Annotated in this window: 47 protein-coding genes (2 of these 47 running past the window's edge); 25 read left to right on the top strand and 22 right to left on the bottom strand. The window is 39.1% G+C overall.

The features are described from left to right. The 3 genes from BLU33_RS17105 to BLU33_RS17095 all read left to right on the top strand — a co-directional run. Positions 1 to 347: the final stretch of an alpha-L-arabinofuranosidase C-terminal domain-containing protein gene (locus tag BLU33_RS17105; RefSeq protein WP_091375719.1), read on the top strand. Its footprint begins 1771 nt before the window's first position; only the last 347 of its 2118 coding nucleotides appear in the window; the start codon falls outside the window, past its left edge; its stop codon occupies positions 345 to 347. A 277-nt stretch (positions 348 to 624) separates the two neighbouring features. Further along, positions 625 to 2724, top strand: coding sequence for an NPCBM/NEW2 domain-containing protein (locus tag BLU33_RS17100; protein WP_232009319.1), 2100 nt, complete (start codon positions 625 to 627; stop codon positions 2722 to 2724). 259 nt (positions 2725 to 2983) lie between these two features. After that, positions 2984 to 3487 (top strand): sugar-binding domain-containing protein, encoded by a 504-nt coding sequence (locus BLU33_RS17095; protein WP_232009455.1) that lies wholly within the window; start codon positions 2984 to 2986, stop codon positions 3485 to 3487. A gap of 174 nt (positions 3488 to 3661) precedes the next feature. On the opposite strand, the gene BLU33_RS25595 is transcribed toward BLU33_RS17095, so the two are convergent. Then, the gene (locus BLU33_RS25595; protein WP_262493818.1) at positions 3662 to 3790 is read right to left on the bottom strand and encodes a hypothetical protein; all 129 of its coding nucleotides are present in this window, start codon (positions 3788 to 3790) and stop codon (positions 3662 to 3664) included. Positions 3791 to 4105: 315 nt separating this feature from the next. After that, positions 4106 to 5104 carry a transposase gene (locus tag BLU33_RS17090; RefSeq protein ID WP_091367515.1) on the bottom strand — a complete coding sequence of 333 codons (999 nt, stop codon included), beginning with the start codon at positions 5102 to 5104 and terminating at the stop codon, positions 4106 to 4108. A gap of 507 nt (positions 5105 to 5611) precedes the next feature. On the opposite strand from BLU33_RS17090, the gene BLU33_RS17085 reads away from it, so the two are divergent. Further along, positions 5612 to 5908 carry an HU family DNA-binding protein gene (locus tag BLU33_RS17085; RefSeq protein ID WP_091375714.1) on the top strand — a complete coding sequence of 99 codons (297 nt, stop codon included), beginning with the start codon at positions 5612 to 5614 and terminating at the stop codon, positions 5906 to 5908. A 55-nt stretch (positions 5909 to 5963) separates the two neighbouring features. Here BLU33_RS17085 and BLU33_RS17080 read toward each other — a convergent pair whose 3' ends face one another. From BLU33_RS17080 to BLU33_RS17065, 4 genes are all read right to left on the bottom strand, one after another. After that, positions 5964 to 7250, bottom strand: a complete 1287-nt coding sequence (locus BLU33_RS17080; RefSeq protein ID WP_091375711.1) for a tyrosine-type recombinase/integrase — start codon at positions 7248 to 7250, stop codon at positions 5964 to 5966. Positions 7251 to 7778: 528 nt separating this feature from the next. Next, on the bottom strand, positions 7779 to 8522 hold the full coding sequence (locus tag BLU33_RS17075; RefSeq protein ID WP_091375707.1) for a hypothetical protein: 744 nt from the start codon (positions 8520 to 8522) through the stop codon (positions 7779 to 7781). A 2-nt stretch (positions 8523 to 8524) separates the two neighbouring features. After that, positions 8525 to 9457 (bottom strand): DUF2806 domain-containing protein, encoded by a 933-nt coding sequence (locus tag BLU33_RS17070; RefSeq protein WP_091375704.1) that lies wholly within the window; start codon positions 9455 to 9457, stop codon positions 8525 to 8527. A gap of 301 nt (positions 9458 to 9758) precedes the next feature. After that, complete coding sequence (locus BLU33_RS17065; RefSeq protein ID WP_157682200.1) at positions 9759 to 10250, bottom strand: hypothetical protein; 492 nt, start codon at positions 10248 to 10250, stop codon at positions 9759 to 9761. Positions 10251 to 10457: 207 nt separating this feature from the next. Between BLU33_RS17065 and BLU33_RS17060 the strand changes: the two genes are divergently transcribed. The 6 genes from BLU33_RS17060 to BLU33_RS17035 all read left to right on the top strand — a co-directional run bounded on the left by BLU33_RS17060 (position 10458) and on the right by BLU33_RS17035 (position 17532). Continuing rightward, complete coding sequence (locus BLU33_RS17060; protein WP_091375698.1) at positions 10458 to 11567, top strand: hypothetical protein; 1110 nt, start codon at positions 10458 to 10460, stop codon at positions 11565 to 11567. Between the two features lie 99 nt (positions 11568 to 11666). Next, a complete protein-coding gene (locus tag BLU33_RS17055) occupies positions 11667 to 12017 on the top strand; it encodes a helix-turn-helix domain-containing protein (protein ID WP_091375695.1) in 351 nt (116 codons plus the stop codon). A 348-nt stretch (positions 12018 to 12365) separates the two neighbouring features. Continuing rightward, on the top strand, positions 12366 to 12743 hold the full coding sequence (locus BLU33_RS17050; protein WP_091375693.1) for a MobC family plasmid mobilization relaxosome protein: 378 nt from the start codon (positions 12366 to 12368) through the stop codon (positions 12741 to 12743). Then, the gene (locus BLU33_RS17045) at positions 12733 to 13713 is read left to right on the top strand and encodes a relaxase/mobilization nuclease domain-containing protein (protein WP_091375690.1); all 981 of its coding nucleotides are present in this window, start codon (positions 12733 to 12735) and stop codon (positions 13711 to 13713) included. Before BLU33_RS17050 ends, BLU33_RS17045 begins: the two co-directional genes overlap by 11 nt. A 41-nt stretch (positions 13714 to 13754) precedes the next feature. Beyond that, positions 13755 to 14357 carry a hypothetical protein gene (locus BLU33_RS17040; protein ID WP_091375686.1) on the top strand — a complete coding sequence of 201 codons (603 nt, stop codon included), beginning with the start codon at positions 13755 to 13757 and terminating at the stop codon, positions 14355 to 14357. Positions 14358 to 14667: 310 nt separating this feature from the next. Further along, entirely contained in the window at positions 14668 to 17532 is a 2865-nt protein-coding gene (locus BLU33_RS17035) for a TonB-dependent receptor (RefSeq protein WP_091375684.1), read from the top strand. A 207-nt stretch (positions 17533 to 17739) separates the two neighbouring features. Here BLU33_RS17035 and BLU33_RS17030 read toward each other — a convergent pair whose 3' ends face one another. Together BLU33_RS17030 and BLU33_RS17020 are read right to left on the bottom strand one after the other, a co-directional pair. After that, positions 17740 to 18600: a hypothetical protein gene (locus tag BLU33_RS17030; RefSeq protein ID WP_091375681.1), complete on the bottom strand. Its 861-nt coding sequence runs from the start codon at positions 18598 to 18600 to the stop codon at positions 17740 to 17742. A 406-nt stretch (positions 18601 to 19006) separates the two neighbouring features. Continuing rightward, on the bottom strand, positions 19007 to 20578 hold the full coding sequence (locus tag BLU33_RS17020; protein WP_091375676.1) for a vitamin K epoxide reductase family protein: 1572 nt from the start codon (positions 20576 to 20578) through the stop codon (positions 19007 to 19009). A gap of 659 nt (positions 20579 to 21237) precedes the next feature. On the opposite strand from BLU33_RS17020, the gene BLU33_RS17015 reads away from it, so the two are divergent. From BLU33_RS17015 to BLU33_RS16990, 6 genes are all read left to right on the top strand, one after another. After that, positions 21238 to 23415, top strand: a complete 2178-nt coding sequence (locus tag BLU33_RS17015; RefSeq protein WP_091375673.1) for a peptidase domain-containing ABC transporter — start codon at positions 21238 to 21240, stop codon at positions 23413 to 23415. A 19-nt stretch (positions 23416 to 23434) separates the two neighbouring features. Next, positions 23435 to 24175, top strand: a complete 741-nt coding sequence (locus BLU33_RS17010) for a biotin/lipoyl-containing protein (protein ID WP_091375670.1) — start codon at positions 23435 to 23437, stop codon at positions 24173 to 24175. Positions 24176 to 24248: 73 nt separating this feature from the next. Further along, positions 24249 to 25301, top strand: coding sequence for a hypothetical protein (locus BLU33_RS17005; RefSeq protein WP_091375668.1), 1053 nt, complete (start codon positions 24249 to 24251; stop codon positions 25299 to 25301). Continuing rightward, the gene (locus tag BLU33_RS17000) at positions 25301 to 26080 is read left to right on the top strand and encodes a glycosyltransferase family protein (RefSeq protein WP_091375663.1); all 780 of its coding nucleotides are present in this window, start codon (positions 25301 to 25303) and stop codon (positions 26078 to 26080) included. The genes BLU33_RS17005 and BLU33_RS17000 overlap by 1 nt, the downstream gene beginning before the upstream one ends. 40 nt (positions 26081 to 26120) lie before the next feature. Continuing rightward, positions 26121 to 27389, top strand: a complete 1269-nt coding sequence (locus BLU33_RS16995) for a glycosyltransferase (RefSeq protein ID WP_091375661.1) — start codon at positions 26121 to 26123, stop codon at positions 27387 to 27389. Between the two features lie 236 nt (positions 27390 to 27625). After that, a complete protein-coding gene (locus tag BLU33_RS16990) occupies positions 27626 to 28435 on the top strand; it encodes a glycosyltransferase family 92 protein (protein ID WP_091375658.1) in 810 nt (269 codons plus the stop codon). A gap of 452 nt (positions 28436 to 28887) precedes the next feature. Here the strand turns inward: BLU33_RS16990 and BLU33_RS25710 are convergent, their stop codons facing one another. Beyond that, on the bottom strand, positions 28888 to 28971 hold the full coding sequence (locus BLU33_RS25710; RefSeq protein ID WP_394331799.1) for a hypothetical protein: 84 nt from the start codon (positions 28969 to 28971) through the stop codon (positions 28888 to 28890). Between the two features lie 182 nt (positions 28972 to 29153). On the opposite strand from BLU33_RS25710, the gene BLU33_RS16980 reads away from it, so the two are divergent. After that, positions 29154 to 29438: a nucleotidyltransferase domain-containing protein gene (locus BLU33_RS16980; RefSeq protein WP_091375656.1), complete on the top strand. Its 285-nt coding sequence runs from the start codon at positions 29154 to 29156 to the stop codon at positions 29436 to 29438. 104 nt (positions 29439 to 29542) lie between these two features. On the opposite strand, the gene istB is transcribed toward BLU33_RS16980, so the two are convergent. Continuing rightward, the gene (gene istB, locus BLU33_RS16975; RefSeq protein WP_091369152.1) at positions 29543 to 30289 is read right to left on the bottom strand and encodes an IS21-like element helper ATPase IstB; all 747 of its coding nucleotides are present in this window, start codon (positions 30287 to 30289) and stop codon (positions 29543 to 29545) included. A 20-nt stretch (positions 30290 to 30309) separates the two neighbouring features. After that, entirely contained in the window at positions 30310 to 31842 is a 1533-nt protein-coding gene (gene istA / locus BLU33_RS16970) for an IS21 family transposase (protein WP_232009318.1), read from the bottom strand. 534 nt (positions 31843 to 32376) lie between these two features. Between istA and BLU33_RS16965 the strand changes: the two genes are divergently transcribed. Beyond that, on the top strand, positions 32377 to 33135 hold the full coding sequence (locus tag BLU33_RS16965) for a metallophosphoesterase (protein WP_091375653.1): 759 nt from the start codon (positions 32377 to 32379) through the stop codon (positions 33133 to 33135). Positions 33136 to 33291: 156 nt separating this feature from the next. On the opposite strand, the gene BLU33_RS16960 is transcribed toward BLU33_RS16965, so the two are convergent. Together BLU33_RS16960 and BLU33_RS16955 are read right to left on the bottom strand one after the other, a co-directional pair. Continuing rightward, positions 33292 to 34644, bottom strand: coding sequence for an ATP-binding protein (locus BLU33_RS16960; RefSeq protein WP_091375651.1), 1353 nt, complete (start codon positions 34642 to 34644; stop codon positions 33292 to 33294). Between the two features lie 91 nt (positions 34645 to 34735). After that, entirely contained in the window at positions 34736 to 35977 is a 1242-nt protein-coding gene (locus BLU33_RS16955) for a tyrosine-type recombinase/integrase (RefSeq protein ID WP_091375648.1), read from the bottom strand. Positions 35978 to 36545: 568 nt separating this feature from the next. On the opposite strand from BLU33_RS16955, the gene BLU33_RS25590 reads away from it, so the two are divergent. The 5 genes from BLU33_RS25590 to BLU33_RS16935 all read left to right on the top strand — a co-directional run bounded on the left by BLU33_RS25590 (position 36546) and on the right by BLU33_RS16935 (position 43675). After that, positions 36546 to 36671 carry a hypothetical protein gene (locus BLU33_RS25590; protein ID WP_262493817.1) on the top strand — a complete coding sequence of 42 codons (126 nt, stop codon included), beginning with the start codon at positions 36546 to 36548 and terminating at the stop codon, positions 36669 to 36671. Further along, positions 36671 to 36877 (top strand): hypothetical protein, encoded by a 207-nt coding sequence (locus tag BLU33_RS25415; protein ID WP_197684516.1) that lies wholly within the window; start codon positions 36671 to 36673, stop codon positions 36875 to 36877. The genes BLU33_RS25590 and BLU33_RS25415 overlap by 1 nt, the downstream gene beginning before the upstream one ends. Positions 36878 to 37217: 340 nt before the next feature. Next, positions 37218 to 38795 (top strand): alpha,alpha-trehalase TreF, encoded by a 1578-nt coding sequence (treF, locus tag BLU33_RS16945; RefSeq protein ID WP_172829260.1) that lies wholly within the window; start codon positions 37218 to 37220, stop codon positions 38793 to 38795. 57 nt (positions 38796 to 38852) lie between these two features. Continuing rightward, positions 38853 to 40478, top strand: coding sequence for a DUF6377 domain-containing protein (locus BLU33_RS16940; protein WP_157682198.1), 1626 nt, complete (start codon positions 38853 to 38855; stop codon positions 40476 to 40478). 527 nt (positions 40479 to 41005) lie between these two features. Beyond that, complete coding sequence (locus tag BLU33_RS16935; protein ID WP_091375638.1) at positions 41006 to 43675, top strand: TonB-dependent receptor; 2670 nt, start codon at positions 41006 to 41008, stop codon at positions 43673 to 43675. Positions 43676 to 43861: 186 nt separating this feature from the next. On the opposite strand, the gene BLU33_RS16930 is transcribed toward BLU33_RS16935, so the two are convergent. From BLU33_RS16930 to BLU33_RS16910, 5 genes are all read right to left on the bottom strand, one after another. Then, positions 43862 to 45856 (bottom strand): sialate O-acetylesterase, encoded by a 1995-nt coding sequence (locus BLU33_RS16930; protein ID WP_091375635.1) that lies wholly within the window; start codon positions 45854 to 45856, stop codon positions 43862 to 43864. Positions 45857 to 45954: 98 nt separating this feature from the next. Further along, positions 45955 to 46881, bottom strand: a complete 927-nt coding sequence (locus BLU33_RS16925) for a Dyp-type peroxidase (RefSeq protein ID WP_091375632.1) — start codon at positions 46879 to 46881, stop codon at positions 45955 to 45957. Between the two features lie 330 nt (positions 46882 to 47211). Further along, positions 47212 to 47838, bottom strand: coding sequence for an HPP family protein (locus tag BLU33_RS16920; protein ID WP_091375629.1), 627 nt, complete (start codon positions 47836 to 47838; stop codon positions 47212 to 47214). 36 nt (positions 47839 to 47874) lie between these two features. Continuing rightward, entirely contained in the window at positions 47875 to 48159 is a 285-nt protein-coding gene (locus BLU33_RS16915; RefSeq protein WP_091375626.1) for a hypothetical protein, read from the bottom strand. Positions 48160 to 48161: 2 nt separating this feature from the next. Further along, entirely contained in the window at positions 48162 to 48857 is a 696-nt protein-coding gene (locus BLU33_RS16910) for a Crp/Fnr family transcriptional regulator (protein WP_091375623.1), read from the bottom strand. Between the two features lie 243 nt (positions 48858 to 49100). Between BLU33_RS16910 and BLU33_RS16905 the strand changes: the two genes are divergently transcribed. After that, positions 49101 to 50378: a chloride channel protein gene (locus BLU33_RS16905; RefSeq protein WP_091375621.1), complete on the top strand. Its 1278-nt coding sequence runs from the start codon at positions 49101 to 49103 to the stop codon at positions 50376 to 50378. Positions 50379 to 50386: 8 nt separating this feature from the next. Here BLU33_RS16905 and BLU33_RS16900 read toward each other — a convergent pair whose 3' ends face one another. Next, positions 50387 to 50983, bottom strand: a complete 597-nt coding sequence (locus BLU33_RS16900) for a DUF4202 domain-containing protein (RefSeq protein ID WP_091375616.1) — start codon at positions 50981 to 50983, stop codon at positions 50387 to 50389. A 162-nt stretch (positions 50984 to 51145) separates the two neighbouring features. Here BLU33_RS16900 and BLU33_RS16895 point away from each other — a divergent pair, with 162 nt between their 5' ends. Beyond that, on the top strand, positions 51146 to 52657 hold the full coding sequence (locus tag BLU33_RS16895; protein WP_091380745.1) for a family 43 glycosylhydrolase: 1512 nt from the start codon (positions 51146 to 51148) through the stop codon (positions 52655 to 52657). A gap of 44 nt (positions 52658 to 52701) precedes the next feature. Here BLU33_RS16895 and BLU33_RS16890 read toward each other — a convergent pair whose 3' ends face one another. The 3 genes from BLU33_RS16890 to BLU33_RS16880 all read right to left on the bottom strand — a co-directional run. Beyond that, a complete protein-coding gene (locus BLU33_RS16890) occupies positions 52702 to 56289 on the bottom strand; it encodes a VCBS repeat-containing protein (protein WP_091375613.1) in 3588 nt (1195 codons plus the stop codon). Between the two features lie 129 nt (positions 56290 to 56418). Beyond that, positions 56419 to 57513 carry a transporter family protein gene (locus BLU33_RS16885; RefSeq protein WP_091375610.1) on the bottom strand — a complete coding sequence of 365 codons (1095 nt, stop codon included), beginning with the start codon at positions 57511 to 57513 and terminating at the stop codon, positions 56419 to 56421. Positions 57514 to 57599: 86 nt separating this feature from the next. After that, on the bottom strand, positions 57600 to 57671 hold the 3' end of the coding sequence (locus tag BLU33_RS16880; protein ID WP_091375607.1) for a phosphatase PAP2 family protein. It continues 1482 nt past the right edge of the window; 72 of the gene's 1554 nt are visible here — the last part of the coding sequence; its start codon lies beyond the right edge, outside the window; its stop codon occupies positions 57600 to 57602.

Raw genomic sequence — 57671 nt, 5'->3', positions numbered from 1 at the left:
CTGCTACCAAGCAGGACAGCGCGGCGAACAACATGCGTCAACCCATACCAGCCATGTTTTATGTAGCTACCCAGGACACCAAAACGGGAAAACTGTTTCTTAAAGTAGTAAATGCAACAGGAAAGCCGCAGCAGGTAGATATCGATTTAAATGGGGCTGGAAAGTTATCTCCGGAGGGCACCCTCGTGGTAATAAAAGGCGATAAACCCGAAGATACGAACACGATCAGCGATCCGGTAAAAATAGTTCCTGTTACCTCCAAAATAAAAGTAGCCGGTGCTAAATTTACAAGAACATTCGATGCCTACTCGGTAAGCATGCTTCAAATAAATACATTAACTAAATAATTAAAACCAGCTACGAATACCAGGACAAAAAAAAACAAATGTGAATATGAGAAATGCGATTTACAGGCTATGGATGACGGCCTTAATTATCACGCTTATAGCGCCGTGTTTAAGCTTAGAAATACTGCTTTTTTCGACAATCTGATTATTAATAAGGTAAATGGGCCTGTACTGTTTAACAACATATCGCCTATTTATAAAAAATAATTTTTCAGGCTTAATAAAATTCCTTGCTGGGTTACTCACAAGAACTTATTTATAAAATCAAAATAAAAAAATGAAAAGAAATTATCTCGTTCTAATTTTCATCAAACACACACACATCGTTTCGATAGTGAATAAAGTAAGTAAAAATATATTTTCTATGGCCTTCGCACTTACTGCAGTTTTTAGCCTAAGCAGCATAAGTACTCTTTCCGCACAAACTGTTTGGTTAGATCAACTGGATCTCAGCACGGCTTCGCAGGGCTGGGGCGTACCTAAAAAAAACAGGTCGGTTGATGGCAACATCATGACCATTGCAGGCAAAACTTTTGAGCGTGGCTTCGGCACACATGCAGAAAGCTCTCTTTTTATTCAGCTCGATGGTAAGGCAAATTCGTTTACCGCGCAGGTTGGCATTGATGATGAGGTGAAAGGGCGTCAGCCTGCCGTAGAGTTTATTTTATACGGCGATAGAGCGAAGCTTTGGTCGAGCGGTGTAATGCATGACGGTGATACTGCCCGGCTATGTAATGTGAAACTTTTGGGTGTGAAAAAACTTGAGCTGCTGGTAACAGACGGAGGAAACGGTAACGGCAGCGATCATGCCGACTGGGCAGATGCAAAATTTGAGACGGCCGGTGTAGCAAGTTTTGCTACTTATTATCCTGTCCCAAGTGAGCCCTATATTCTTACCCCTAAGCCATCGGCAAAACCGAAGATTAATAGCGCAAGCGTTTTCGGTGTCCGCCCGGGTTCGCCGTTTCAGTTCAGGGTACCTGCCACCGGAGACCGACCAATGACCTTTATGGTTACCAGCTTGCCTCAGGGACTAAAGCTGGATCAAAAAACAGGACTTATCACCGGTAAGCTTGTAAAAGCCGGCACTTACGTTATTCAATTGAAGGCAAAGAATGCGAAAGGTATAGCCGAAAAAAATTTACGAGTTATCTGTGGTGATAAAATTGCACTTACCCCGCCAATGGGTTGGAACAGTTGGAATTGTTTCGCTGGAGAGGTTTCTGGTGAGAAAGTTAAGCACGCTGCGGAAGTAATGATGAAAATCGGACTAGTAAATTACGGATGGACTTATGTAAATATTGACGACTACTGGCAAAATAACCGCGATTCGAAAGATCCTTCCCAGCAAGGTAAGTACCGGGACGAAGCTGGTAATATAGTTCCTAATAAAAGGTTTGGAGATATGAAATCCCTGACAGACTATGTACATGGCTTAGGTTTAAAGATCGGCATTTATTCCAGTCCTGGTCCCTGGACCTGTGATGGCGGTGCCGGTAGCTATGGTCATGAGCGGCAAGATGCCGAAAGTTTTGCCAAATGGGGTTTCGATTACCTGAAATACGATTGGTGCAGCTATGGAGGAGTGCTAAATGGAATACCTGATAACGACCCCAACAAAGTAAACTTAATATCTTACAATGGAGGTTATCAATTGTCTACCGCCGTAAAACCATATAAAATAATGGGAGATTATATACGTCAGCAACCCCGCGACATTGTTTTCAGCTTGTGTCAGTACGGAATGTCGGATGTTTGGAAATGGGGCGGTTCGGTAGGTGGAAACACCTGGCGTACAACGAATGATATAACGGACAACTGGTCCAACGTTAAAAGCATAGCATTAGCTCAGGATCAGGCTGCAGCCTGGGCTAAGCCCGGTAACTGGAACGATCCGGACATGCTGGTTGTAGGAACAGTAGGCTGGGGTAGCCCGCATCCCACCATGCTTAAACCAGATGAACAATATCTTCACTTCAGCCTTTGGTGCCTTTTCTCTGCGCCCCTGCTAATTGGTTGCGATATGGAAAAGCTGGATGCCTTTACCCTGAATTTATTGACAAACGATGAAGTGATTGCTGTTGATCAGGATGCTCTTGGCAAACAGGCTACCTGTGTTCAGACTATCGGAGATCTGCGCATTTATGTAAAAGAACTTGAGGATGGCAGTCGTGTAGCAGGCTTTTGCAATTTCGGTCTGGAGAAAGTGGATATCTCTTACAAGGATCTGAAAAAGCTTGGTATTTCAGGAAAGCAAAAGGTGCGTGATCTTTGGCGTCAGAAAGATATTACAACAATCCATGCGGACAAAGAGGCTCTTTCGGTGAAGGTTCCGGTGCATGGAGTGGCCCTGTACAAATTTACGCCGATTAAATAACAGGATAAGATCTCTTAACCTAAGCTCGATTTATAACTAGTTGAGCCTTAAAGAAGATGAGGTTGTTGTAAAGTTAGGATCCCGTTACTTCAAAAAAGTATAAATCAATATGAAACAAAATAATACAAACAAAATTACATGGCATGTTGGCGCAATAGTTACAGTCCTGCTGTTTTTGGCAGGGAACATTGCCTGCTATGCTCAGAGTCCCGATAAAACCGTGCGAAAATAGCTATTTGATTATAACTGGAAATTTTATCTGGGAGATACTGCTGCTGCAAAATCAAAGGATTTTAACGATATCAGTTGGCGGAGCCTTGATTTACCGCACGATTGGAGTATTGAGGGGAAAATAAGTTCTAAAAACCCAAGCGGAGGTTCAGGAGGATACTTACCTACCGGCATCGGTTGGTACCGTAAAACTTTTAAGGTTTCGAATAATTGGAAAGGCAAAAAGGTTTCCATCTATTTTGAAGGGGTTTATATGAATTCAGAAGTTTTTATTAATGGCAAATCTCTTGGAATCTATCCTTATGTCTATTCATCATTTACTTATGATCTTTCACCCTATTTGGATTTTAATCATGAAAATGTGATAGCGGTAAGGGTAGATAATTCGCAACAATTGAATAGTCGCTGGTACAGTGGTTCCGGTATCTACCGTCATGTTTGGGTGATGGTTACCGATGCAGTGCATATAGCTAATTGGGGTGTTTCAATGAAGAGTTTAAAAAGCATTCACAAATCACATCTTATGGTGTAAAATAAAATTGACAGGGTCCTACCTTTATCCAAAATTGACAAAAGTGATAATATTTCAAATCGGGTTTATCTATCGAGTTGAAGCGGCTGCTTGCTGCAAAGTCTTAAATATACGCAATTACTATCCCCTCGCAAGGGGATTTTTAGTGTTATAAGTAATTATGGCAACTGCTTGTTATCTCATGTACTCTGTACAGCCGATCCCCTGGTTGCGGCCAGCGGCTGATTGCGCCCGCGATAGGGCGGGCAGCAATCCTCCGCCAGCCTCACCTGGTACGGCAACACGGAAATTCGCTGCGCTCATAACCGAGTCTACCCTCTCCCCTCGCTCGTGAATAAATCCCAATTACACCACAGTCGCGAAGATAGCCCACGCCGGGATAAAGTGTAAAGGCTATACGGAGCGGGCGGGAGTTGGTTCGCTTTCAGCGGCCCCGCCCGTATTCTAAGACTTTTCCAAATAATATTTCTTCATCTTAACTCGACAACAAAATTCTCATTTTGGCCGGAACCTTTCAAGGGTATATAAACAGCGCAGCCGCACAGGCCCGTCCTTCGCTGCCCTTGACAGAACCCGTCCAAAATAAGGGGAGTTGTTTAAGCGTTTAGATGATAAGCCCTAAGCTGCATATTTCATCAGATCCACATAGCACGAGCCGCGATTGACAACAGCAAACATTCTGGAAATGATCTTATTGCGTATAACATTTAGCGTACTCATCTTATTTTTCCCCTCGCTCACTCTTCTTTTATAATAGCTTTTCATCTCTGGATTATATGCGCAAGCACATATAGCCACCATGTGGATTAATTTTTTTAGCTGCTTGTTGGATAAACTACTGACTCGTGTTCTTCCTTTTATGCTGGTACCAGACTGATGCTCAAATGGAGCAGTCCCCACATAGCAGGCGAACTTCCGCCAAGTAGCAAAACGGGTAAAATTGTGCGTATAAGCAATCATATTTGCGGCCAGTACAGGTCCTACACACTTAATACTGGTCAGTAATTGATAGTTTAATTTAACTGTTTCATCACTTTCTATCACCGCCTTTATTTGTTCTTCAATCTTTTTAACTTGCACCGTTAGGTTCATTATCAGGCTTTTATAAACTTGAAATATCCCCTTGTGCTCTTTTCCTTCCAATGCCTTTTTCTGTTCTTTCCATGTGGCTTCATACCCTCCACGATCGCATACCAAGCGATTTCGTAATGTAAGCAACGACTGAAGTTTGAGAATACTTTTGGCTGGTAATAGAGTTGCCTGAATGGTTTCGCGGTGTAGCCAAGCATATTCAGCGATTCTTTGTGCATCGATCTGGTCATTCTTTCCTCTTCTGATCCCTATAGATTGTTTGATTTGAAGCGCAGGAAGCATAGCGAATGGGATTCCAATATCATTTAGATAGGTGGCAAGTTTAATTGAATACATACCGGTATGTTCGAAGCAGATGATCATCTCCGCCGGTTCCGATTGTTTACTATACTTTTTTACCCAACTTAAAAATAAAGCAAATCCTTTTTCCTCGTTACTGAATGTTTTAGAAGCACCGATTCCGTGCAGGTGGACATCAATAGTAAGCTTTGATACATCGATTCCGATAAATACTTTGTATTTCATACTAAATAAATTAATGTGATGTACTTAGACTAAAACCTTTATAAGACCTGGTGTCTAAAATTCTAACTTGTCATTGACATCGACTTGTGACTCGGAACAGGGACTAATACGGGCCATAGGTCTTTAGCCTGGGCCTTGACTTGGTTCACCCTATTCTTTGTCAGCAAGATAGTTTTAATAGTAATCACAAAGAAAATCTAAAGGACATGGAATAGGACTAATACGAAGCATAGGTCTTTAACCTGGGCCTTGACTTGGTTCACCTAAATCTTTGTCAACAAGAAACTTTCGATAATAATCACAAAGCAAATCTAAAGGGCCTTGACACTTTACCCGGCTACGCGCTTTTGGTTGCTTAAGCGGTAAAAATGGGAGGGTGTGCGTAATCACTTGTATAGCGGGGATGTTCGCTTGCATATCCCCGTCCGGCGGATCTGGTTTGGCGGTTAGGCCGATCCGGCGTATATTTGCTGTTTAAGTAATATTTAACCCTTAGCCGATACTTACATGAGGAAAGCAGACGTAATCGCTGGTATAACTGCAAAGACAGGAAAAGAGAAAGAACCTACCGAAACCATTGTTGATGCCTTATTTAAAGTGGTTCAGTCAAGTCTGGTCAATGGCGAGGATGTATTTGTCCGTGGTTTTGGTACTTTCCTGGTGAAGAAGAGAGCCGCCAAAATTGGCCGCAACATCACGAAAAATACCGCTGTAAAAATTCCCGAAACGCATATCCCCGCATTCAGGCCGGGCGATGATTTTAAAAATAAAGTAAAGATGGCGGTAAAAGAGCAAGCGGCATAAGTCTGCCTGGCAGAGTTTTACTGAAAGAAAGGCTTGCACTTTTATAAATTAAAGATCAGGCGGGTACCTCAATTTCCACCTGATCTGCTTTTTGTTTTACCGATGCAAATTCCATCAATTTGTCAGCCATCGTCTTTTTAGCCTCACTTTCAAACCCTTTCCAGTAATTCTGTGTGGTGTTCATGGTCGTATGTCCTAAAGCTTCCTGTGCAAATTCCAGCCCCATTGTCCGGGTAGCCTGTGTTGTAAATGTGTGGCGGGCCACCATAGTGCCTAACCTGAATGATAAACCTAATTGGTCGACCAGTTTTTGCATGTGCTGGTTAACAAAGCGAATGAAGTTTTGGTTAACCTTATGACGTTCTTTGGCAGACATGCCAGTCTGGAATATCGGAAACAGATAGTCATTGGGCTTGCCTTTTTTATTGGCATACTTTTGAATGAAATCTTTGACATAGCCGGTTAAAGGGACAACAATCGGCGATGGGTCTTCCTTCGTGGTGTTTTTCGTCTTATGTCTTAAAAATGAAAAATAGGTGTCGTGAATATCTTTAAATTTTAGCTCGGCAATATCTCTGAAATTCATCCCGTTGCACTGATAACTGAAAAACCAAAAATCCCTGGCCTTTTCGATAAAGCTATCGGCTGTGACATCCGTAGTATATAAAGTGTTCAGATCAGGGGTTTCTAATGCCTTTTTTACATTTTTTCCGGTAGGTATTTTATAAGTTTTAAAGGGGTAGAGTTCAGGGGCAATATCTCCGGCAGCAATGGCCTTATTAAAGATCGCCCTTAAATTTCGCATGTAAATACCCACCGTTGTTTTGGAACAGTCTTTGGCAATCATCCATTGTTCGTACTTGTTTAAAGTTTCGGCAGTTAGTAGGCTAAACGAAATGTGAGTGACCGGATTTTTCTTACCCTCACTTAAATAGGTGGTGATTGATTTAATGCTGCAATCATAACTTGAGGCGGTTCCGATCTGTTCGTTTTTCTCCAATATCTTTACAGCACTTGCGAAATGTTCAATTACATTGTTTGTGCTTGCTTTGGAGCGGAACATTTTACGCTCGAATTTTTCAAAGGTAAAATTGTCCCCCAATGCCTTAGCCAGTTCAGCGCCTTTTTGCACAATGGCATCCAGTTCTATTTTGAGGTCTTTATTTTCACCCCTTGGCTTAGAAGCCAGGTAGGATTGCTCAAAGGTGAACTGGCTCAATTTATAATCGGTGCCATACCAACGCTCCATTTTTGCGGTGAAGTAAACGTGTAACTTTAAAGGGAAAGTACCATTCTTTAGTGCTCGCCTTGTGTCCAGGTATAAAGAAACTTCAGCTTTCATGATAAAAACGATTAAAATGAATAAATTTGCAGAACTACATAAAAGTAAAAATAGCATAAATTGTATTAATATACTGATATTTAGCATCTTGCATAAGTCAAATATAAGAAAAATACCCGAATTATTTGCAGAAAATTTGCAGAAAAATGGACGTTAAATCGCATAAAATCACAATATTTCAATTATTAGATATATCATAAATAGCTGATAATCAATAAATAGCAAACAATATCAAAATATCAATAAGTGTCGATAATTGACTGTTAATCAGAGGGTCGCTGGTTCGAGCCCAGCCTCAGGAGCCTTAAAATCAATGATTTAGCCCGCACTTCGGCAAGTGCGGGCTTTTTTGTGCACAGAATTTGCACAAAATCGCACCACTTATATGTAGTGATATGCCAATCCTAAGTAGTAAATTCTGCACATTTTACCAGCAATTCAGTAAATTTAGGGGTGTAAATAATCCATCAAGACTCATCAACATCTTAATTTGACACGCTCAAGACCTTCAAAGGTGTAAGATAGGATTCAATTTAGTTTCATCAATTGAGTTAGTTGTTCCCAAATGCTTATAAGAGCTGCGGTTAAATTATTTTCGATTCCAATAATGTTTGGGTGATTATCTTTTATAAATAGCTGCCCTTCAACCTCTCGACTTTTGGAATAATGGAGGATAGGAATTAGATTTAGAATATTGGGATTAGAATTATAGATATGCATAATCTTATATGCATTAACGAAATTCAAAGATCGTTCGTAGGGGGTTTCAATATCTTTAATTTGCGCTTTTGTATCATATGTCAGAAGCTGGTCAATTGTGGTGTCGAGTGAGGTTAGATAGTCATTTAAGGTCCTTGCGTAATACTGAATGTAGTGTATAGCATATGATTCTGAGCCCTCCACTGAAGCTTTTATTTGCCATTGAAAAAATAGCCTTTGTAAAATGATTAAGGACATGCATTCACAAAAAGATTCAATCAACCAGTTTGTTACTCTTGGATCGATAAAAACATGGCATAACTCGTGTGCAAATTGATAAGCAATTTGGTCATATAACAATTCTTTAGGCGTAATTCCTATTAAATATTTATCAGGTAGCAGATGTGCATAAGTTATGGGGCTGACTTTAGAAGAGATAACTATTATTTCTTTCTCACCTAAGAATGGCCCTGACGGTATTAGTGATTTAAATATTTCAACAATTTCGTTTAACAATAGATCTATTTTGTTGTTCTTTTCTGAATCGTCAAAGATCGTAGCTGTAGCACGCATATTTATATTGGATAAATAAATGCATCCTTAACCTTATTTTGTAAAGCAGTTAGATATGCTTGATTGGGTGAGAGGTCTAATAAATTACGTAGTTCTCTGCCGGATTTGGTAAATTGAATCAAATTAAGCTGAAGTCCAGAAATATCTAATCTCGCATTGTGTCCGGCAAAGTTTATTTCCTCAAATTCAGGCTGTTCACTTGCAGAGTAGTTTAACATAAGCGTTTCAGCTGATCTGATCAAACCAGCCCCGTCTAATTCGAATAGATCGTCGTAAGATACATCATAGTCGAACAGTGGACCTATTTTTTGAAATGCAAAAATGTTAGGATGGATAACAAAACAACGCTCCCCATCATCAATCGATATGTTGCATAAGCGTTTAAAGGCATCACCGATATTGGATGTTAATACCGTTAATAATTGAAGTGTGTTAGGGCTAATACTCGTTGGTTTAACTATTTCCATTGTAAGAATCTTAGCTAAAATTTCTTGTACATCTTCTTTAGTTTTTGTCTCAGCTAGATTCCAAAACATAGTAAGCCAGTCTACGTCAATCTCTTTTGATCTCTCACTGTCTGATATATTTATCGCACTGAGGTTATTGAAGACTTTATTCGCAATAGATTCTCTATTGTTTTGAGCTCCAATGATTTTGTCTCCAAAATAGCTTAAAGCTCTATTCGCTAACGATGAATCAGTCACAAATAACTTTGAAGCTTCCTTGGATGCTTGTTCAATTAAAGCTATACGTGCCTTGCTCGTTGCTTGTAATTCATTGGCAACAGAGTCAAAATAAGCCACGGGAATACCCGACGCCGACGTGATAATTTTACCTATACCCTTTGCAAATGCTGTTATGGCATTAGTTTTTATAATTTCCGGTATGGGCAATGATTTTAATATCTCAAATATTCCTTTTTTATCAGATTCCATTTTATTTAACGACTATTTATAATTGCAATCATTTATCGCTGACTTTCGGCGGGGGCGGAGGTGGATTTTCCATTTTGGGCACGGATCCTCTGACTTTTTCTATTGGAATGCTCCAATCTATCTTTGGTTGCTGTTGTGTTTTTGGCTGTTGCTTGCTCATCTATTTAACTGTTGATTAGTTGACTATTTAACTTTTTTGTTTTGGTTCTTTGGCGGAGGTGGAGGATTTTCAATTTTAGGCACAGAAAATGTTTTAGTTTTAATTGAACTCATTTTAGGCTTTTGTTCTTTACTCATCTTTTTAATTATTATGATATTGGCTTATATACGCATCTATATGTTTCTTTGCTCTCTTTTTTAGATAATCCCTTTCTTTGACGTTGAGTTTGGTGTCAAGCTTTTCAATTTTAACATACTCTTTACGAAGTTTGTAGAACGACTCTGAAGCTGCTTCTTCGGTTATTCGTCCCGCCCTATAATCTACCCATAACTTTTCAACCTTATTAAAATGACTGAAGAACAGCCCCTTCAAGTTTGCAATATGTGCTATTTCAATATCTGAAAGAATGATTTGTTTCTGTACTAAATTGAATAGTTGAATAATAGTGATAACAATACAAGAAACAATCGGAGCATCCTTCCAAAACGCCCAACCCATTATTCCACTTGAGGAAAACAGTAAGGTCGCGATTTTTACCCATTTTTTAATTGATTTTTGAGACTCTAAATAAACATTCAGATAACAATCACCGAATTTAGTATGCAGCAATTCGTACCAGATCTTTTCTTCCAATTTAGTTGTTTTGATTGCTAATATAAATAGTATTAAATATTGTTTCACCTGATGTGGAAAGATATATATTATTCCACCAGAACAATAAACACATTTCTGTGCACCAATTGCCACTACGATTTTCTATAAATTTTGGAGTGCAAATTCCGATTCTTATTTATGTTTAAAGTCAATTTATTAAATTTGCTTATTTAATTATGCCCGCCTATGCAGCATTTGAAAGAGTTTTTAATCCGCATCCAGACATTCGACCTGCGTGTGATCGAGGACGATATCCACATGGAATGGGGAACGAATGAAAAGAGCCATGTTAAGGTTTACGACCTGAGCCATCAGACCCAATACTATGATTCCTTTTCTTACCGGAGTGAATTACGGGTATTGAAAGATATGGCTTTTATCGACCTGGTGACATTGGACAAAGAGCGCATCAGGCTGCAACTGGCCGAGCTTGCCAAAGTCCGCGACCGGTTTAAGGACTTTTGGAGGAATTACCACGAGCACCATTCCGAAATGACGAAGGTTTATAACCGCTCTTTTATTTTTTCCGTCAATCTAGAATATTTGTTTATCGTCAACGGACTAAAACCTGCCAACGCAGAGATCGAGGTAAGCGGCAAATTCGGCGAGGATTTGGGCGAATCGGTCAAGCTTCGGGAAAAATTCTTAATGGAACTGATCAACGCTACCGAAACCGCCATTAAACCAAAAAGGTCTGAAGCTGAATTTAAAGAATGGCTGGATGCCGAAAGAAAGAAACGGGAAGTGGAAAAAGCAAAGTCTGAAACTTCTAACGGTACTTCAACAATTCCTAATTCCGAAAAACCCGGTTTACCGGAAATATCGGTAGTACCGAAAATAAGTGACGAGGCTGAGGTAAGTGAAGAACAGCTGACCGCTGCTAAAATAGTGGGATATTATCCGACCTTCAGGGAGGGAGCAGCCGGGCAGCTATTTGACTTATTAAAATCCTATTTTGTTCCTGAAGATTATCCGGCACTGGAGCAACTGTTATTATATGACGAAGCCCCGGTAAAGCCCTTGTTGTTCCGTGGTTCCGCTACCCAACTGGCCGATGCCTTTAAACAACTCAAAGAAGCCAATCTGATTGTAGGCTGCCGGATGATCGACCTCGAAAGATGGATAGCCCCGAAATTCCTATACCTTTCCCCTCAATCCGAACCCAGGGAATTACCGGAGGGCTATTTACATAGCCTAATCTCCGAAAAGACCCGCCCCTGCAAATCCCCCATCCTCAAAATTGAACGAAAAGAAGACAAATTTTTCATCGTTCCCGCATCACGTAACAAAAAATAACAAAAAAATAAGGGGGTAGGTGCAGGGTTACTGCTTACCCTCTTGTAACCCTGCAAAACAAGCCCCTACCATTGCGGCATTAAACAAAATTAATGCGCAATGAAAGATACACTCACCTTTGACCAGTTACCCGAGGCGGTAACTAAGATTCAAGAAAAGCTGGACATCATAGAACAGCTTTTACTTCAGCAACAAGAACAGTCGCCGGAGCAAGACGAAATTATGCCCGTTGCCAAGGCTGCAATATTTTTAGATCTTGCTGTTCCAACTGTTTACAGCAAAGTATGCCGTAAAGAACTCCCTGTTAATAAGCGCGGGAAGCGCCTTTATTTCTATCGTTCGGAATTAATGGAATGGATTAAGTCTGGCCGGAAGAAAACGGCGGATGAGATCAGGGAAGATGCGTTACAGCATCTGACAACCAATGGTAAAAAAGCGAAGGTATTTTAAGGCCAATGGAGCGCATTAAAACCGCTTGGTTCATCAATGGCAAGGCCATTGAATTGACACCCTTAAAGGCTATCATAAGCCCTTCAAAAAGTCAATTGCTTTTTGAACGCAGTCCTGCACAGCCGCTCTGATGGCGGCGTATCGATAAGGATAACAAACCAAAGGTTTGAACTCACGTATGGCGAAGCCATATATACAGATAGCTGTATATATCACAGCATATTTTACGACTTGTAAGGAGCGAGTTAATGTTTTTGCTATACAAAAACCCGGATACACCCTAAAGGGATGATCCGGAACTCGCTCCCGTTGGTCTGTTTTTTTTAAGAATAAGGAAGGAATAAGCACATGGCAGCAACATCTGAAAAAAACAATTTACCGAAGCGGCGAACACCGGGACGGCCAAAGAAAACAATCAGTCGGAGCGATCTTTTGATGATACGATTAACGCCTACTGAAAAGATGTTGATTGAAGGCAGGGCGAAAAATGCCGGACTGAAACCGAGTGAATGGTTCCGTAGGGCTGCTAAAAGCGCCAAGGTTTTTCCGCGTTTTACTCCGGAAGAAAGCGGCTGGTTCAGGATGCTGGCAGGGCTGGCTAATAACCTTAATCAGCTCACGCATCTGGCACACGTAGCAGGACTATTCTCCCTGGCTCTAAAATGCCAAGCTATGCTGAGGCAGATCGAAGAAATATTAACCAAAATCAGTAGCCATGATGGGTAAGCCAATTACGGGAAGAAGCTTCGGTGGCTGTATCCGCTACGTGGTGGATAAGCAGCAAGCTAAGATATTGGCAGCAGAGGGTGTGCGGATGCAGAACGCCGGTACCTTGGCGCACGACTTTAATTTGCAACGGAAAATGAGGCCGGAACTGGGGAAAGCAGTCGGTCACCTGGTGCTGAGTTGGAGTAAGGAAGATTTAGACAAACTGAGTGATGAGATCATGGTAGAACGGGCCAAGGAGTACCTAGAAAAAGTAGGTATCCGTGATACGCAATTTGTAGTGGTACGGCACAGCGACCGGGATCACCCCCATTTGCACCTGATCTATAACCGCGTTGACAATAATGGTAAGACAATTAGCGATAAAAACAACTTCGCTAAAAATGTGAAAGCCTGTAAGGAAATCACCTTGAAGTATGGCTACCATTTGGGCGAAGGCAAGGAACAGGTAAACCGCCAAGCCTTGAAAGGCAAAGAGAAGATCAGGTATGAACTTTATGATGCAATTAAGGCCGCAATGAAAACGGCAACCACCTGGAAAGAATTGGAAGCGGCACTGGCAAAACAGGACATTAACATCGCTTATAAATTCCGTAGTGGTACCAGCGAGGTACAAGGAGTTTCTTTTGAAAAGGGAGACATCAAAATAAAAGGTTCTGCCATAGACCGAAGTTTGAGCTATGTCCAGATAGATGCGACTTTAAACCGCAATCAGCAGGTACAACAATACCATGCAGCAAGACAAGCCAATGAGTCATCACTGGCCAGCCAGTTACGGGAGGCCATCCGGCAAAGTGTACATTCAGAGTACCGCCATAGTCCCGATGGTGGTAAAGGCTTGCTGCAAATTCTATTAGAGCCGCAATTTGTCGCAGCCGCCCCAGACCCAATGGGCGATGCAGATATAGCCCGGCGAAAAAGGAAAAAACATGAAGCCGAGCAGTCCCACTCGCAGGGGGTAAGCAGGTAGGAATCAATTTAACTATTGAATGAAATTTAAAATGAAGAATTATGCAAAATGAAGAATTAGAGGAAAAAGTAACGATGCTGGAAGAATTGATACAGGGTTTCGTTAACCGGATGGCCGTTGTAGAAACTGAAATGCCGGAGTTCTTGAAAACTTTTTTACAGCAATACAAAGAAACATTAGACCAGATAGCCTCACGCATTGAAACGGCTAATAAACGGTATGACGATGCGAAGATCCAGCAGCAGATCGACGAGGTAAAACGACTGGTAACAACCGTGCCCAAAGTAATAGGGGTAAAAACCAGTCATCATTTCGGGGCCTGGTCAAAAAGCCTGATTATCGGTTTAGTATTATGCTTTGTGGTTACATCCTTATCCGTTGGTACGGCTTTATACTTAAATCACCAAAATGACAGGCTAAACGATGACGCCTATAATTTCTGGCTGGTTAAAGCGCTGTATCCTGAAGTATCTAAAACCATTGAAAAAAAGTTAGCGGACGACCCGAAGAGCTTAAACCAGCAGGCAGAAAAAGAAATGGAAAAGCAGGACGCGATTATGGCAGCTCAAGCCCAGGCAGAGCAAGCGGATAAAGAGCAGAAAGCTGCAAAGGAAAATTTAGAGAAGGCTAAGTCGGCTAAGTAAGTTTCGGTTAGCAAATGCATAAATCTTAATCTTGGTCAAGTCTTTCTAACAGATTTAATTTCATACTTAGTATGGGGTAACCAACGATTCAAATATTCATGCACAGGTCGAATTTAATTTTTTTAGAATTATACTTTAGAATTAACCGAATTTTAACCATAATTGAATAATGACAGCCAAATCATAAAATGGTAGATTTCAGAGAGTCCATCAAAATAATGGGCATATCAAATCTACTTGAAATTTAAGTTAACAATAGTCGACAGAGCAATTGCAACGTCAAACGATACCAATAGGTAATTTTTATAATATGAAACTAATACTTGCAATTATGATTATGTTTATGTCCATATGCAAGCTATCCGCTCAAAGCCAACAAAGTCCAAGCCGAAATAAATTGCCGTCTGAACCAATACCTTTAATCTCGCATCAAGTAAGCGGTATTGTTAAAGACGAGAATAGTCAACCATTACCCGGCGCCAAGGTAATTCTTAAATCAAGGAAAGACACGCTAATAACTACCACTAATAATGATGGCATTTTTGTTTTTAACTATGTAAAGATTGCAACATTTAATATCACCGTTTCCTTTATAGGTTTACAAACATTTATACAGAAATATTTTTTTAATGAGGAAAAAAGTAACTCTGTGTTGGACCCAATTATTCTTGAAGCCCAGCCCCACGAACTAAAACAGGTAACTATAAATGGGACACCAAGTATCTTATATAAAAAAGATACAGTTGAGTATCGCGCCAAAGATTATAAAGTACCTAAGGATGCCACCTTGGATGAGTTATTGAAGAAAATGGAGGGCATGGATGTTGGTATGGATGGGAAATTAATATATCAGGGCCAGCAAGTAACTGGTGTAAAGTTAAATGGAAAAGAATTTGCAGGAGGCAACGTTGCACAAGCAATACAAAATTTACCTGCAGATATTGTTGAGAAAGTGCAAATTGTTGATGATTATGGTGACCAAGCTGCCCGTACAGGCATTAAAGAAGGTGACCCCAAAAAAATATTGAATGTGGCCACCTATTCTGACAAATCATTGGGTACGATTGTTAAAGCGAGTGGACAGGTGGGAAATGATGACAGGTATGACGGGCAAATCTCATTGCAACATATAAATGCAGATAAAGTACTAAGTATAATAGGTGACTTTAAGAATACTGTGAATGGTGTCGCTTCAGTGCCAAATCAGATTGGCGCAACAACCGCTAATGATGAAATTTCAACTAGCGCCAACGGCAGCCCTGGATATACCAAATTAGGAGGACCAATATTTAGTTACGCAGATCAATTAGGAAAGAACGTTCAAATTGTAAGCAGTTACAGCTATGACTTCACAAATAATACAGCTTTAAATAATGATTATGGGCAAAATTACACGAGTCTTGGCCCTAGTAATTTTGATGAACATAATACATCACTAGTTAACAGTAAAAACCAAAAAGCTGCTGTTCAGGTTCAATTTAACATAGATAGTGCTAATTTTTTAGAGTTAAATTCAACGTTTGGTTATTCTAATATTGCCATTAATAATACTGGAACACAAGATTACTTAAATGACTATACGACAGGTTTTGAACACAATACAGATATTGGAACAAGTTCGGATCTGAGCACAAAGAGCAACTATAGTATTACTGGGTTGTATATTCATATATTTAAAAAACCAAGAAGGAATTTATCTTTACAATTAAGTGCTTCCGATCAAAATTCAACTGTAAAAGGAGCAACTGACAAAGACTACCGTTTTTACTCGGATAGTACATCGGATATTTTGCTAAAAGATTCAGCTGTAAATTTATTGACGAAGCAAAAAAACAGAAATTTTGTACTTCAAACCACAGCAACATATGTCGAGCCTATAGGTATCGTTTCGCAGTTAGAATTTAGAGGTGATTTGAGACAGTCTTATAACAAATCCGCATTTGTTCAAGATACAGTATTGTCTAATGGGTACCTCAAAGAACTAACCAATTTAGATAATTTTTATAATTATAATACAACACAATTACATTTGACAATGAATTACCGATATAATGGCAAGAAGCTTGATTTAACAATCGGAACAGCTGCTGTTACTTATTCGATAGGAGGCACCAAAATTGACGATAACACAGAATTGAACATAAGCACCTCACGTTCCAGCTTTAGAATTATACCGTCATTTCGTTTCCAATATGCTCTATCACCAACAGAAAGATTTCAATTAAGCTATTCAGGTGGTTATATCGAGCCTAATTTTCTTTATCTTCAGCCATTTACAGACAAATCTGACCCCCGAAATATAGTAATCGGCAACCCCAACCTTAGACCTTCTTTTAACAATTCTGTTAATGCATACTACAACAAATATATACCAGACTCTAAAATTAACATATCCTTGAATTTGAATGCAACGAATGTTGATGATCAAATATCTACTAACATATTACAAAAGCGTATTCCACTTGTTCTTAATAATTCCGATACAAGTAAAAATACCTATCAAAGTATTAATGAAATTCATTATGTAAATCTTAACGGAACAAAATCGGTGACTGGCAGATATGATATTTCTAAACAACTTGAAGATTACAAATACAGCGTAGAATTAAATGGTAATGTTACCTATAATATAACAAGCGCTATGAGCAACGATCTGTTATATCACACGACAGGATGGTCTTTTAATGAACGCCTTGGATCAAAAATAAATCCGAATGAAAATGTTCAAATAAACCCCTATGTTAATTTTGATCTAAGCAAGACATTCACGTCGCTTTACGATCTAAGCCCGACTACATATAGCAGAACTTCATTTGTTATTGACGCTAGAGTTTATTTTTTAAGCACCTTTCAATTCAACTGTAATATTTCCAAAAACTACATTAGTGGAATAGCAGGTTATAACACTAACCCGTTAGTAATTAATGCTGGATTACAAAGCAAATTTTTGGCAAAAAAGAACTTAACTTTAACATTTAGTGTCTTTGACCTATTGCATCAAAATGATTTTGTCCAGCAAATTGTGACTCCGCAACAGGTAATCAATACCACATCGAACTCTCTAAGTAGATATTTTCTTTTTGGATTGATTCTGAACTTACAAAAATGGGGTGGCACACCAACACGAAATGGCAAAGAAATGCATAGGAGAGGTGATGGTAGCTTTATCCATTAATCGAATTTGGCGAATTAAGTATTCAACGGATCATTATTAAGATTTCAAATGTCTGTATATTGAACCCGTGTTGCTATAAATCCATTGGATTGTATTCTTATTCTTGCATAAGCCGTATATTTAGCAAACCATTTTACCACAGATAAAAACCACGGTCTGCTTTTTTATCTGCCAGCACACCGTCAGGTTAAAGAATAAATGGAGATACTATTTGTTTGAATTGTCTTTTACCAATGTATATTCAGCCCAAAGACTTGAAGGATAATTTTTATAAAAGGACTCAGGATTTATTGCCTTGCTTCCATCAAAATTTGGTGATAATTCAGTCGTAGGTACGTCATTCGGATCTTCCGTATTATATATTTTTCTTGTGGAAGTGCGCTTTCCAAATGTTGGACCATTTAATCGGATGCTATAACTAAATGGTACAAGATTATCGATTGTAAGCCCCAGATATTTTAATGGTATTGCTAATTCATAGCAATATAACATTTGCTTACTAAATTGTGCAGCAGCTTTAATTCCATAAGTATTGTAAACAGAAACCAGCGTGTCAATATCCTTTATTCCAATAATTTTTATTTCTTTAAATGAATTATTTACCAATAGATTAACAGCATTGTACAAAGAGTCCATCTTTTTTTTGGAATCATTTGATTTTTCATCGGCGATATCAAAATATCCATATTGCTTAGCATTTATACCGGAAGCCGTTGCTTTGTCAATCACAGGGAAAGTGATAGAAACGTTTGTTGCAGCTTTCTCTCTAATCTTTTTATCTACTGATTGGCTGATAATTAACGTTATACCTCCATGTGCAATTTTAGCATTGCACCATACACCAGAAGATTGTATGGCAAGATAAAGATTGTCGTCGTCGTTACTAATTGTGTAACGTATTCTATTTGAACTATTATTCGCCTGAAGACTTCCCCACTCCTGTAAAAGGCCGTCGACTTTTACAGTACTTGGGACACGGGCACTTTTCTGCTGCACATTTTGCGCATCTACCGCGACCGGTAAAATAAAAAACAATAAATAGATAAAATTTACATTAATGACTGTCATATGAACGTTTTGTGTATCTAAATAAAGACTATTAAACAAATCAACAACTTAGGGTCACAGGAAATCCTATGACCCCGCTAATTTCAACATTCACAAGGAGCCGGTGCAGAGCACGAGTCACAGCACCAACATTTACCCTCCTTGGCTGCGTCGCTTTTCGCTTTAGCCATGGAATATCCGCAATCCCAGTCGGTACCGCCACAACTATGCACACAACAACAACCAGCGCAATCGCTATAACCACCATAAATTTTCTTCATTTGGTCCCTAGTCAGCGTTTCCTTAACGCCATCAAGTTTTAGTTTTAGTTTTTTCATTTTCTCGCGTTTTTTGCCTCTATTAATTGGGTTGCAGCTTTCCCTATCCTGTTTTACCGAAGGCAGGCATCTTCATATTGTTAAATACTCTAAATAAGATATTTTATATCTTCGGGTTGATAATTTGCAGGAAGCTTACGCCCATTAATAAATATTGTCGGAGTCGCTGCAACTTCTGCTATGCTACACCATTCACTTTGTTTTTGTAGCGCTTCTGAATAAGAGGCAAGGTTTTTGACTGGGTGTCGTTTAGTCCAGCTTTCGTAATTTTTGTTTTCATACCAATCATCAAGTGCAAATTTTAACGACAAATCATTTTGCTCCGACTGTAGTGACATCAAACGGGTGACAACCCCCACCTTTTTGTCATCATCATCTTTATTGACCACAAAAACAACTTGCAGTTTGACATCATTCCGGCTATGAATCCATTCCATTGCGGTGTGCGCTTTTGAACAAGGCTGACAATACGGATTTGAAACCATCGTGATTGTATGCTCTGCTTGTCGATTACCAATAATCAGCGAATACTCCTCTTTGGGCAAACTATACTTAGCTCCACTATGGAGCATCTTGTTGAACAGATCGCTGCTATATTTAAAATTTCGCAGCTGTAGTATCAATGGCTGAACTTGCCCAGATAATACTATGTACGGTTTGACAAATATCCATAATATGATAGGAATCATCATTGTAATTATCAAATTAGCCCACTCTGCTAAACTAGGCAACTTTATAGTATTCATTAAAAAAGGAAGAAAGCCGCCAAATTCGAGCCATAATAAACCTTGTACAACACAGCAAAATTTACACCATTGCTTAGCAATCCGCCACTGGTAATAAATCGAATAAAATGTATAAGGCAGACACATTAAATTTAAGATGGCCAAAACTCTCATCACGCTGTTATCACCAATAAAAAATAATGCCAGCCAGGTGCCTGAAAAATAAAAGAATCCTAGTTCCGACCAATTTAGCTGATCGGTTATTTTAGCAGACTTTGATGATAATATGGCATTACAATTTTCATTATCATCACCACCACAGAGTTTTTGTATTAGTGGATTGGTAGCATCCACACTTTGGATAAGTAATAATATTGTAGTAGTTAAACCAAGCAATTTAATAGCATTCAAAAAAATCACATCTCCATTAAAATCATATCTATCGGATTTGTGAAGAATGAAAAAAAACGTAAAGATTATGCAGCTAGTTATAACAAATGGAATTCGGAGTTTTGCCGCTATCTCTTTCTGCCGGTTTGCTACGTAATTTCTCTCTCCGGAATCGTGATCTTTCTCAGCAACCAATATAGTTCCTGCATATTTTCTCTTAAATTCGTCAATAGGTAAAACGTATCTGCTCCAGGTTTCGTCAGATACAATCGCTTTTTTGCTATCTAAGCTATGCACCAATGCAAACTGCTTTTCAGATAAATATGCGATGAAAGGGTCGGTGATATCTGCATCACTTAACTCGTCAAAACTTAGTGCGTAGGCTACATTAGGGACATTCCAGTTGTTTAATACATCACTAATTCCCAATAGACTGTTAAATTCAGGGTGTTTTTGCAGTTCATCTTCTACGCTTTGACTAGTTACGGGAATGTGCAACTCCTTAATAAGTAAATGCAAAACACTTATGATATTATCTTTTTTCATTAGGCTAAGGTTACAAAAGCATTATCGCTTAGGACAGAAATGCTTATAAGGTAAATATACTAGATAACCCTATGAAAAACCAAATAAAGTAGCTAAAAATGATCTGGCATAAAATTAAGTCCGTTAATAATGTTATAAATTCGTTTGTTATATATTCCAATTGTAGTCTGATTTCTTTTTTACAGATATTGATAATCTAAATATCGAAAGTATAAGGCTGTATTGCGTAGGGCTTGAAGAAAATAAAAGGACACAACTTTAATAATGTACATGTATAATCGTGCAAAATATATTTTGACTGGTATATATGCCCGATATTGGTAAGGACGGCTAAACCGTGCAGCTATTTGGAAGTTAGATTTGAGCTTCCAGTGGCTTTCCTCTAATGAAAGAATAAAGACAAGAACATAATGACACAACTTTTTTATATCTTAGCTAATGGAGATTACGGATATTCCTTATGCTTTAAGCAAAACTCCTGAACCTTTAATTGTAATTTTTTTTGAATTTTTAGGGCCTTATTACTTGAAAAAAAAGATTTAGGACATCTATAAATAAATACATATGAGATATAAGAGTTCAATTTTTTTAATTAAATCTTCAGATGGATTCTCAAAAAAACAATACCTAATGATATAGGATGTTAATTATATAAAGCATTGAAATTTCCATACTATAAACAACAAGATAAAATGGATTGCGGCCCAACTTGCCTTCGTATGATGGCTAAGTATTGCGGGCGGAATTATTCCATACAAAAATTAAGAACTATTTGCAAGATTACACGGAATGGGGTTAATTTATTAGGCTTGAGTGAAGCTGCGGAACAAATTGGCTTCAGAACAATTGGCGTAAAGCTTACTATTGATCAGTTAAAGGAAGTGCAATTACCCTGTATTCTTCATTGGCGGCAGAACCATTTCGTTATTCTTTACAAAGTGAAAAAAGACAGGTTTTATATTGCTGATCCCGCAGATGGTCTGATCACTTTATCTTATCAGCAATTTAGAAAAAATTGGTTTAGCCATAAAGAGCTCCATGATGGGATATCTTTATTATTAGGTACAACTCCAGAGTTTTTTGAAAAAGATCAAGAAAAAAGGGTTAAATCAAATTGGTGGTCCGTCCTCCGCTATTTCTATGTTTATAAAAAATTATTTATTCAATTATTAATTGGCCTGACGGTAGGTTCGCTGCTTTCATTGATAACTCCATTTCTTACCCAATCGTTAGTGGACATTGGTATCAATACTCGTAATCTTAATTTCGTCTACCTCATTTTAATTGCGCAGGTCATGCTTTTTTTTGGCAGTACCAGTGTTAATTTTATAAGATCATGGATACTGCTTCATGTTAGTTCACGAATTAATATTTCGATTCTCACTGATTTTTTAATGAAGCTCATGAAACTTCCGCTTAGTTATTTTGAAACTAAAACAACTGGAGATATTATGCAGCGAATGAGCGATCAACAGAAGATAGAAAGTTTTTTAACAGGAACTGCATTAAATGCAGTTTTTTCCGTCTTTAACCTAGTTATATTCATCGTTATACTGGCATATTACAATTTGGTTATTTTTAGCGTTTCAATAATAAGCACGGTTTTATATACTGGATGGATAGTGATTTTTCTCAAGCGGAGACGTAACCTCAATTATAAGCAATTTGATTATTTTTCAGCTAATCAGAGTACAATTATTGAATTAGTTAGCGGCATACAAGAAATTAAATTAAACAACTGTGAGCAGCAAAAACGCTGGGGGTGGGAACACGTACAAGCCAGCTTGTTTAAATTTAAAGTAAAGAGTCTTGCTCTTGATCAATTCCAACAAGCAGGTTCAATGTTTATTAACCAGGGCAAAAATATATTAATAACCTTTCTAAGTGTAAAAGCTGTTATTGACGGACAAATCACATTAGGTGGTATGATGGCAATTCAATATATTGTTGGCCAGGTAAACAGTCCTGTAGAGCAAATGCTCGGTCTTATACAAGGTTATCAAGATGCAAAAATTAGTTTGGAACGATTAAATGAAATCCACGACATTGAAGATGAGGAATCGCCGGATAGAAATTGGGTAAGCGTGATGCCAGCCAATAAAAGCATCAATATACACAGGCTTACCTTTCGCTATCCAGGCGCCGGCAATGATCCTGTTTTAGAAAATATCAACTTACATATTCCTGAAGGAAAAACGACAGCAATTGTTGGTATGAGCGGTAGTGGTAAAACTACCGTTCTTAAAATGCTTTTAAGGTTTTTTGAACCTGAAATAGGTGAAATTAGAGTAGGCGAAACCAGATTAAACCAGCTTAGTTTTAAATTCTGGCGAAGTCAATGTGGAACTGTGTTGCAGGACGGATTTATTTTTGCAGATAGTATTGCCGCCAACATAGCCGTGGGTGATGAGTTTCCCGAGAAAGAGAAATTAGAACAAGCAATAAAGATTGCTAACATCGGAGATTTTATTGAAGAATTGCCTTTTGGATTACAAACCAAAATCGGTACGGCGGGTAGTGGAATTAGCCAAGGGCAAAAGCAACGATTGTTAATTGCTAGGGCTGTTTATAAAAATCCCCATTATCTTTTTTTTGATGAAGCAACGAATGCTTTGGATGCGAATAATGAACGAATAATAATGGATAATCTAAAAGAATTCTGTAGAGGAAGAACGGTTGTAGTTGTTGCGCATCGGCTGAGTACTGTAAGTAATGCCGATAATATTATCGTTTTAGATAAAGGCAAAATCATTGAAGAGGGCTCTCATAATGAACTTACCAATTTAAGAGGAGAATATTTTAAATTGGTGAAAAATCAATTAGAACTCGGTGTATAATTTACTTCTGTGAATAATTATGGATATTGTAGATCAGGAAAACAAGCAAAAACATATCGAAGAAATACAAGAAATTATCAGTGCTCCCCCTTCGTGGTTATTGCGTTGGGGGATTACTTTATTTTTTGCTGTATTGGTATTAATTTTAGCGGTATCAGAAATAATACAATATCCCGACGTTGTCCAAACCACATTAAAAATCCGCTCACTTACTTTACCTCATACAATCGTAGCAGTAAAGTATGGGAAATTGGCCAAACTGTTAGTAGATAATAATCAAGAGGTTAAAAAAGGACAAATACTTGCTGTTATTAAAAGCGATACCGGGATGATTAACGTTGTGGCATCACAAACCGGACATTTAACCTACGCGGGAATAATTCATAAAAATCAGGAGCTTGTACTTAATAAGGTTTTGTTTTTTATATATGAGGGTGGGCAAGACTTTTTTGGTGAAATGTTGGTGCCAAAAGCTAGCTTGAACGAAGTCAAAGAACAACAGGAGGTAATGATAAAATTGAGAAGTTATCCTTATCAAGAATATGGCATATTCCATGGCAAAATAAAATACATTACTAATAGTGCGGACAATGAAGATGAATATATTGCAGAGGTAGATTTTAATCCAAACAATTTAACAGACACGCGCAAATTATTAATACTAAGGGATGGTATGATGGGTGATGCTGGCATTATAACACAAAATCAAACTGTACTAAAAAGATTGATGAATAACATCTTCGAAAATATTAATCACTAACGAAAACAGCTATATCTTATAGGTATAACTGTATTTCACCAAATTCCTACTGATTATTTATTATTAACTATTTATGATGCCAAAATTTGCTTATCAAAACAAACCTCTACTAGATAAGATTACCAATGCATTTCTGGTCAATTCGTGTTATGTTGAAAACAATAGTTTAAATGGTGGAAAGATGGGAATTGCCGTTTATTTCTTTATGCTTTCGCGGTACTCACCAAAACAAGAATATGCGGATTTTGCTTTCGCTTTATTGGAAATATTACTGGCTGAAGAAGCGGGTAAGGAAATATCACCAGCACTGGACTATTTTGATGGAATTACAGGAATAGGAATTTGGATTATTAAACTTATTGAACAAGATTTTTTCGAAGCGGATAGGGATGAGATATTAACGTTTATAGACAATCGCATTTTCGATTATATTGGAATAATAAATAAGTCCAAAGAAATTTCTATTTTGGATTCAATATCCATATGCTTTTATCTCCAGGCAAGATTAAAGGACAAGACAACTGCTGATCAAGAGTGGGATATGCTGGTAATAACGGAGCATCTTATAATAGCTATTGAGGAAATAAAACTTAAGATTAGTGGCATGCATTCAATTAATTATGGAATTGTTTCGGCATACTTGAAAATATTGCTTCGCAATTATGAAGCGCAAATTTATGAAGGGTATTCACTTGAAAAAATAAATGAGGTTATCGATTTAAACTTATTTGAACAAATATCACACGAAAAGGATATGTCTGTTGAGAAACTTCTATTTCTATCTACCGTTTTTGACATAGCAAAAATCAAATGTGACAATAATTTAAAAAATAAAATTTTTCGTGTTTTAAATAACTTAGAATTAAAAGGTGTTCAACTGTCTAGCCTGGCTTTTCGAGAGAGTCAAATATTTAGATATATAAATAAAAAGTTTCTTAGACAGTCGAAGCAGGATATTTACAAATATTATGAAAATGAGCTGAAAGGCACCCAATATGAATTTTTTAATAAAGTTCATCAAGCAAATTATTCTTTTAGTGATTTAACCAATGCCGGGATAGCGATTTTTGGGGGAAACATTCAATCTAGTTTTATGGACGAACACATTTATTTAATGGCTGTATAATGGGGAACGCTAAATGTGACTTGATGGATTTTTCATTTCTATTGCTTGTACGCATTGACTCGAGAGAAAGACAAGAAAATTTAGCAGCAGTTATAACCTATTTGCTTACAAATTTTAACACCCAAATTCATTTAATTGAATGTGACTCGATATCCAGAATAAATTTTCAGATACCCTCTGAAATATCATATGATTTCATAAAAGATGATAACAAGATCTTACATACCACGAGATATAGAAATCACCTAATAAAAAATTGTAAAACAACTAATTTTTTTATTTATGATGTTGATGTTGTTATTTCAAAAGAACAGATCAAAGAAGCTGCAACATTAATTCGAGAAAATAAGAATTCGCTGGTCTATCCCTATGATGGAAAGTTCTTTAATGTGTCGGGCATATTCAGGAATTTATTCATTAAAACATATGCTATTCAAATATTGGAGTCGAATGTTGAATGTTTAACCTTACTTTTTCCTAACTCGATTGGTGCTGTATTTGGCGCAAGCAAATCATTTTATATAATTTGTGGCTTAGAAAATGAACACCTGTACGGCTGGGGGCCGGATGATAAGGAAAGATTTCAACGGGTTGCCAAACTCGAATATCAAATATTTAGAACAAAAGGTTTATTATTTCATCTAGATCATCCCAGAGGAATCAACTCTCATTTTCCTCCCGGTGTAGTTGCAAATAAAAATTACCAGGAGTACCTTAGAATAGTCACCTCTTCCCGGGATCAATTAATCAATTACATAAATACTTGGAATTGGCTGTAATCCGGCTGGTACTTGTAGGTAATTAAAAATTTATATTGCTATGAAAGTTTACTTTATTGAAACTACAGATAAAACTCAACGTTATGGAATAGGTAGTTATGTAAATAACTTAATACCTGAGTTTAAGGATAAGGATATTGATTTTAATTATGTTCATATTAATTCGAGGCTCTATAATAGCGTGGTTCGAACAAAAAAGGCTTCTATTAGCCATATTCATATCCCGGTTCCAATTAATGGTAATTCAGATATTGGAAGTGAGTTTCATATTCCTTTACTGTTCGCAAGGGGAATTTATACAATCATCAGTCGCCATACTGGAAAGTCGGAAAAATTCGTTTTACATCTCAATTCTGTAATGCAGACAAATATTGGCGTTGTGGCTAAAGATTACAGCGCTGCCCTTGTAGTTTATACGATGCATATCCTGTTATGGAGATTTTTTTACAAAAACGACTATGAGCGATTTATTCTTGAATGGAACAACCGGCAAGACAACAAAGAAAGTCATAAAATTGATTCTTTATTAGAAGAAAAAAAGCTATGTGAAATTGCCGATAAAGTTATTTGCCTCACGGATGACGCTTATAAATTTGTCATTGAAATCTACCAAATACCCCCCAGTAGGGTAATCATTATTAATAATGGCCTTAACGCAAATATACTACCGCAAGTCTCCTCTCTTAAAAAGAAAAAAATGAGGAGAAAACTAGGTTTTAATCACAAAGATAAAATACTTTTATATGTTGGAAGGCTAAATCAAGGTAAAGGTTTAGAATTTTTAATTGATGCGTTTCATGATGTATTAAAAGTCCATCAGAATACTAAGTTGATTATAGTTGGCAATGGTAATTTTGATATGTTTTTAAGTCGTTGCAGTGATATATGGTCGAGGGTTTTATTTACCGGCTACCTCGATAAAAGTGAATTGTCGAATATTTATAACATCGCGGATATCGGGGTTCTTCCTTCTTTAAATGAGCAAAATAGTTTTGTTGCTTTAGAAATGATGGCCCATAGACTGCCTATTATTGCCAGTGATATTGAGGGCTTTAAAAACATCCTACATGATAAAACGTCATGTTTAAAAATAAAGATGGTTAAAGGTAAAGATTCCAGCGGGTTGGATATATATGCATTAACGAAGTCTATAACCACTCTAATTAATGATGAATCTATTGGTGCAAGACTTTCTAACAATGCCTATAATACTATTATAGAAGAATTTAATAGCAAAACCATGAGTGACAAATTATTAATGATCTACCGTGAATTGTTATTGTGTGTGATCGAAGTTAAACCTAAATAATCACCAGAATTTAAAAATTGAATTGAACCTCAGGAGAGAATAAATTACCCCCGTAAAAAAACCTTTTACAGGAGGGAATCGATTAACATCTAAGCAAATTTCATTAGTAATGAACATTCATCCGTACTAAATTATAAGTAAGTAATATATAAATGTGATTACTAATGTATTGACTGATGGGTATTTATATCCTGGCTTTATAATGCAAAAGTGAAAAGTTAATTAACTAATTAGAAGTGACTATTAGCATTCATACCATTTTCATTCTCCGTGAAAATATTTTATTCCTAGAGGAATGGATTGATTACCATGCTGCACTGGGTATTCGAAAATTCACCTTATATGATAATTCCAAATCACAAGGCTATGACGGAAGTTCACCTGGAATAAATAAGTATAAATATGATTTTAAGCAATTAACAAATTTTATTTCCGATGCCGAATTGGATTTATTATTAGGTAAAATACTTTCCAAATATGGTAACATGATCACCTATATTAAATGGGAGCCCACTGATGGAAACGGAAATATAATATTTGGTCAAAAGGAATGCATTATTCATTACATTGAAAATTTTGGGCAAAGATCAGAATGGACTGCATTTATCGATATAGATGAATTTATTTACTGTAAAGGATCACTGATGCAATGGATTAAAAAATTTGACGCCCGAAACGTTGGAGATATTTTACTGCTCCAGAAAAAGTTTGATGATCGCTTCAATAATTTGGATAAATCTGTCACACATATTGTGAAATGTATAGACAACATTGACACCTCACTTTGGGGACCAAAGCATATTATTAAAAATAATAATTTTGATGTATTAGAAACAGGTGCTTGGAACATTCATAGCCTACCGGCGAAAGGTGGTTTCTGCGTAATAGCTAAATTATCAGACTTAAGATTTAACCATTACAATGTCAATGACTGGCAACTTAATTGGATGAAAAATTTTTATAAAACGCATTTAGATTTCAGTCTTAATGCAGAATGTTTCAAACTATCAATAAAGGCTAAAAGATTGAAAATATATCAGATATAAGGACAAATGCTTTATTGAGATTTCACATAGCAGAATTCTCCTTTTTGTGCATTCTCATTCACTAGTAAAGCAAAGATAGCCCCGGATAAAAAGGCTACACAAGCGGGCAATTGTGTTTTGTTTTTTAGTGGCTTGCCCGTATTCTAAGACTTTGTCAAGTGTTATTTTTCATCCTATCTATACACAAAATTCTCATTTTGACAGGAACCGTCAAGGGTGTATGAATAGCGCAGCCGCACAAGCCCGCCCTTCGCTTGACAGAACCCGTCCAAAATAAGGTGAGTTGTTTAAGAGTTAAGATGATAAGCCCTAAGCTGCATATTTCATCAGACCCACATAAACGGTTCCTCGGTTAACCACTGCAAATATTCGGGCAATAAGCTTATTTCGTATAATATTTAGGGTACTCATTTTATTTTTGCCTTCACTTACTCTTCTTTTGTAATAGACCCTTAATTCTGGATTATATGTACCATGTGGATCAATCTTTTCATTTGACGGTTCGATGAGATGCTGACTCGGGTTTTCCCCTTTATATTGGTGCCGGATTGATGCTCAAAAGGTGCAGTTCCTACTGTTGAATTTATTGCTAAGCTTGCTAAGCTTTTTTATTGAAGAAATAAAAAGCTATAATCATAGACAATGAAGTGTATACAAAAAGTCCCTGCAATGACGACGCTGGGACTTTTTTGTATATTTGGACTTATACATTTTCCGAATGAAAACTTCTATTGCTCATCTTCCCGAAACTAAGCAAGAACAAATTTACAAGATAATAGAAGTAATCAGGAATATCGTTTTGCCAGAGAAGATAATTTTGTATGGAAGTTATGCAAAAGGAACCTATCAGGAGGATACCCATACAAAAGATGGGATTTTATATGAATATATAAGCGACTTTGATATTCTCCTTATACTAAAGGACAAAGAATTGCCAGAATACGAAATACAAGATAGAATAGTTAACATCATCAATTATAAGTGTATATTATGGAGATGTTGACCACCCTGTTTCGGGCCAAATTGACCCAGGGGTTAGCTGACTTTTGGGTTGCAGCAAATGCTATAAAAGCATGTACAAAAATAGTTATTTAAAAGGTAATTTCATTAATGGCTGTTTTCTGGTTCAACATTACGTTTTCTTCTCATAGATTCTCCCTTTAACTCGATGCGGTGTGCATCATGAACGATCCGGTCAAGGATCGCATCAGCAACCGTTTTTTCACCGATCACTTCAAACCATTTGCTCACTGGCAACTGCGAAGTGATGATCAGCGAGGTCTTACCGTGCCTGTCCTCAATGATCTCCATTAGCGCAGCCCTGCTTTGTGCATCAAAAGGCTGGATACCAAAGTCGTCGAGTATGAGCAATTGCTGTCTTTCGATCTTAGCCAGCTCTTTCATGTAGGAGCCGTCCGCCTTGGCCATCTTCAGTTTAGCGAACAGTTTGGGTGTACTGGTGTACAATACCCGGTAGCCCAATACACAGGCCTGGTAGCCCACAGCAGAAGCAATATAGCTTTTACCGATACCGGTACTGCCGGTGATCAGCAGGTTCTCGAAGCGGTCAACAAACGTACAATCTGCCAGGCGCATGATCTGGTTGCGGTCGATACTTCGGTCGGCATGATAATGAACATCTTCAATTGAAGCTTTATAGCGGAACCGGGCATATAGGATCGTGCGTTCGATACGCCTGTTCTGCCGGTCGTCCCATTCTGCATCTACCAGGTGGGCCAGTAGTTCATCTGCCGTGTAATCGTTTGTTTTACCGGTTTCCATACTGCTTTTAAAGGCATGGAACATGCCGAAGAACTTCATCTTCCGCAGTTTGTCTAAGGTGCTTGTGTTCATGTTATTGTTGTTTTAAATGGTTATTTGTAATAGTCTTTTCCCCGGATATTACCATGATCAGGCATGGGTAGCTCATCGGCAAATATGCTTTCCTCATAGTTGTCCATCTTGTTTTCCAATATGGTTTGTATCGTTTTATAGCTATAAAGGCCATAACTGAGCCCTCGCTGACAGGCCATTATTAACCGGTCATTCCCTGCTTTTTTTGCAAAGCCAAGTACCCCCAGGCAGGATTTGTAAGCCTGTTCGGGGTGTTGTTTACGCTCCAGTATCTGAAGGATATATAGCCTGACATCCTCATGAATGGAGGCCGCCCAATTGAGGAACATATCTGGTGTCCAGTCACTTTTAAAGCGGTGAGCGCTGGCCATGTGTTCTTTGTCAGTAGTATAACCATAGGGGTTCTTTTCGCGCGGGTGCAAAGCGATACGCTCATAATTGGAGTAGATCTCTACAATAGTGCGGGAGTATAATAGCTTAACCCGCTTGCCGATGAAGCGATAAGGCACACTGTAATAGTGTTTATCAGGGCCGAGATTGACATGGCCATTCTTGATCACCCTGGCATAAAAGTGTTTTTTGAACTGGTAACGCAGGACAGGTAGCGGTGCCAGGGCCCCACGCTCGATCTCTTCAAACTGTAGTATCCTGCTATAATTGCGACCCTTAAGCAACTGGCTGTTATGGACTTCCAGGGCCTGCCAGATCGCTGTATTGAGTTCTGTTAAAGAATGGTAGACATGCTTGTTTAAAGGGGCGTATACCTTGGTATAAATGATCTTAACGGCACCTTCTACTAATGCCTTGTCACGCGGGCGGTACGCCCGCGCTGGTAGAATGGTAGTCCCATAATGGTCGGCGAAGTCTTCAAATGTTTCGTTAAGGGTTGGTTCATAGCGGCTGCTTTTGGTTACAGCCGCCTTCAGGTTATCCGGTACAATGGCGGCAGGAACGCCGCCGATAAAGTGCAGGGTATTCTCGCAGGCTGCGATAAAGTCTTCCTTTTGCTGGCTCATAACAGCCTCTACATAGGTGAGCTGACTGGCCCCAAGGATTGCTACAAAGACTTCTACTTCAATGACTTCACCGGTTTCCTTGTCCGTATAGCTCATCTTTTCACCCGCAAAATCAACGTATAGCTTGTCTCCGGCCTTGTGATCCATGTGCATGGTCGGGTTGACCCTGGTCTTCCATTGGTTGTAATACGTGCAAAACTGGGTGTACTTATAGCCGTCAGGAAACTCTTTGATATAGGCTTCCCACAGGAGTTGCCGGTTCATACCGGTCTTTTTGAGCTCTTTATCGACGTGCGGAAAGCAGCGCAGCATGGATTGCATACGGCTGCTTGGCTGGTTGTTTTCCCTGGTCTTGCCGAAAATATCTTCCAGTTCCTTATCATTCAGGCTATTAACTTCTTCAAAGGTAAAGCCGCTCTTCTTAAGGACGGCCAGGTACTTTCTTACGGTATTCCGGGATGAATCAATCTGGGCAGCTATAAATCGCGTGCTGCGACCCTGGCTGTTCATCCTTAAAATCTTTCTAATCTTACTCATGCTGATTGTCAAATTGGCCATCTTAGAACGGGTCTTTTGCCCTCAAAAGATGGTTGCTTCTACAGCATTTGCTACGAGTTTTGGTGGGTCAGTTTGCCCCGAAATACCATGGTCAGTTTGCCCCGAAACAGTGGGTCAGCTTGCGCCGAAATGGTGTGGTCTCATTCATCATAATCTCCACAACAAAATAAAAGGGGTTAATTGAGGCAAAATATTGAAAAAATTGCTTCGGAGTCAGGTCACGAAACAATACAGAAGATAAGGTTTTGGCCGTATCACAGCCGATCTTTTCTGTAAGGCCCAAAAACAAACTTTATTAAGTTTGCTATCTTGCGGGCAGCAAATTATATTGCAAATATAAAAAAATCAATAAATAAAGCCCGGTTAGAATTATTGTAATGGTAATTTCTATGTCAATTTATTTTAATATCATTCCAATTTATAAACGATACAAATAAGCGAATTTAAAAAGTTACGTCAAATAATTGGCCTGTATAATGGTTTTAAAGTCTCTTTTTCTATTTTTGAAACGTCATGATTTTACAGTACTGCTCCGATCTTCATTTAGAGTTTCCCCAAAATGAAGCCTATATAAAAGCTAACCCCATTAAGCCTATAGGCGACATTTTGATATTGGCTGGCGATGTTACTTTGTTTACTAGGATAGACAGGCAAAAAGACTTTTTTAATTATATCAGTGATCATTTTAAGGAAACGTATTGGATACCTGGAAACCACGAATATTATCAAAGCGATATTTCAAATAGATCGGGTTCATTTGAAGAAAAAATCAGAAATAATGTATATCTGGTAAATAACGCAGTTAAAAATTTTGGCACAAATCAGCTGATATTCTCTACGTTGTGGTCTTCCATCAGCCTGTTAAATGGTTGGCGGATAGAACGTGGCTTGAATGATTTTTATCAAATTAGTTATAATAGGAAACGCTTTCAAATTCCCGATTATAATGACTTTCACGAAAAATGTCTTACGTTTCTGCGCGATGCTTTAGAAGCAGATACAAGGGGCAAAAAAGTAGTGGTCACACATCATCTCCCTACTTTTAAACATTATCCGCCTGAATATAAAAGCGACTATTTAAACGAAGCTTTTGCAACCGTGCTAGATGATTTGATTTTGGATACCACGCCGGATTATTGGATTTATGGACATCACCACCGGAATATTCCTGAATTTAAAATAGGTCACACAAAAATGTTGACTAATCAACTTGGATATGTTCAACAGAGTGAAAATCTATTTTTTAATAGTGATAAATGTATCGAACTTTAAATCATGGATTTGGAAGCTCGTGAGGATTGGGACGGTAGCGAAGCATGATCTGATAGCAATGGTATCAGGTGCTAAAAAACTAAATCGGACTTTTTTAGTCATGGTTACTTTGTAACTATACTCGCTGGCGATGTGGCAATTGCCCCTATATTGCCCCTATAAGGTTTCTTTTGCCCCTTTATTGCCCCAATACAACGTGTAATATGTACCCTTTCCTGTGGTTCCCATCTTTAACAGTAATTTCTTTTCAGTCAGTATTTTGAGATCATTCGATGCGGTGCGCTTAGACACCCCAAAGAGTTCCTGATATTGAGAATTGTAAATGATCCCTTTAGCTTTCACTGTTAGCAATACTTTCCTAAACCGCTCATCCAGCCCTAACCCCATTAAATATTCTTCCGTATAAATATCTTTGAAGAATGTCACTACCACACCGCCCCAGGCTTCCTCAAATGCCGGTTCGGGCAAACCAGCTGTCTTGCATGCTGATAAGATAGTTTCGATGCCCCGACCCCAGGATTCTATATAGCCTGCACGGAAAAATACTTCTGCAATATGCTTGTTACGCGGATGGGAGGCATGTTTTTTGGTTAGCTTTTCCAAAGGAATGTCGGCTGGTAGTTTGCCGGGGTTCCATAGCATTAATTTATCGTCATATACACTCAACTGTATCGTGGTTCCGGTATAGTCTTTATGAACAATCGCATTCAGGATGGCTTCTCTTAGTGCCGCTTCAGGATATTCCAATTTTTCAATACGTTGGATGCCTTCATAAGTAATCGGCGAAACCAGGTACCGTTCCTTGAGAAGGCGTATTACCCGGTCAACCATCTCGAAAATATTCCCTTCAACTGTATCCTGGAATTTTAGATCAGCATCAGAAACGCCAAATCTTCCGATCTTAAAATAACTGTGAACAAAGTAACGCATGGGCTTTTTACCAAATAATAAAATAGCGGCGGCTGTTAGTTTTCCATCAGGTGCAACCAGCTCTAAATTCTCCAATAAGCTGACCAGATCATCTTGAACGGCACCGGGATAAATACGACCACTTTTGATCGCTGCTTTTAGAAAAGCTGCTACCGCAGTTTCCTCTATTTCGTTGAGAGAGGCATGATCCATACCCATATCATCCCATGTCCTCCCCATTTTTTGGAGTAAAAAATCATGTAGAGCCGTACCTTTTAATTCCTGTTTAGTACTGCCGCTTCTATAATGGTAAGTTCCGTGATAAGAAATAGGTATACTACTAACAGGCACGGTGATTTCCAGGTAACGCTTACCCGCCTTTTCTTGCAAGTTCACATCTACTACCAGCCCTAAATGGTTAACCGCCTTATTGGGGATATCTTCCATTAACTTGGCATAATCATCAATACCAGTAACATTACCATGATCGTCGATACCTATAAATAGCTGACCACCTTGCGCATTAGCAAAACCGCAAATCCATTTCAGATATTCATCCCGCCAGGATTGTTTATATTCTATATTATGTTTTTCAGGCATTTATTTATCGATTGCTTTACAGGTTCTGGCAATGCTACAAGAATATGTAATTATCCTTAAATTCTAATACGCGAGTTAATCGCACTCATCTTTATCCAAAGTCCATCAATTTATCCGCTATCCCCTGTTTTACATCATCTTCAAACCCGGCCCAATAATTTTGAGTAGTGGAAAGACTATGGTGTCCCAAACTTTCCTGAATCAGTTCCATCTTAGCGCCGCTGCGGATTGCTGACGTTGTAAAAGTATGTCGGGCATAGTAGGTAGAAATATTAGTATCAAGTTCTAAATCTTTCGCCAACTTCTGTAAATGTTGGTTTACAAACCGGATAAAATTTTGGTTGGCACGCATTTTTTCCGTCTCATTCATAGATTTGTTTAGGATTGGGAATACGTAGTTATCGGGCACAATAGGTTTAGTACCATATCGTTCGATCATTGCACGGATTGGCTCAGTAAGCGGTACAATGATCGGTTTAGGTTTATCTTTTGTGGTATAAAGTGTTTTATGGCGCAAAAACGAAAAAGACTTTTTATGGATGTCTTTATATTTTAGCTCCGCAATATCGCGGAAGTTCATGCCATTACATTGATAGCTGAAAAACCAAAAATCTCTTGCTTTTTCCTTGTAGCTGCTCGGTTGCAGTTCTGCGGTGTACAATTTTTTTAGTTCGGATTTATCAAGGGCTTTTTTTATGTTCTGACCAGTAGGTATTTTGTATTTCTTAAAGGGGTATAGATCGGCCACAATACTCCCTTCCTCAATGGCCTGGTTAAATATAGCACGAAGTGGACGCAGATAAATGCCAACTGTGGTTTTTGACTTTCCCTCGACCACCATCCATTTTTCATAACGGTTCAAAAAATCTACAGTGACGGACGCAAAAGATAGGCTCGTAGCCGGTTGCTTGACTTTACCTGCAAAGGCTAATAGTGACTTGATGCTTAGCGCATAGTTAGATGCGGTGCCTGCACGCTCGTTTTTGGTCAACTCTGTAATATAATTCCGGTAATGTGGCACCACGTCCATTGAACTCAATGGCGCACCAAACATTTCCCTTTCAAATTTAGCCAATACAAATACACCGTCCATCTTTGAAATAATCGTGTTGGCTTTAACAACGATGCCATCCAACGCAATTTTAAGGTCCTTGTACGCTTTCTTCGGCTTAGTCGCTAAATACGATTCATCAAATTGCTCCGCTAGGAGGTAACGGCCCGTATGGTAATGCCTAATATCAGTCCTCGACATATACAACCTTAGCTTTACCGGTGCTTTTTCTCCTTTTTCTATCTTCCGCTCGTCCAGGTATAAATTTACTTTAACAGCCATATTTCGTGATTTTTAGAAAATGCTATTTTTTTCTCACACAAATTTTTAAGAATATGCTAAATTACGCAGTAAACGCAATAAATGCAAGTTTTTTTCTCACACATTTCTCACACAATTGAGCAAAAAATGGCAAAAAATCGATAAAATTAATAAACATAAAACTATGTAAATTACTTAAAATCAATAATATATAAAAATAACAAAACATCGATAAATGGTGTCCTTTGACTGTTAATCAGAGGGTCGCTGGTTCGAGCCCAGCCTCAGGAGCATAAAGCCTAGCACGTCTGCTAGGCTTTTTTTGTTTAAAAGTGGTATTTTCTGCTGTAAAAATGTGGTTTTTGTAACAGATCTCTCTAGAGTACCCGCAGGCCATATCAGTATTGCATATTGCCCTTATGAACTATGAATACAACAAAGCATTGTTGTTAAAGTAATGATAATGCGAAAAAAAAACCGGGCATAAATCGCTTTTTATAAACAGGATAAAAGATTAAATAGGCCTTATTTACAACTCTAAATAACCAAGAGCTACCCACTTGCAACCAAGCAGCAGTTAGCTAAGAAAATGGGCCACATTTACGCGCGTATCATAAATGCCAACGTAAAACGCATAACTGTTACCATACGCGAACTGGGCGAAGGTGGTGTTTGGCGCTGCGCGAAAATGAGCCAAGCCAGGCAGCCATACTGATGTGCGATATAAGGGTGGGGAGGCCTGTTGAAGTAAGGGTAGAGCTTTCAAAAGCATTAATTGAGGTTTGTAATGAAATGCTTGGATTAGAAGTTAATATGCTAAATATTGAGTTCACCCAACATACCGGTGATGAAATGTATCATCAATCAATGGCTGGTTTTAGTGATGATTGGTCGCCAGAAGAAAATAATGGTATTAACTAACTGCACTTAAGAACCGTAACCCTGTCAACCATAACGCAGGCAGTTTTTTGCATACCTTGCTATGGTATATTATTAAATTCCTTATTTATTGGGTTATATTTCTCTATCCCAAAAACTTTGGGGTGATGTGCTGACTTCCGGCTCCTGTTAATAATATTTATATAATTTGAATTTCCTATATTTTCAAATAATTCATTTACAAGTACTTGTATTTTTTTTCCTTCGATTTCTCCTATATTTTTTTTATACAGGTATTATCAACACCAGATAACAGTTTAACAGTTATTTTGATGCTGATATATTTGGTCTTTACCAATTTAAACCAGTTGGTACCTTTATTATGAAAAGAGTTCTGTTAGTCGCATGGCTGGTAGTCATTTTTAATTCAGTTTTTTCGCAAACACTTACGCCCCGGCAACTATTCCCCGGGTTATTTGAAGCTGTGCAACTATCAGGCATTTTTCCTGATAACAAGACCTTTGTTGATGCTACTCCAATGCGCGATCCTGCAGCTATAATGAAGGACTATACTTCAATGAGTACCACAACCGGTTTTAATCTTAAGCAATTTGTTATCGCTAATTTTACAATTCCGGGTACTCATAACAATGTCTTTAAAAGTAATGTAGCAGCTGGGATACGCGATCATATAGATACATTATGGACCGTATTGTACCGTAAACCGGATTCTATTACCCAATATTCCTCTTTATTGCAATTACCGGCAGGCTATGTGGTGCCGGGGGGGCGTTTTCGCGAAATGTATTATTGGGACTCTTATTTCACCATGCTTGGTTTGCAGGAAAGTCATAAAACAGAGATACTGCAAAATATGGTAACCGATTTTGCTTACCTGATAGACAAATATGGTTTTATCCCTAATGGGATGCGCACTTACTATTTAACCCGTTCACAGCCACCATATTTCTCGATGATGATCGATCTGCTGGCTAATGACAAGGGCAGTAAGGTGCTTGTTAAATATCAATCTGAGCTTTTAAAAGAATATGCTTTCTGGATGAAGGGCAACAAGAATTTAACTATTGGGCAGGCAAGCGATAATGTAGTGCTTATGCCTAACGGCGAGGTACTTAACAGGTATTGGGATGGATCAGACAAACCACGCGAGGAATCATATAAACAGGATGTTGATGCTGCAAAGCTCACCCAACAAATGCCGGAAGAATTTTATCGTAATGTTCGGGCAGCGGCTGAATCAGGCTGGGATTTTAGTTCGAGATGGTTCAGCAATCCAAATGATTTGGGAACCATACAAACTACCGATATTATCCCTGTTGATCTGAACTGTTTGATCTATCACCTTGAACTTTCAATTGCGAGATCGTACCGGTTACAAGGCGATCTGCATAATTACAATAGCTACCTAAATAAAGCAAACTCCCGTAAAAAGGCCATACTTAAATATTGCTGGAGCGAAAAAGAGGGCTGGTTTATGGACTATAACTGGAAATTGAACCGGATATCACCTGTTAAAACGCTTGCCGGTGTTTTCCCGCTTGAATTTAATATTGCTGATAAAAAGCAGGCCAATAAGCTTTCTTTAGGTTTAAAATTGAATTTTCTTAAACCCGGAGGGTTGGTTACTACACTTGGCAAAACAGGGCAGCAATGGGATAGCCCAAATGCCTGGGCACCGTTGCAGTATATTGCTATAAATGGTTTAAGTAAGTATCATCACACTGTTTTGGCGCAATCAATAGCCGAACGGTGGATCAGTACCAATACTCGTGTGTTTGAGCAAACAGGAAAATTGATGGAAAAATATAACGTTATAGATATCAGAGCAAAAGCGGGCGGCGGCGAATACACGCTTCAGGATGGTTTTGGATGGACCAACGGAGTGTTGCTCAATTTAATGGATCATTATCCACCCTCGCTTCATATAAAAATTGAATAATAGGTTTTAAGTTAATATTTATTAGCATAGCTTAGATGTGTAATATAAACCTGATTTATGAAGAGACTTGCTATAACTTTTTTGATGCTGACTTTCGGCTTCCCGGTACTTGCATCAACAAAAAGTGATAGTTTACTTACCACGCTTAAAAACGAGCTAACCAAACAAAAAATATACGAAGGCCAAAAAAAGGAGCGGATAGAAAAATTAAAATCCCAGCTTAGCGCCACGCCTAAAAGCGATCTGAACGATCAATACACCATCTGTAGCAAACTGTTTGAGGAATATAAATCATTTCAGTTCGATTCGGCCTATATTTATACCCAAAAGCTGCTGAATATAAGCCAGCTAACAAAAAACACGACCAGGCAAAACGAAACACGGATAAAACTGGCGTTCATCCTGGTATCATCGGGAATGTTTAAGGAAAGTTTTGATTGCCTGAGCCATATAAATACCCATTTATTGGCCGATAGTTCAAGGTTTGAATATTACTCTTTGCAGGCAAGGGCATACTCGGATCTGGCCGACTACAATAACGATAATAAATATTATGCGCCGGATGATAATGCCACATCCATAAAGTATATAGATTCGGCTATAGCCTTATGTAAACCTAATTCGTTCGAGATGCTGATGCACAAGGGCGACAGGCAGATAAGAACGGGCCAGATGCAGGTGCCATCGCCATATTACCTCACATTATTGAACCATTATAACCTTACTGATCATCAAAGGGCAAGGGTTGCTACTGTATTGAGCTTCTTTTATACAGGCCCCGCACATGCAGAGGATAGGATAAATCTGCTGGCACTGGGTGCAATAAACGATATCCGGTCCTCAACCAAAGAAACTTTAGCCATTTTTAAACTGAGCGAAGAACTATACCATCAGGGCGATGTAAAAGATGCCTACCTGTTTATGCAACAGGCCATGAACGATGCTCAATATTACGGCGCAAGGCTTCGGCAAATAAAGATAGGAGCGGTTTTGCCAATTGTTGCTGCACAGGAGATAATCGTTGCCCAAAATCAAAAGAACAGGTTCCTCGTTTATTTATTGTCAATAGCTGTCGTGGCTATTTTGATCACACTTATAACATTCATCATTTTTAACCGCCTCAAAATATTAAGGGCCAGGGAAAAAATAATTGAAGAAACTAATGTTCAACTGGCAAAAACAAATATTAAACTGATTGAGGACGCGCATATTAAAGAAGAGTATATCGGTTACTTTTTTAACGTAATATCCGGTTATATCCTAAAACTTGAGAAGATAAAAAGGAACGTTGAGCGAAAGGTATCGACCAAAAATTACGACGACCTGCTCCTAACAACTAATGATATCAACATAAAAAAAGAACGGGAAACATTGTTTAACACTTTTGATCGTGTTTTTTTAAAGATCTTCCCCAATTTTATTCCTGCCTTTAATGCTTTGCTAAAAAAAGAAGACCAGATATGGCCCAAGGACAATGAAGTATTAAATACCGATCTCCGCATATTTGCCTTGATGCGATTAGGTATTGACGATAATGAAACCGTGGCTAATATTCTTGAATATTCGGTAAACACCATTTATGTTTACAAAATGCGTATAAAGGCAAAAGCAATTATCCCGGGCGATCACTTCGATCTTTCAATTATGGCTATTGAGGCTGTGGATATCACTAACAAGGCATAAATCTTACGCGCGTTTTGCACATACAGCGCATATCCTATGCCAATTCCATGCTAACATTTATAACGTACATTCTATACTGTTGTTGATACGATATTACGCATAAATAATGGCCGAAAAACGTTAAATTATATTTATACTTTTTTGACATTGGTGTTTTTTTAGTACCTGACTAACAGTTAGTTAAATTTTAAAAATCCTGTTTTTTCTTAAATTTTAAGCGAACAAATAGGTTATGCTATTTCGTTTATATTCCTTTGATCTGTATTCAGATATCAGGATATACAAGGCTCCTTAACCACTGTTAATTCTGAAACCTGCAATAGGCTAATTAAACCAATTTTTAACTTTTATAACATAATCCAAAACAAGGCGCTATTGCCCTATTTGTCATAACTGATGAATTAGCATTTAGGTTTACTTGTTTCGATTATAACCAATTATTTATGCTGCTGAACCATTTATTACTTCAATAATACATCCCCAAATCATGAATTATTAACCATTATGAACAACTAACTATTACAATTATGAAGAGAAGTTTATTATTTATTTTATGCCTATGCTTACTGATAAATGCTACCCAAGCAGCAAGCAGCAAACCTTCCGTACACCAGCAAGCTAACGGAAATATAACAGGCACCGTGGTAGACAAAGCAGGCCAACCTATCCTGGGAGCAACTATTACCATAAAAGGTGATAAAACAGCAATCGCCAGTAGTGATAAAACAGGAAAATTCACCTTGACCGTTGCAATAGGAAAAACATTAGTTATCACTGCCGTAAGTTACAAACCGGTTGAGGTTGTCGTTGCAGATAATACGGCACTGAATGTTGTATTGGTTGATGACCTGATGGAGTTGAACACTGTAGTTGTTACAGGTAGTACCAACCCAGTAAGAAAATTGGAAGCGAGCGTTGCGCTTACAAGCTTTGGAAGCAAGGCAATAGAGCAGCTTGCGCCTACAAGCACAGCCGATCTGTTAAAGCATGTACCGGGATTTTTGGTAGAAGCATCGGGCGGTGAGGTTGGGAACAACCTTTTTGCAAGGGGTATACCGGCAGCAGGTGGTTACCAGTTTGTAACTATAGAGGAAGATGGAATGCCGGTTTTCGAAGATGGTGAACTACAATTTGGCAATGCCGATAACTGGATAAGGGTGGATGAAACAACAGCACGCCTTGAAGCAGTAAGAGGTGGGTCGGGTTCTATCTTCGCCAATAATGCACCCGGCGGTTTAATTAACTTCATATCAAAAACAGGCACTGACGATTTTGCCGGGACTTTTAAACTGAGCACAGGCACTGATGGCCTTTTTAGAACTGATTTAAACCTTAGCGGCCCGCTGATCAAAGATAAGTTATTTTACGATATAGGCGGTTTCTACCGGGTAGAAAACGGTGTTCGTGATCCGGGTTACAAAGGGAACGACGGGGGCCAGGTTAAAATGAATTTAAAGTATGTGTTGGATAGTACAGGCTATGTTAAAGTGAGTTATAAGCACTTGGATGACAAGGACCTGTTCCTGCTGCCAATTCCATTAACCGGTAGCACTGATCCCAAGGGCGTTAATGGTTTCAATCCAAATACATCAACATTTGCTTCATCAAATTACAGCCAGATCAGCGTGCCACAATTAGGCGGCGGATATTTTACCAGGAACCTTGAAGATGGTATACACCCAATAGTTAACGCCTACGGTATGGAGTTCAACAAAAATTTGGGCAGTGGATTTTCCATAGATAATAATATGAAATATACCAACATTAACATGCAATATACCGCCATTTTTCCTGGAGATACGCCGCAAACGGGCGCAGCTTTTGCAGCCAGTAATTCCATAGCCGATCCGCTGTATACCAATGTCAATACAGGGGCAGTAGTTAATCCTGCCTATGTAGCTAATGTTGGCTTTTGGGCAATAAACAAGCAAATGGAAAATTTTGCGAATAACATGAGTTTTAGCTACAAAAACAAATGGTTAACAGTATCAGCAGGTTATTACTATTCAAGTTTCACGTCGAACCAATATTGGAACTGGAGTAATATTTTGGTTAGTGTAGAGCAACACCCTCAATTATTGAACCTGGTTAATAATGCGGTTCCGGCAGGTTCGCCAAATTCTTCAGTTACGTATAATGGTATAACAGATATGTCGTTCCTTACCAGGCAATCTCAATTCTCAGGCACTTTAAATGACTTTTTTGGCGATGCCCAAATAAAAGCTAACCCGGATTTGACTTTCGACTTGGGCCTACGCTATAGTTCAGACCGATATAATGGTTACAATGCTACCGAAAGCGCCGCACACAGCCTTGATAACAATACATCATTCGGCTATGATTTTACCCAAACAACTGCTGATAACTCCAGCACAACTGTAGGTGGCCCGTACTATTACTGGAAATATAAAGTGAGCCGTTTATCAACTAGCCTAGCGGCTAACTATAAAATCAGTGAAGATATGTCGATGTATGCAAGGTATAGTAATGGTTTCCGTTCGCCCGATGAGGCCACTTATTATTCTAATGCAACGGATTTATCGGCTATAAAATCAACCGGTGTTATACAATACGAACTTGGTTACAAATATGAAAGCAATAACTTCGCGCTATTCGCCAACGGTTTTTACATGACTATGGATAACATTCCTTTTAACGATGTATTGGCCGACGGAACATCAACCAACCAATTTGCAGGTGCTAAAAATATAGGCGTTGAAATTGAAGGTGAATATCATGCCGGACCTTTTAACTTAACACTTAATGCCACTATCCAAAACCCGACACTTACCAATTTCTCAGGAACAACCTCGGCACCTACCGCAACAAACCCTAATGCTACAGCGCCATTTGATTATAATGGAAACTCGGTAGAAAGGATACCTAAGTTTTATGGCACCATCCGCCCGGGTTATAATATTACCAAAAACTTATTGATGTATGTTGAACTGGATCATTTCGGTCAAAAATATGCAGACAATGCCAACCTTGACATCCTGCCTAAATTTGATGTGTTGAATGCAGGTCTGGCTTTAAAAGTAAAACAAATGCGTTTTGCACTGGATCTGTCTAACATAACCAATACGGTTGGTTTAACTGAAGGCAACCCCAGAATAACTACAGCTTCTGGTCCAATTTACTATGCACGCCCTATTGAAGGCAGATTTGGTAAGTTATCAGCCGCTTTCAATTTCTAAAAGATAACAAATAAACGAAACATTATAGAATGACTGGAGGTCCATCTCCAGCCATTTTTTGGTTATGTATGCTAAATATAGCAGGAGATAGTGCTGGAATGTGATTATCTTAATTCTGTTATAAAGGATTGATCACCGCGGCCATTATTATTATTCTGTTGCTTTTAAGTTGGCGGAGTGTTTTATCTACCTGACATTGTCCCAATTGTCTGTACGGAACGGTGATGCTGGTAGATTTGCCCCATTGTATAAATTGCACAACGGATTATTTGCCCATGCATATCTCACAGCAACAGGATTAGCAACATCGCTACTGTTCACAATTACTTTGTCACCAGCTATAATAGCTCGTGCAGGATAGAATTTTTTATCAGCCCCCGCTACGGTAAATCCTTTCAGACTGTCGCCTTTGGCAAGCAAGCCATTATCGATATGGGTGAATTTTAGTTCAATTTTATCGCGGGAAATTATTTGTGATTTATAAATTGGCCCTGAATAAGGGATGTTTTCACCGTAAGTTTTTGCGCGTGCTATTAATGCCAGGCGACGGCCGGTCTCCTGTTTATTTTGAGGATGTATACGGTTGGCATCGCCAACATCAATAGTCACTGCCATGCCCGTATTAGGTACGGTAAGCGCGCTTAGCTGGGCATCGCGCAGGGCGGGCCAATTAGCAGCAGGTGGCTGGTCGGTGGCAGCATAATTGGCTATTTGCACAAAATAAAACGGAAAATTGCCTTCGTTCCATTTTTGCCGCCAATCATTAATTAATAGCGGGAAAAGCTGCCGGTATTGCATGGCCTTATCGGCATTACTTTCACCCTGGTACCATATTACGCCTTTTATAGTATAAGATAATATGGGATTTATCATGGCATTATAAATAAGCGCAGGCCGGTTAGGGCTGTTTGATTGTGCCGGCGGTTGTGGCAACAGTGTAAGTACATTAGCTTTATGATAAAGCCATTGGCCTGCCAAATCAATCTGGCCCGTAGTATCAGTAGCTAACGACAATTGCAGCGGGCCTTTGTTAATACCACCAAGGCCGCCATTGTCAAAAACGCGTATGGCTATGGTATTTTCGCCGGCTTTTACCAGGTTGCCGGGTATGGTATAGCTGCGTTTATAAATAAATAGTTCGGTATGTCCGATTTCCGCCCCGTTAAAGTAAGAAACATCGTAATCATCAATACCGCCCATGTTTAGTTTTAAATCCCTGCCGGCCCATGCTGCAGGAATGGTAACCTTTTTCCTGAACCACATTGTACCATCATAATCGGGAACGCCTGCCAGCTCCCAGTAGGTGGGTAAAGCCATTTTTTGCCATGCCGAATCATCAAAACCGGGTTCGGCCCATAGCAATTTACCTTGCTGAAAGCCAGGATCTTTTACATTTATTGTATCAATCCACTTTCTTACTTCCGCCCGGTATCGCGCATCAAGTTTTTCCTGTGTCAGGCCGCTTTCGGCAGCTTTTACGAACGGAGCGAAGGCTGGCATTGTTTTTAAAGCGCTCCCGCTGGTCCAGGCTTCGGCAACTGTGCCGCCCCAGGTGCTATTAATAATACCTATGGGTATATGCTTATCTATAAATAAATTCTTCGCAAAAAAATAAGCAACAGCCGAAAAATCACGCACGGTTATTGGGGTGCATATTGCCCAGCCGCCTTTGGTTTGCACACTATCAAGTGGTGCAAAGCTGGTTTTGTTATCAATTTTCAGCATACGTATTTCGGGATAATTAGCTGCATCAGCCAACTCATACTTTAGGTTCAGCACATCGCCATAAAAACCGGTTAACTGCATTTCCATGTTCGATTGCCCCGAACATACCCAAACCTCGCCAATCAAAATATTTTTCAGGGTAGTTATTTTGCCGTCATTAAATGTAATAGTATAAGGGCCGCCGTAAACAGGGGTGCTTACTCTTATTTTCCAGTTACCCTGTGCATCCCCTGTAACTTTATAGGTTTTGTTATTCCATGAGGTAATTATGGTAAAGTTTTTACCCGGGGTTTCAGTTCCCCAAAGGTTTACTTTTGTTTGCTGTTGTAAAACCATGTTATCGGTAAAACAAGCAGGTAGTACAACCTGGCCATAGCTTATATTGATAAAAAAAAGAAATAAGCCGGGAAGTAAAATTCTATTGATAAGTGTCTGATAAAACGGTTTAGTTACCATGCCATAATGATTTGTGTTCGTTTAGTGCTAACGGTGAGATACTATATTAAAAGTACAAGTTTATAGTTATGCGGCAGCAGTGGCCGCAGGGCTGAAGTTTAGTTTGATGAAAAATCATCTATCATATTAAACGTTGGTACAAAAAATAAGCTACCCGTTTTTGGTGTGCTGAAATCCAGTATCCTGTCATAATTTCCTTTAGGGGAGCCAATAAACATGTTATTCAACATTTTTTGTACCGTGGTGAATGTGCTTGCATAAGCAATGAAATAAGTACCCATTTCATTGGTTGACATGTTGCCAAAAGGCATATTATCACGAACAATTTTAAAGTCATCACCAACATTGGCCAAAGCTATATGTGAATTGGAGGGCTTTACCTCATCGGCCATTTCTATATCATTGGATTTAGACCGCCCGATCACTTTCTCCTGTTGCTCGGTCGAAAGGCCTTTCCAGGCTGTTAGATCATGAACGTACTTTTGTACAAAAAGATAGCTTCCGCCTTTATAAACAGGATCATCATCTCCTAGTATACCAAAGTATTCCCTGTCCTGTCCATGAGGATTTTCAGTACCATCAACAAAACCTAAAATAGAGCGACTGTCCCAATACCTGAAACCATGAATTTCTTCTATACTGATTGCCACCGGGGCCAAAATGTCTGCTATTGCGGATGCCATATCATAGCATATACTTGTGTTATCTGCTCTTATATGAAAATGTAAGTCTCCTTTAGAAGAAACTGCCGTGTGTTTATCGCCAATGATGGGCGCAAAATCTGCTAATTCTTTAGGCAATGGAACAGGAAGCCCAAGCCGTAGCCATGCATCATACCCGATTCCCATTACACAGCTTGCCCTTGAAACCGGGAAACGGACATTTGCGGAATTATTAAGATTGATAAGCAAACTGCAAACCTGGTTAAAAGTATCCCTAACCTCCAGGTTGTCCTTAAAACTCCAGACCATAAATATGGTATTGTTATTGGTGTAGTCTGTTACATTCTGTGAATCCGGATTCATAAGCTTATAATATATTGCCTGATGTGCGTTACGAAAATAAAAAAAATCGTTAACTGTATTAATATAGGATTATTAATTCTGATCCTGAAAAATTGACTTATCTTTTTCATATGCGTATCATAAGTGTTCGGAAGATTGTATTTTCTGTTTTTAATTCCCTCCCGACGGGAGGGGTGTGGTTGGATGTGAAGTGGCAGGGAGGGGTTTATACACCAAATAAGCTGTTAAACCCCACCCTCCCCGCCCCAAGGCGGGAATCGCACAAGGCCAATGCTTCTTTTTCCCATCTTCCGAACACCTATGATATGCTTATAACCTGAGCGTTTACCATTATTGCCTTTTAAACAAATGTAAAAAGCCGTTTTTTAAAGCTGGCCTTGCCTGGTTAGCGTTTATACCTTCGCCAAACCTTTTATTATTGGGATAACTGCGGTGCGAGGTGCGGTTATTAAAAACGATGGCTACCAGTAGTAATATGCAAGCACCGGATAGCACCGGACTTAATACATACAGGTAACCCAACGCTTTTATTTTTGCCGAACCAATATTGGCTATCAAAGCAGTGGCACCGCCCGGCGGGTGTAGGGTTTTAGTTATTTGCATGAGTACAATAGCAATGGAAACCGATAGAGCAGAGGATAGCCATAACTGATCGGGGATTAGCTTATAAACGGTAACACCAACCAGCGCGCAAACCACATGGCCGCCTATCAGGTTGCGGGGTTGCGCCAGCGGACTGTTAATGATACCGTAGATCAATACCGAAGATGCCCCAAATGAGCCGATCAAAAAGATGTTATCGGACACACTAAACTGCTTGCTTTGCATCCAGCCAATTAAACCAATACCAGCGAATGAACCTAAGAATGTCCAAATGTGTTCTTTATAATCAATAAGGGTTTCTTTGTAAAATATAAACTTCGCGGTTCTGGCGTGTCTTCGTAGATGTTTTTTCATGAAAATTGTAAAATGGCTATTAAGCGGTTTTTAAAATTAGTACCGTGTTTCAGGAATATTAATTTGTGTATTGGAGAGTTCGTCATCGACTTGAATATCGCATGCCAAAACCGGTCTGGAGATTGAAGAATGTTTACTGCCCATCATAACCATACAGGTACCACAGCTTCCCATACCACAGCATAAGCCAAAACCGGGAATCGCTAAACGGTTAGAGACCAGGGTCATCAGGCTGCAATACTCATTTACATAGGTGCGTATAGGGTAATATTCGCCTTTATAAACAAGTGTTAAGGGTATGTTGCTTTTATCAGAAGGCATAGTTAATATTCGGCTTTTGAGATCAATTGTAGCAACTCATGTTCATTTTTAATAGTCATGCTTTTCCCTGAAATCGTTATCATATTATCTGTTACCAAATCATTAATGGTCCGGAATAAAGATTCATAAGCGGCACCTGAAAATGAGGCGAGATCCTGCCTTGTCAGTTCAATATCAATAAAACCATCAGCATTTACACCAAACTGATTTTTTAACGTAATAATAGCCTGTGCTACGCGCGCTTTTACCGGCATATGCACCAAATTGCGCATCCTTTTTTCTGACTTTTGCAATTCACCCGCAAAAAAACGCATCAGTTTTATCGCAAACTCATTATTTATTTTTAGGGATGATTCAAAGAAATTCATCGGCAGGTAGCAAATGGTTGCTGTTTCCAGGGCGGTAGCCGATGCGGGATAAATATTACTACCGTCTAATCCAAGATGCCCTAATATGTCACCTTTTGTGGCAAACCTGATGATAAGTTCTTTTTCGTTATCCCATTTTTTATGCACCTTAATATTTCCTTCATATACAAAGTAGATGCCGGTTACCGGGTCACCCTCCTTAAAAATTTCTTGGCCTCTTTTTATGAGCAGATTTTTTTTATTTGCTTCAATCGCAGGTTTCCAGTCACTTAAGCAGGTTGTACACAAAAAGCAAGTATTAAGGTCGCACTGGTGTTGATTTTTTATCATTCAGAAATTATTAAATCTTGCAATTAATCTCATGCTTATAATACTGCAAAAGACATACAATAATACGGTGATTGAAAATATGATGCAATAAAACATTGCACATGCAATATAAATTGCCATAAAATGACTAAAGGAATACGGATAAATTTTACTTTTGCAATAATTCAGGTATCATAAAAAATGATCAGGACAACTCATAACATTAGTCATTAATCAAACCCAGTAAATTCTATTTTATATTTTATGCGAAAAGCTATTATCCGATTTCATTATTTCAAGCTAATTATCGTTTCAATAATTGTTGCCGTATTTTCAATACTTCTTGCAGATTCTTTAAAGAAAGTAACAGGGTTTTATGAAGATCATATTTTACAAAAGGCCAGTAATTTTCCGTTACTGTTTGTTTTGCTTCCAACAATCGGCATCACCGCGATCTACTTTTTAAGGAAATATTTATTTAAGGGTAAGGCAAATAAGGGCATCAAAGAAATATATCAAACCATTGAGAACAGGCGCGACGAATTACCTGCTTATAAAATTCCATCGCATTACTTTAATGGGTTTTTAACCGTAATTTTTGGTGGCTCTACGGGTATCGAAGTATCAACAGTTGTGGCAACGGCTGCTATTGGTTCGGCCGCTTATAAAAGGAAATCAATCGCCAATATTTATAAAACGGAACTGATATGTGCCGGGGTTGCTGCCGGGGTTGCCACCTTATTTGGGAGCCCACTGGCCGGTTTTCTGTTTGCTGTTGAAGTGATTGCCAAAAAGCTTACCAAAACAATATTCATTAGCTGTGCCTGTTCTGCTTTAATAGCATGGGGGTTCATGTTCATTTTTGACCACAATACGCTATTTAATTTTACGGTAACCAGCTGGAATTTTCATGCAGTTCCATACTTAATTATACTGAGCATACTGTCGGGTTTCGTGGCTGTCTATTTTACTAAAGTTGTAATTTTCCTTAAAGATAGATTCGGGAAGATTAACAACAACTTTATAAGAGTAAACGTCGGCGCTATTTTGGTTGGGTTATCTATACTATGCATGCCGCAATTATATGGTGACAGCTATCACGCTATACCTGGTTTGTTAAATCAGATCCAGCATCAACCATTTACTATAAATTTTGTGTTGTTGCTTTTAGCGATAGTTATACTAAAGCCCGTTGTAGCGTCGCTTACATTGGGGGCAGGCGGAGATGGCGGTGTATTTGCCCCGAGCATTGTTTCGGGCGCGGTATTGGGAATGTTGTTTGCTGTAATGATAAACCACTTTTTTAATACCCAGTTTATCGTTTTAAACTTTGCGCTGGTAGGTGCAGCCTCTGCTTTAAGCGCAGCTATACATGCGCCCCTAACATCGGCATTCTTAACCTGCAGCCTGGTGCCAGGTGGTTATGTGCTTTTTATACCGATAATTATTGCCTGTTTTATAGCCAAATACTCAGCACAGTTTATTTGCAGCTATACCGTATATAGTTATAAAGGAGCTTACAAAGTAAAACTCCAACCGTAAATATTTAATTATTGGTTTTGTTTGATGCTGTTTAAAGCCTCATTAATATAATGGAGCCCCTGGTCTGAAAATTTTAAATTGAGGGCAAACTGATGGCCATGACTATCCATTTTTAATAGCGATTTCCTCAGTATGTTCACTACTTTTTCAGGGGGATGTTTGGGGTAAAAATCTTCATATTGAAATTCAAGAAATACTAAACAGAGTGCATTCTCTATGGTTTGCACATCGGCATCAACCTTTAGCTTTTGTTTTAAAATAATTTGCCTTACGCGTGCAATTTGCTCCTCATTATATCCAACTGCTTGCATAATTGATGACGCTTTTTCAGCGTGAAACAAGGCGAGGTCCTTGCGCCATTTTAAATAGGCTTCTCTGCCATCAGGATAGCTCTCACGCGGGATTTCCCATCTGCCAATATGCTGGCTGCGCGATGCTAATAAAAGCTCCTCATCTGCATCAGGATTTAATTTTAGCACCCACTCATATAGCTTTAATGCTAAAAAATATTCCTGCGGATAGGTAAGGCCATCCCAGGTAAATGCATGAGGGTCCTGTTTGTTATAGTCATCAAATGCTTGAAATGCCTGGGCTAACTTGGTCATAATAGCGACTTATTTTAGCTATAAAATTAGGAATTAATCCGGTTAATTATAAATGCTTAAAAGGTAAGGCCGAAGCTGTATCAAATCGTAAAAATATTAATAGCTTGCAATAAAGTTTTGTGTTATCAGCCAAACTTTTAATCTATAACGATGGTGATCAATATGAAGAAAATATTTGCAATAATTATGTTTATGCTATTGGCGTATCTATTAAATGCGCAACAGCAAACAACTACCAATATAAAAGGGGATGGCTATTATTTAAATCCAATTTTTTCGGGCGATTATCCTGACCCAAGCATATTGCGCGATGGTGATGATTATTACATAGTTCACTCGTCTTTTGATTATTACCCGGGCTTATTGATCTGGCATTCAAAAGACCTGGTCAATTGGACACCGGTAGCACATGCACTACATAAATATGTAGGTTCTGTTTGGGCCCCGGCCCTGGTTAAATACAAGGATAAATATTACATCTATTTTCCGGCTGGTAATACAAATTATGTAGTCACGGCCAATTCAATTAACGGCCCATGGAGCGATCCGGTGGATCTGAAGATTGGCTATATTGATCCGGGGCATTTTACAGATGCTGAGGGGAAGCGATACTTGTATTTCAATAATGGCGGCTATGTTCCTTTAGCGGATGACGGGCTTTCGATAACCGGGCCACTTAAACCTGCTTACAGTGGCTGGGAAATACCGAGGGAATGGTCGATAGAATGTTTTTGTATGGAGGGTCCTAAAGTTACCAAACGGGGCGATTATTACTATTTAACAGTTGCTGAAGGCGGTACTGCTGGCCCCGGAACAAGCCATATGGTGATCTCGGTACGTTCTAACTCGCCTTTTGGCCCCTGGAAAAACTCGCCTTATAATCCTATAATCCGCACAAAAGATAATTCAGAAAAATGGTGGTCAAAGGGGCATGGAACCCCATTTGAGGGCCCAAACGGAAAATGGTGGATGATTTTCCACGGTTATGAAAACGGGTATTATAATATGGGCCGCCAAACCCTGCTGGAACCTATTGAATGGACAAAAGATGGCTGGTATAAAACGCCGGACAATATCAAAGCAGATGCTCCAATTTTAAAACCATTAAACAGGATCTCCAATACAAGCTTCTCACTAAATGACAATTTCGCAGGTAGTGATTTAAAACCACAATGGCAATTTTTTGGGGAGTATGACACCAGCAGATTTCATTTTATTGATAAAGCCTTAGTAATAAAAGGCAAGGGAAATTCCGTTGGTGATTGTGCGCCATTACTTTGCATTCCATCAAATCATTCCTACATAGCACAGGTAGAGCTATTTATAGAGGGGAATGCTACAGGGGGATTAGTGCTTTTTTATAACAATAAATATTATTCGGGAATTTTGGCGGATAAGGAGAATATACTGGCAAATCTAAGGGGATGGCAGTTCCCAACCGAAAAAGCGGCGATAAAGCGCCACGTATTTCTGCGCCTAAAAAACATTAAGAATACGGTTGACATGTATTACAGCATTGACGGGCAAAAATGGAATAAAATAGAAAACTCTGTTGAAGTATCCGGATATAACCATAATGTACTCAGCGGCTTTTTAAGTTTGCGACTAGGGCTTTGCGCAATGGGGGATGGAGATGTTAAGTTTAAGAACTTTACCTATACTGCTATAAAGTGAAATGAAGTGGCACACCTTTCTCATAAAAGCGCAATAGCCTATTATTATTTTCCATGGGCGTCAGGTAGCACTACATTACGTGTATGCCCATAACTATCCGTAATACTAATTGCCGACATGCTGTTATCCACATCAATAAACCTGCTGGATTGTGATAGAAAGGAATCGCCGTAATAAAACTCCTTTTTAACAGTTTTGCCATTTTTGTAGGTTATAATGGCGTAGCTATCCATGGCTTGTATTTTAATGGGATGCGCCTCTTTTTTAAGTTCAAATATTTTTAGTGGCTCTTTGTTCTGGCTGGCGGCAAGCAGATACTTTTGGTTTGCGCCTACCAGTTTAACCAATGCTTTGGCATTGCCAGGTATGTATATACCGCTTTGTAAAATGCTCAGTGGTTTAAAATTACCTTTACCATCGCCTGCCAACATTAAGCCGTTAAAAGCATCGTAACGGCCCATGGTTAACTCAGTTCCGTAATCATTTCCGCTTAAAATAATGTCGGGGTTGCCATCGCCATTAAAATCATCAACGCACATGCCCGATAGCTGCGAGAACTGCGCCTCAAGCGGCAGTGGTATCATGGTAAATTTACCATTACCATCATTACGCAGGTAAACCGACTGCAGCATATTTGCCTTGAGCCTGATAGCGCCTTTGCGCATGTCGGGCGTTATCACCTGGTCCATAGTAGCCGTTGCAAACGATTTATAGTTCTGGAATTTTACCCGCATGCTCAGCATCTGTTTAACAACATCATCGCGGGTATGCAGCGGGAACTCCTGCATTTTACCATCCACATCTTTTAAAAAGATAGATGGAAAAGCATCATAACTGCCATTGTTATCAAAATCTTTAGCGGTTATATAAACCGGGTATTGGTCGCTTGCTTTGAACAGGGTATTTAAGCCAACGTTCCCAACTATATAATCCATTTTGCCGCTGTGCCTGAAATCACCGGCTGCTATGGTATTCCACCAGCCCAGCTTGTTACCCAGGCCAGTAGCTGCCGTTACATTTTTGAATACGCCGTGGTCATTTTTTAGGAAAGTTACCGGCATCCATTCACCAGCCAAAATCAGGTCGGGCCAACCGTCATTGTCAAAATCAGTGAACAGCGCATCGCTAACCAATCCGATATTTTTCAGATCCTTTGCTACCGATTTGGTTACATCCGTAAATTTTACCTGGCCCTTCTTGCTATCATTACGCAGTATCATACTCGATACCGGTTTAGGGTAATGCCACGGATCAACCCTGCCTGATACAAACAGATCGAGCTTGCCATCTTTGTTATAGTCGACTGCCCTTACACAGAGCTTACTGGTATAGTTTTGAGGCAGGGCACCCACAGCCTCTTTAAAATTGCCCTTGCCATCGTTAATATAAAGCTTGTCCTGGTAAAGAGGTGAACCAGATGCGTTGGCGTAACCGCCGCTTGCTATGTATAGATCAAGTTTGCCGTCGCCATTGGCATCAAACAAAAGCAGGCCCTCGTCTTTAATGTTTTTATAGGGGTTATTATTGCCCGGTGGCAATAGAGCCCGCTGGATAAATTTGCCATCGCGTTGCTGTAAAAATAGTTGAGCCGGGTAACGGGATGTGCCGCCTACTACAATATCATCAAACCCATTACCATCCACATCGCCAACTGCCAAACCGGGCGAATATTCTGAGAGCTTATGCGGCAACAATGTTTGGATATTAAAGTCGACAAAATCGCTATCCTGGTTGGTATAGTTTACGCCCAGCATTTTCGTCACTTCACGGAAAAGGGATTCTTTATCAATTTCGGGTTGCTTGTTTGGATAAAGCGTTGACGCGTTTGCTATGCTTACCGTGAGCATACGATCGGCTTTTACATTTAGTAATACTTGTTTTTTGCCATTCTGCCAGCTTATAACAACTGAATCGAGCACGGCAATTTTACCAAGACCAAAATGGGCCATGTTTTGTATGGTTGATATATAGCCCCTGAACGGATTGTTCTCATAAACCTGGTGTTTGCCATGATCATAATAGATATCAGCAAAAGCGCCTATGCCGTCCCTGTTAAGCTCACCACCCTGAAATTTTATATGTAAGTAATGCGAGTTGTCTTTATTTTTTTCGCGGAGGGTGTTTTTGTAGATCATAGCCTCATCATTAATATTGTTGATGATCACATCCATGTCGCCATCATTATCGAGATCGGCATATACCGCGCCATTGGAGAATGCAGGCTTTTCGAATCCCCAATTAGCGGTTACATCCTCAAATTGCAGATGGCCATTATTTCTGAAAGCAAAGTTTGGGATCTTTACTATCGGTATCTGATCGAGAATTTTCAACTTGCTCTCCGTAAAATAAGATTGCGCCCTGAAGTTCATAAAATCATGATCGGCTACATCCCTGGGGTAGCCTGTGGTTATGATCAGGTCGCGGTAACCATCATTGTCAAAATCAGTGAGCAGCGGACACCAGCTCCAGTCGGTCTGGGCTATGTTACTTAAAAAAGAGATCTCACTAAATTCCGGATCACCTATTGAATCATTTTGCCCTACACGCGGCCCCTGGTTCAATTGCAATGTATTACGCGAAAACTGGTACTGATGGCCATAATGATTGAAGTTTTTATAGTACGAGTAATTGTCGTTTCCCATGAACATTTTGTTGCGGAAATTATCGGGCGGGTTCATGTCCAGCTCAACAATATCAGCAAGGCCATCATTATTAATATCCTCAATATCCTGCCCCATGGCGTTTAAGGACGTATGCTTAAAATATTCCTTTGATCTATCAGTAAAGGTACCGTCGTGATTGTTGATGAACAGGATATTGTCGGGCAAAAAATCATTGGTGATATAAATATCCTTCCAGCCATCCCGATTAATATCAACAATAGTGGCGGCATGGCCAAAGCCTTCTTTAAGAATACCTGCTTGTTTTGAAACATCATGAAATACCGGGTGCTTTAAAACAGGGTCCCAATCATTGCGGAAAAGCCTGCCCGAACCCTTAATCTCACCTTTTTTAGCAGCCCTGAATAAACTTGTGCCAATTGGGTCGGCTTCATTAACGGTGAGATACATATCCAGGTCGCCGTCATTGTCATAATCAAAGAATGTAGCCATGGTTGATTGCACGGTAAGGTCCAAACCATATTCGGCAGCCATTTCTTTAAAATGAGGCACGCCATTTTTATCCGGTCCCTGGTTTATATAGAGCAGGTTTCGCCTTTTGGTTGAGTCATCTAATAGGGTATTGCAAACATAGATATCCGGCCAACCGTCATTGTTAATATCTACAACGGCAACACCTCTTCCCCAGCCGCCTATACCGCCTACACCAGCCTCGGCAGTAACATCCTCAAACTTCATATTGCCTTTATTAAGGTATAAGCGGTTTGATATCTGGTTGCCCACAAAATAAATATCCTGTAGCCCGTCGCCATTAAAATCACCTACGCCTACGCCGCCACCGTTATAAATGTTGATCTTATCCAAAGGGTTAATACTAAAACTCTCTGTTATTTTATTGTTGAAATCTATACCTGAGTATGATGCGGGTATTTGCTCAAATAGCGTAGCCTTTTTGCAGGAGAAGAATAATGCCGGGAAAAGGATGCATAAAAGAATAAGAATATTCTTCATTTTGAGGCTGATCAATTTGGTATGGTAAAAATATAAAAGTAATTGGCAAAAGAATTAAGTGCTTATTAAAAGCGTAAGCCTATTATCAGCTATTGATAATAAGGCTTAGCTTTTATTATTTAGTGGAGGTTAAAATTTAACAGAGATACCCACATTCACTACATAATCAGCAAAAGCGGCATCGCCATGTGCGTAAGTACCGGTAAGTTCAGTTTGGCGAATATCGGGTACGCTTTGTGTTCGGTCGCGGATAATAGCGATTGGCACGTACGCGTATAAGGCGATATTTTTAAAGCTGTAAGTTATACCGGGTTCAGCAGCTATAATATAACCCGGCCTTCTGAAACCGTCACTACCGCCTATAAGGTCATGTACCGGTAAGCAATCATCGCGCATGCCTAATGAGAAATTGAACTTATGCACGGCCAGGCTTGCTCCAAAGCGGATCAGGTACTGATCGGGTACGCTCTCCACATCGCTGGTAACAGCAATTTTGGTAGCGCTGGCAGGAGTGGTTGTAGATGTTGGAGTGCCGTTTACATCGCGTGGGTTTGCTAAATAAAAGAAGTTGCCATATAAGCCAAAGGTATGGGTGAAATTGTAGTAGGCATTTACTGTAAGGGCTACACCTGTACCACCATCGCCTAATTGTATCGATTGATCAACCGGGGCCAATACTCTGCTGCCGCTGGCAGTTTTAAAGTAATCCTGGTAATCATACTGCCCGGTAGCGAATTTCAGGCCCAAACCGGCCTGGATATTTCCTTTCGTAGCTTTTTTGGGGTCGAAAAGCCAGTACAAACCGGTAACGCTGATATCGCCTATACCAAACGAATGCGTACTGAAACGGCCGGTACCTGCCAATTGTGAACGGCTGTTATCAGCGATCGGCAGATCAGCGGATACCGACCAGCGATCGTCAAATACCCTTGTAAAGGTGTTATCCTGGGTAAAAACCTTGTTGATAACATTGTTGTGCAAGGCAGTGCGCTGAAACTGTTCCTGCTTGCCTATAAAGTGCCTGAACGATTTATAGTAACGGTCGTTATTATTATATATCCAGTAACCTTTTTTACCGTTTGTTTCAGTGCTGTCGGGGTGTTCATTCATCACACAGATACCACCTGTACTCCTGATGGCTACGCAGCCCTGTGCGAATGTTTGTGTTTGTACAAGTAAAGTAAGTAAGCAAATTGTTAAAGTAGTTCTTGTTATAGTTTTCATAATTTCTTTTAATCTTAGGTTGCTTAGGTTCGCTATTTATTTAAGGAGCTAACCTGCTTTTATTGGTTATTTAAATGGATTGATAATTAATTTCCGGCGCCGTCTGTTTGTCCGCGTTGTACCGCATATTGGCCCACTTTGGCACCTGTTTGCGACCC

The sequence above is a fragment of the Mucilaginibacter mallensis genome, assembly GCF_900105165.1.
Taxonomy (GTDB): Bacteria; Bacteroidota; Bacteroidia; order Sphingobacteriales; family Sphingobacteriaceae; genus Mucilaginibacter; species Mucilaginibacter mallensis.
Note: the sequence above shows the minus strand (reverse complement) of the source record. Positions and strands in the feature narration are given on the sequence as shown.

What these genes read in the sequence shown, in the direction of transcription:
- istA (WP_232009318.1), bottom strand. Translation starts at nt 31,842, where the DNA reads ATGAGTAAGATTAGAAAGATTTTAAGGATGAACAGCCAGGGTCGCAGC.
- BLU33_RS16920 (WP_091375629.1), bottom strand. Translation starts at nt 47,838, where the DNA reads ATGAAAAAACATCTACGAAGACACGCCAGAACCGCGAAGTTTATATTT.
- BLU33_RS16905 (WP_091375621.1), top strand. Translation starts at nt 49,101, where the DNA reads ATGCGAAAAGCTATTATCCGATTTCATTATTTCAAGCTAATTATCGTT.
- BLU33_RS17040 (WP_091375686.1), top strand. Translation starts at nt 13,755, where the DNA reads ATGCAAAATGAAGAATTAGAGGAAAAAGTAACGATGCTGGAAGAATTG.
- BLU33_RS25415 (WP_197684516.1), top strand. Translation starts at nt 36,671, where the DNA reads ATGTGCGATATAAGGGTGGGGAGGCCTGTTGAAGTAAGGGTAGAGCTT.
- BLU33_RS16995 (WP_091375661.1), top strand. Translation starts at nt 26,121, where the DNA reads ATGAAAGTTTACTTTATTGAAACTACAGATAAAACTCAACGTTATGGA.
- BLU33_RS16930 (WP_091375635.1), bottom strand. Translation starts at nt 45,856, where the DNA reads ATGGTAACTAAACCGTTTTATCAGACACTTATCAATAGAATTTTACTT.
- BLU33_RS17060 (WP_091375698.1), top strand. Translation starts at nt 10,458, where the DNA reads ATGCAGCATTTGAAAGAGTTTTTAATCCGCATCCAGACATTCGACCTG.
- BLU33_RS16900 (WP_091375616.1), bottom strand. Translation starts at nt 50,983, where the DNA reads ATGACCAAGTTAGCCCAGGCATTTCAAGCATTTGATGACTATAACAAA.
- BLU33_RS16980 (WP_091375656.1), top strand. Translation starts at nt 29,154, where the DNA reads ATGAAAACTTCTATTGCTCATCTTCCCGAAACTAAGCAAGAACAAATT.
- BLU33_RS16940 (WP_157682198.1), top strand. Translation starts at nt 38,853, where the DNA reads ATGAAGAGACTTGCTATAACTTTTTTGATGCTGACTTTCGGCTTCCCG.
- BLU33_RS17075 (WP_091375707.1), bottom strand. Translation starts at nt 8,522, where the DNA reads ATGCGTGCTACAGCTACGATCTTTGACGATTCAGAAAAGAACAACAAA.
- BLU33_RS17085 (WP_091375714.1), top strand. Translation starts at nt 5,612, where the DNA reads ATGAGGAAAGCAGACGTAATCGCTGGTATAACTGCAAAGACAGGAAAA.
- BLU33_RS16965 (WP_091375653.1), top strand. Translation starts at nt 32,377, where the DNA reads ATGATTTTACAGTACTGCTCCGATCTTCATTTAGAGTTTCCCCAAAAT.
- BLU33_RS16885 (WP_091375610.1), bottom strand. Translation starts at nt 57,513, where the DNA reads ATGAAAACTATAACAAGAACTACTTTAACAATTTGCTTACTTACTTTA.
- BLU33_RS17005 (WP_091375668.1), top strand. Translation starts at nt 24,249, where the DNA reads ATGATGCCAAAATTTGCTTATCAAAACAAACCTCTACTAGATAAGATT.
- BLU33_RS16960 (WP_091375651.1), bottom strand. Translation starts at nt 34,644, where the DNA reads ATGCCTGAAAAACATAATATAGAATATAAACAATCCTGGCGGGATGAA.
- BLU33_RS16925 (WP_091375632.1), bottom strand. Translation starts at nt 46,881, where the DNA reads ATGAATCCGGATTCACAGAATGTAACAGACTACACCAATAACAATACC.
- BLU33_RS17100 (WP_232009319.1), top strand. Translation starts at nt 625, where the DNA reads ATGAAAAGAAATTATCTCGTTCTAATTTTCATCAAACACACACACATC.
- BLU33_RS17050 (WP_091375693.1), top strand. Translation starts at nt 12,366, where the DNA reads ATGGCAGCAACATCTGAAAAAAACAATTTACCGAAGCGGCGAACACCG.
- BLU33_RS17045 (WP_091375690.1), top strand. Translation starts at nt 12,733, where the DNA reads ATGATGGGTAAGCCAATTACGGGAAGAAGCTTCGGTGGCTGTATCCGC.
- BLU33_RS16915 (WP_091375626.1), bottom strand. Translation starts at nt 48,159, where the DNA reads ATGCCTTCTGATAAAAGCAACATACCCTTAACACTTGTTTATAAAGGC.
- BLU33_RS25595 (WP_262493818.1), bottom strand. Translation starts at nt 3,790, where the DNA reads ATGAGCGCAGCGAATTTCCGTGTTGCCGTACCAGGTGAGGCTGGCGGA.
- BLU33_RS16935 (WP_091375638.1), top strand. Translation starts at nt 41,006, where the DNA reads ATGAAGAGAAGTTTATTATTTATTTTATGCCTATGCTTACTGATAAAT.
- istB (WP_091369152.1), bottom strand. Translation starts at nt 30,289, where the DNA reads ATGAACACAAGCACCTTAGACAAACTGCGGAAGATGAAGTTCTTCGGC.
- BLU33_RS25590 (WP_262493817.1), top strand. Translation starts at nt 36,546, where the DNA reads ATGGGCCACATTTACGCGCGTATCATAAATGCCAACGTAAAACGCATA.
- treF (WP_172829260.1), top strand. Translation starts at nt 37,218, where the DNA reads ATGAAAAGAGTTCTGTTAGTCGCATGGCTGGTAGTCATTTTTAATTCA.
- BLU33_RS16890 (WP_091375613.1), bottom strand. Translation starts at nt 56,289, where the DNA reads ATGAAGAATATTCTTATTCTTTTATGCATCCTTTTCCCGGCATTATTC.
- BLU33_RS17000 (WP_091375663.1), top strand. Translation starts at nt 25,301, where the DNA reads ATGGGGAACGCTAAATGTGACTTGATGGATTTTTCATTTCTATTGCTT.
- BLU33_RS17010 (WP_091375670.1), top strand. Translation starts at nt 23,435, where the DNA reads ATGGATATTGTAGATCAGGAAAACAAGCAAAAACATATCGAAGAAATA.
- BLU33_RS17035 (WP_091375684.1), top strand. Translation starts at nt 14,668, where the DNA reads ATGAAACTAATACTTGCAATTATGATTATGTTTATGTCCATATGCAAG.
- BLU33_RS17030 (WP_091375681.1), bottom strand. Translation starts at nt 18,600, where the DNA reads ATGACAGTCATTAATGTAAATTTTATCTATTTATTGTTTTTTATTTTA.
- BLU33_RS17090 (WP_091367515.1), bottom strand. Translation starts at nt 5,104, where the DNA reads ATGAAATACAAAGTATTTATCGGAATCGATGTATCAAAGCTTACTATT.
- BLU33_RS16895 (WP_091380745.1), top strand. Translation starts at nt 51,146, where the DNA reads ATGAAGAAAATATTTGCAATAATTATGTTTATGCTATTGGCGTATCTA.
- BLU33_RS16955 (WP_091375648.1), bottom strand. Translation starts at nt 35,977, where the DNA reads ATGGCTGTTAAAGTAAATTTATACCTGGACGAGCGGAAGATAGAAAAA.
- BLU33_RS17080 (WP_091375711.1), bottom strand. Translation starts at nt 7,250, where the DNA reads ATGAAAGCTGAAGTTTCTTTATACCTGGACACAAGGCGAGCACTAAAG.
- BLU33_RS17070 (WP_091375704.1), bottom strand. Translation starts at nt 9,457, where the DNA reads ATGGAATCTGATAAAAAAGGAATATTTGAGATATTAAAATCATTGCCC.
- BLU33_RS16910 (WP_091375623.1), bottom strand. Translation starts at nt 48,857, where the DNA reads ATGATAAAAAATCAACACCAGTGCGACCTTAATACTTGCTTTTTGTGT.
- BLU33_RS17020 (WP_091375676.1), bottom strand. Translation starts at nt 20,578, where the DNA reads ATGAAAAAAGATAATATCATAAGTGTTTTGCATTTACTTATTAAGGAG.
- BLU33_RS17055 (WP_091375695.1), top strand. Translation starts at nt 11,667, where the DNA reads ATGAAAGATACACTCACCTTTGACCAGTTACCCGAGGCGGTAACTAAG.